Source organism: Vibrio sp. 970 (assembly GCF_033339075.1).
Window position 1 is genome coordinate 100,314 of record NZ_JAWOTW010000009.1, and the last position, 57,671, is coordinate 157,984.

A 57,671-nucleotide genomic window follows, 5' to 3' on the forward strand; every position below is an offset into this window, starting at 1 on the left:
GAGTACCGTGGTTAAAATTCGTCATTCTGGACAGCGACGAAGGAGCGTGATTCAGAATCTACTAGTCGAGCATGCAATTGTTTACGTTGTTAGCTTCATCCTTGCTATGAGTAGATTCCTGATGCCGCTATGGCTCCTCGGAATGACAGGAAATGATGGTCAAAGATTATAGAGTACCGTGGTTAAAATTCGTCATTCTGGACAGCGACGAAGGAGCGTGATTCAGAATCTACTAGTCGAGCATGCAAGTGTTTAAGTTGTTAGCTTCATCCTTACTGTGAGTAGATTCCTGATGTCGCTATGGCTCCTCGGAATGACGGAAAATGATGGTCAAAGATTATATAGCACCGAGGTTCAAATTCGTCATTCTGGACAGCGACGAAGGAGCGTGATTCAGATTCCCCAAGAAGGAACCTAGGGTATTCCTTTACCCTAGGTCTCAATTTAATACTGGTCTTCAGACCAACCATCACTATCGGACATATCGGGTGCGCCTGGGATGGTGTTTTCTTCATCTGCCCATTCACCAAAATCAATCATTTGGCATTGTTTACTGCAGAAAGGGCGATGAGGACTTTGTTCTCCCCATTCTACGTCGGCGCCACATTGTGGACATTGAACGATGGTAACTTTAGACATAGTTGAGCGTCCCATTACTAATTGGTGTTAAAGGGTAGTATACCTAAACGAATTAAAGATGGCTTATTCAACGCGCTATTGCTGCTACGAAATTTTATCAAATATAAGCGCAATAAAGCGTTGAATTTTAGATTATGGAGGCGAGGCGTAGTGTCGTCTTAGCTGCAAACAGCAAGTTCAAATTCAATATCTTGTGTGCATGCTTGACCGTTTTCAAACGACATGAACTTGATCGCAAAGCGGTTTTTATGGCCTGAAATCATAGGATACACGCCATATTCCATTGGGATGTGAAGTCTTAGAATGTTGGCTTCATCAGCGTCACTTTGGAAGAAACCTGCACGACCGATTTGAGCTTTGAAATGTCCGGTCTCTCTAGTGAGCTTTAACCATAACGAAAGCGCATCAGATAAGGGCTTTAAGCTTGCTTGCCACTGTTGTGCATCACGCTTTTTACGTTCAATAGATAGATGAAGCCAGTAGTGTAATGCTGGCAGATCAAAACAGCATGAACCACCCGGTAGATTAAAGCGTTGACGGATAGAGCTTAGGAAGCGATCTTCTTTTAATGCTTGGCCAAAACGTTCAGCACCCATTAGTTGGCTATGAACGACATCTATCTCTTGTAGCAAGGTATTTAATGCGTCTTGATCGACACCATCGACATTGAGCCAATGGCGGTACGACAGCCGTTGCTTCTCAAGATCTTTAGCCAGTTCACTTTTCAGTTGGATTTGTTCGAAGATCTCAACCATATCGAATAACGCACGGAAAAACAGTTGATACTGATGATTTTCGCTAAACCCAGAGGCCAAGTGAGCCTGACGCAGCAGAGACTCCACTCTTAGATAAATACGAGTTTTCTCATTTAACGGATGTTCAAATTTGTGCGTGGTCATCGACATAAGCCTTTGTGAGTTTCGTTCCTATTTTCGCAGATTTTTCTTACACATGGCTAGGTACTTTTCGTGCAAATCTGTGATTTGAAGCAAAAGATCAGGGTCACTTGGATTATTCTTAACCACATCGTCTGCAAGCGCGAGCCTTTGCTCTCTTGATGCTTGAGAGGAAAGGATGGCGCGAACTTGATCTTCACTCACATTGTCTCGTTTCATCGTGCGAGATATCTGTGTATTCGGTTCTACATCGACGACAAGAATGCGATCACACAAACTATCTAGCTTGTTTTCTACGAGCAACGGCACCACAAGTAACGCATACTCTGAAGTGACTTGCTGCAAATCTTCGATCATCTTTTCACGAATTATCGGGTGCAACAGTGCATTGAGCCATGCTTTTTCATCTGAATTCGAAAAGATTTTTTCTCTCAGCTTTGCGCGATCTAAAGTTTGGTCTTCACGAACGATATCGTGACCAAAGTGTTCAATAATCGCGTTTAGGCCGGGAGTACCTGGCTCGACAACTTCTCTTGCTACAATGTCGGCATCGACGATATCGATTTTAAATTGTTGTTTGAACAGATTCGCGACGGTTGTTTTTCCACTAGCGATACCGCCTGTTAAACCAATAACCAAAGCCATTTACACTCCTAGAACTGAAGTAAAGTACCAGTTTAAAATCTGGTCGCCCCAAATTAAGCTTATCCAACCAGCAATTGCTAAGTAAGGACCGAAAGGGAAAGCTTTTTCAATTCCCTGCTGTTGCAAGCGTAGTTGAATGATGCCAAATACGATGCCAACCACAGAAGAAAGTAGAATGATCATCGGCAGTGACTGCCAACCTAGCCAAGCTCCTAGTGCCGCCAGTAGTTTAAAATCACCATACCCCATTCCTTCTTTACCAGTAAGTAGCTTAAAGCCCCAGTAAACGGACCAGAGACATAGGTAACCAGCAATAGCACCAATGACAGAATCTTGTAGAGTAACAGGACTTATTTCGACTAATGCTAAGGCAATGCCAGCCCAAGTTAATGGTAATGTTAATTGGTCAGGTAACAACATAGTATCGAGATCGATAAATGTTGCGGCGATTAAGATAAAAGTAAAAAAGAGTAGGGCAACGGTAAAGTAACTAAAACCAAAGTAATAAGCGATAAAGCCTGAACAGAACGCGGTGAGCAGTTCAATCAGTGGATAGCGTGCACTAATGGTTGCCTGACAGTTGTGACATTTGCCTTTTAAAAGCAGCCAGCTAATCACAGGAATGTTGTCGCGAATACGTATCGGTGTTGCGCATTTCTGGCAGGAGGAGCGTGGAACGCTCAAGGTCAGCACTTCTTTAGGAGGTTCTATTTTGTATTCAGGAAATGACTCGGCACATTCGCGTCGCCATTCTAGTTCCATGATTTTAGGTAGTCGATAAATAACCACATTGAGGAAGCTACCCACGATCAGACCGAAGATGGTGGCAAACACAACGAATAGCCAAGGGTAGTACTGGAATACTTCCATATTTGTCTCTTGAGCGATGAGTGAAATCAGCAAGATGCTGTTTTAAAGGAGTTAACAGCTCATTCTAGCCCAATACACTCATTAAGTTAAAGATTGGCAAGTACATTGCTGTCACTAATCCGCCAACAACGATACCTAAAAAAACGATAATTAGTGGCTCTAGAATTTTACTAAGGTTGTCGACGGTGTTATCGACTTCAAACTCGTAGATCGTTGCAACTTTATTGAGCATGTCGTCAAGTCGACCAGACTCTTCACCGATCATGACCATTTGTAACACTAATTCAGGGAACACATTACAGTTACGCATGGCAACATACATTGGCATACCTGCGGCGGTATCACGGTAAACTTCTTCTATGGCGAGTTGATAGTGCAAGTTTCCTGAGGTTTTTGATGTGGTTTTTAAACTGGTTAGAATTGGAATACCCGCTGTAAAGCTTGTGGCGAGTGTTCGACTAAATTTGGCGATAGCGGCTTTTGATAATACGGGCCCGAGGACAGGAAATTTAAGCACAGAGCGATTGAGCATTAAGCGAAAAGAATCTGAACGCTTAGAGAGGATTCTCGCTGAGATGAATAGACTGATAGAGCCTAGTGCTATAAATGGGCTCCAGTTTTGTGTCCAGGCGGAAAGATCTAACACTTGCCTGGTAAACCACGGTAAGTCAGCACCAAAACCAACAAACATTTTTTCAAACTCGGGAATGACTTTGGTGAGCATGATAAACGACACTCCTAACGCTACTAGCACTACCATGGCTGGGTAAATCAGTGCTTTGATCACTTTCGCACGAAGCTGCTCATTTTTTTCTCGGTAGGTGGCTAAGCGCTCGAATACTTCTGCTAAGTTACCGGATTGCTCACCTGTGGCGATAAGATCGGTATAGAGTGGGTCAAAGTGTTCACTTGCAGTGCGCATGGCTTTTGACATGGGCGTCCCCGCTTCAACGGCGCGTGCCACGCTCATCAAAATGGATTTCATCTCTGCTTTTTTATGATTTTCTGAGACCAATTTTAAAGCCTGAACTAAGGGTACACCGGTTATCAACATCGTCGAAATCTGACGGGTAAACACCGTGATGTCTCTGCCTTTCACGCGATGGCTGAGTTTAGTGAGAAACGAGATACTGCTTTTCTTTAACTTCTTGATCTTGATGTGCTGTGCGTCTAGACGCTCGCGTACTTCAATTTCCGTCATCGCGAGGGTTTGTCCAGATGTCTTTTTGCCTGAACTGTTGATGCCTTTCCAGCGGAAGTTTTTAAGTTGTGGTGTAGTGCTTTTCATAGAGGTGACTGCTGATTAAAGGATTAAAAATAAAGTACGCGCTGTAGTTCACTAAAACTTGTGATCCCTTGTTTGAGTTTTTCTATGCCCGACATTTGTAACGTGCTCATACCATTTGCGATGGCGAGTTTTTCTAGTTCATGTACCGAGGCGCCTTTAATAAGCGCTTCGGAAAGAAATTCATCAAAGCGCATCACTTCATAAATCCCCGTTCGGCCGGAATAACCATGGGTACACTCATTACATCCATCGGGATTGGCTTTAAAAATGTTGTCGCTTGCTTGAATTCCAAGGTGTTGTAGCTGAACGGTAAGCTCTTGTGATTGTTTACAGTGCGAGCACAGTTTACGGGCCAAGCGCTGGGCAATAATCAAACTAAGAGATGAGGCCAAGTTAAAGCTTTCTACGCCCATGTTTGATAAACGAATAACCGTTTCAGCCGCAGAATTGGTATGCAAGGTTGAAAGTACTAAGTGACCGGTTTGCGATGCTTTTATAGCGATTTCGGCGGTGTCTAAGTCACGAATCTCACCGACCATTACCACATCCGGGTCTTGACGTAAGAAAGAGCGCAGGGCTTCGGCAAAACCAAAACCAATCTTAGGCTGAACTTGAACTTGGTTAATGCCCGATAAGTTAATTTCTACTGGGTCTTCTGCCGTGGAAATGTTGATTTCTGGCTTATTGAGGATACTTAGCCCAGTGTATAGAGAAACGGTTTTACCGCTCCCTGTTGGGCCTGTCATCAGAATCATGCCTTGTGGGCGACGCAGCGCATCCAAGTACAATTGTTTTTGTTGTTCGCTATAACCAAGCTTGTCGATATCCAGTGACGCAGAGCTGCTGTCGAGCAGTCGTAGTACAATTTTCTCTCCGAATAGAGTCGGTAGTGTGGATACACGCATATCAATCGCGGTGTCTTGATTCAACTTGAGCTTTATACGCCCATCTTGTGGTAAACGTCGCTCTGCAATATCAAGCTTAGAGAGGATTTTGATACGAGCGGATAAGCGGCGACTTAAGTGGCTTGGTGGCTGCTGTGTTTCAATTAAGATGCCATCACAGCGTAAGCGAACGCGGTACATCTTTTCATAAGGCTCAAAGTGGATATCGGATGCGCCTTTGCGCACAGCGTCCAGCAGAATTTGGTTTATGTAACGGCTGACGGGCGACTCGTCTTGGCTCAAGTCTTCAATGTTGTCGATTTCATCTGCGCCCACATCAACCAGGTTGGCTAATTCTTCTTGGTTGATCTCTTTTAGCCCAGACTTTTCCTGCCCAAGTGCGCGGCCATATAAGCGCCGAATCGCAGCGGTCAGCTCGCGAAAATCAGCGAGAACAAGTTCTACTTGCAACCCTGTCGCAAAGCGGAAGTCATCTTCTGCTTGTTGGTTCGTGGGGTCGGCAACCGCTAATAATAACGTTGAAGGCGTACGTTGGAGTGGGAGTGCGTTATGCCGAGTGATTAATTCACGTAGACCGAGTTGTTGACAAAGCGAAGCGTACTCGTACTGAGATAACTCGGGCTGATTTAAACCAAAGAGAGAACTTAAGTGCTCAGCGAGTTCGCTTGATGTAAATAATCCAGAACTGAGTAAAGCCTCTGGCATCGAAATGCCAGAAGCTTTGACTTGCTCTATTAACGATTCTTCTTGGGAAAACGTCAGTAACCCTTTTTGGCGAAGAGCCGTGGATAGGTTGGTCAACATTTAAGTTAGTTTGGGCAGTAGTCTGTTTGTGCTTTACCGCCAGCTTTACATGAAGCCCCCCACTCTAAGCCTTGAGTTTTATATGATGCAGCCATGATATATTGCTCGCCTTTAGCAATAGGTCCCTTAACTTCATCAGCTGCTGCAATAACTGCTATCGCACCAGAAACGCTAGCATCTGTGGCTTTAACAACGCTAATTTCAATATTATTCAAAACGAATTTAGCGGGAATTCCATTTTCTTCCTTTACACATTCACTAATAAATGTTGTTTCATTTGAGGCATTCTCATGGGCACATAATTCTACTGCTAATTTGGCTGCCGCAGCTGCTTTTGGAAATTCTGACAATGTCGCTTTCTTAGTATAATTTTGGTAAGCAGGAACTGCGAAAGCAGATAAGATGCCAATAATCGCCACCACAATCATTAACTCAATCAGAGTAAAACCCTGTTGTTTTTTCTGTTTACTGTTTTTCATTTTTAACCCTTTCCTAAAAATTAATAATGCTCTTGCATTGGCGAAAGATTATGGAGAGTTAAGGTGGGTTGAAAATGGGGAAGAGATGGGCTCTCGAGTGAGATAAAACTCTTTGGTGAAAAGTTGCATATCTCATGCAGAGTTTTGCGAGTAGTACTATTTTTTTAGTGGATAAAAAGAAAGGGCCAATTGGCCCTTTTAAATGATGAGTTACTCACAACTCACTGAGTTAGTTGAAGTAATTGAGATTGTGTTGCTTTTATTATTTGAAGCGCATCGAAAGATCCATCGCTTTTAGATGCTTAGTCAACGCGCCTACCGAAATGTAATCGACACCGGTTTCTGCGTATTCTGCGATGGTCTCTAGCGTAATGTTGCCGGAGTTCTCTAAAGCGGCACGACCTGCGTTAATCGCTACGGCTTCACGCATCATTTCTTTTGTGAAGTTATCGAGCATGATGATGTCGGCACCAGCCTCTATCGCTTGTTTCAACTCTTCTAAGCTTTCCGTTTCGACTTCTACCGGTTTGCCTGGGTTAAGCTCTTTCGCTTTTTGGATGGCTTGAGTGATGCCACCACAAGCAATAATGTGGTTTTCTTTAATGAGGTAAGCGTCGAACACGCCGATGCGATGGTTAAAGCCTCCACCACACGTCACGGCGTATTTTAGTGCGCTACGCAGACCAGGAATGGTTTTGCGTGTGTCGAGTAGACGACACTCAGTATGCGCGATTTTTTCAGCGTACTCTGCGGTAACTGTTGCGCAGCCAGACAGCGTTTGGATGAAGTTCATTGCGTTACGCTCACCAGTCAACAAGTCACGAGCAGGGCCTGTCAGCGTGCAAAGGGTTTGGTTAGGTTCGACTTTATCGCCGTCCTTTACGTGCCATTCAATGCTGACCTTGCCACCGAGCTGTTTAAAAACTTCATCAGCCCATGCTTGACCACAGAACACACCATGCTCACGAGTAATAATCGTTGCGGTATTAACCGCATCGGCAGGGATCAAAGATGCAGTAATGTCGTTATCTGCGTCGACACTGCCACCTAGATCTTCTTTTAAGGTATCAGCGACAGAGCGAGTGATCTCTAAAGGGAGTTGTTGTTTAAGGTATTCTAGGCGTTCTTGAATGTTGTGTGTGTTCTTCATCGCAAATCTTGTCTTGAAAGGGAGATGGCAACGAATGATACTCTCCGGTGTCAATAATTTCAGCAGTTAATTTGCAAAGTAGAGAGGTTGATATGCGCCCAATTATCGAGAATGGCTGGCTGACACAAGCAAAGCATGTTCCGTCACCATTTTTTGATGCCCGCTCTGATATAAACGACATCTCTCTGCTGGTGGTACACAATATCAGTTTGCCTCCTGGGCAGTTTGGTGGACCATATATAGAGGACTTCTTCACTGGCAAGCTAGATCCAAGTGAACATCCATTTTTTGAAGTTATTCACAAAATGGGCGTTTCTGCACATTGCTTGATTAAGAGAAACGGCGAGGTTGTTCAATTTGTTTCTTTTCTCGATAGAGCATGGCATGCCGGTCAATCCAGTTTCGCAGGCAGGGAGCGTTGTAATGACTATTCCATTGGTATCGAGCTTGAAGGGACAGAATTTACTGCCTACACAGAAGCGCAATATCAATCACTTGCAGAGATCACTGAGGTGATTATGCAGTCTTATCCTCAAATCACCCCGCCACGAATTACCGGTCATCAATATATTGCGCCCTTGAGAAAAAGCGATCCTGGTCTAAGCTTTGATTGGGTGAAATATAGACTGCTTATACAGCGTTGATTTGTAGCGAAAGTGTAAATTCAAAAAAGCGAAATAAATAAGGCATACGATCAGGTATGCCTTTTTTTGATACCAGAAATATTAATGATTGTTAAAAGTTAACTACATTTTTACGCTCGTATATGCCGTTTTGGTGAATAAATAGACTGATAATTTTGTCATTTTCTGTATTTCTTTTCCAAAACTGCTAGCACGTCGACTTCCCATTTGTATGCTTTATGTAATTGGTCATACCAATTCTATTGCTGTTTTAACAGTCGATTGTTATCAGAGTGTTGGAAGTAAGCTCGTTCTATGATTTAGGTCAATTTTCGGCTGGACAGTGGCGTTTTAATTATGTTAATTTCTGCACCAACTTAAAATTGGTATTACCAATTACCTGCAAGAGTAGAAGAACAATAAATTATGGCTTATCAAAGGATTCGTCAGCCAAAACTCTCTGATGTTATAGAACAAGAGTTAGAAAGGTTGATAGTGGAAGGAACATTGTCTCCGGGGCAACAACTGCCTCCAGAGCGTGAACTGGCAAAACAGTTCGATGTGTCTCGTCCTTCAGTCCGAGAGGCCATTCAACGCTTGGAAGCGAAGCGTTTGTTGACTCGTCGCCAAGGTGGCGGAACATTCGTAAGTGAGAATATCTGGAAGAGCTTTTCAGATCCCTTGTTGAATTTGTTGTCTAGTCATTCTGAAACCCAGCTTGATGTGCTTGAGTCTCGTCATGCGATGGAAGGAATTTCAGCCTACTTTGCAGCTTTACGTGGTACCGAAGAAGATTTTGCGCGTATTCAAGGTTGCCTTGAGCGCATTAGCCAAGAGCAAGCAAACAACGATATCGAAGCTGAATCTGCGGAAGTAATGCAATTTTTGATCGCTTTGACAGAAGCCGCGCACAACGTGGTTTTGTTGCACATTGTTCGAAGCTTAGCACCTTTGCTTGAGCAAAATATTCTACAAAATTTTAAATTACTACGTCGCCGCCCAGAAGCGGTCGAGAAAGTCAGTAAACACCGAGCCAATATCGTGGATGCGATTGTTTCTGGTCAGCCTGAAAAGGCGCGAGAAATGTCCCACTCGCACTTGGCTTACATCGAAGAAACATTGTTGGATTTGACTCGAGAAGAGTCTCGACGAGAGCGTTCTCTACGTCGAATTCAGCAGGGTAATGACTCGTAAGAGCGTTACTTAAATAAGTAGATCCAACCAACAGAAGGATAGATCGCCATGTCTGATATGAAGCATGACGTAGATGCACTGGAAACTCAAGAATGGCTACAAGCGCTTGAGTCAGTTGTACGTGAAGAAGGTCTAGAGCGTGCTCAATTCCTATTAGAGCAAGTTCTAGATAAAGCACGTCTAGACGGTGTTGATATGCCAACAGGTATCACAACTAACTACATCAACACGATTCCTGCAGACCAAGAACCAGCATACCCAGGTGACACAACACTTGAGCGTCGTATTCGCTCAATTATTCGTTGGAACGCTATCATGATCGTTCTACGTGCATCTAAGAAAGACCTAGAGCTAGGCGGCCACATGGCGTCTTTCCAGTCTTCTGCTGCGTTCTACGAGACATGTTTCAACCACTTCTTCCGTGCGCCAAACGAGAAGGATGGTGGCGACCTAGTTTACTACCAAGGTCACATTTCACCAGGTATCTACTCACGTGCATTCGTTGAAGGTCGTCTAACTGAAGAGCAGCTAGACAACTTCCGTCAAGAAGTAGACGGAAAAGGTATTCCTTCATACCCGCACCCTAAACTGATGCCTGAATTCTGGCAGTTCCCGACAGTATCGATGGGCCTAGGTCCAATCGCTTCTATCTACCAAGCTCGTTTCCTTAAGTACCTAGAAGGCCGTGGTCTTAAAGATACTTCAGAGCAGCGCGTTTACGCGTTCCTAGGTGACGGTGAGATGGATGAGCCAGAATCACGTGGTGCTATCTCTTTCGCTGCGCGTGAGAAACTAGACAACCTATGCTTCCTAATCAACTGTAACCTACAGCGTCTAGATGGCCCTGTAATGGGTAACGGTAAGATCATTCAAGAACTTGAAGGTCTGTTCAAAGGTGCTGGTTGGAACGTAGTGAAGGTAATCTGGGGTAACAACTGGGATTCACTACTAGCTAAAGATACGACTGGTAAGCTTCTACAGCTTATGAATGAAACGATCGACGGCGACTACCAAACATTCAAATCAAAAGATGGCGCGTACGTACGTGAGCACTTCTTTGGTAAGTACCCAGAGACAGCTGCACTTGTTGCTGACATGACTGATGACGAAATCTTCGCACTTAAGCGTGGTGGTCACGAGTCTTCTAAGCTATACGCGGCATACAAAAACGCGGCAGAAACTAAAGGTCGTCCAACAGTAATCCTAGCTAAGACTGTTAAAGGTTACGGCATGGGTGAAGCGGCTGAAGGTAAGAACATCGCGCACCAAGTTAAGAAGATGGACATGACTCACGTACTACACCTACGTGACCGTCTAGGTCTTCAAGACATCCTAACTGACGAAGCAGTGAAAGAACTTCCGTACCTGAAACTTGAAGAAGGTTCAAAAGAGTACGAATACCTACACGCTCGTCGTAAAGCGCTACACGGCTACACGCCACAGCGTCTACCAAAATTCACTCAAGAATTCATCGTTCCTGAGCTAGAAGAATTCAAGCTACTACTAGAAGAACAGAAGCGTGATATCTCTTCTACTATGGCATTCGTACGTGCACTAAACGTTCTACTTAAGAACAAGAACATTGGTAAGAACATCGTTCCTATCATTGCTGACGAAGCACGTACATTCGGTATGGAAGGTCTGTTCCGTCAAATCGGTATCTACAACCCGCACGGTCAAACTTACACACCAGAAGACCGTGGCGTTGTTTCTTACTACAAAGAAGCGACTTCAGGTCAGGTTCTACAAGAAGGTATCAACGAGCTAGGTGCTATGTCTTCATGGGTTGCTGCTGCGACTTCATACTCGACAAACGACCTACCAATGATCCCGTTCTACATCTACTACTCAATGTTCGGCTTCCAACGTGTTGGCGACATGGCGTGGATGGCTGGTGACCAACAAGCACGTGGTTTCCTACTAGGTGCAACTGCGGGTCGTACAACGTTGAACGGTGAAGGTCTACAGCACGAAGACGGCCACTCGCACATTTTGGCGGGTACGGTTCCTAACTGTATTTCTTACGACCCAACATTCGCGTACGAAGTAGCAGTAATCATGCAAGACGGTATCCGTCGCATGTACGGTCCAGAACAAGAAAACGTGTTCTACTACCTAACGCTAATGAACGAAAACTACGCAATGCCAGCAATGCCAGAAGGCGCTGAAGAAGGCATCCGTAAAGGTATCTACAAGCTAGAAACTTACACGGGCGACAAAGCGAAAGTTCAGCTAATGAGCTCTGGTACTATCATGAATGAAGTACGTAAAGCAGCTCAAATCCTAAGCGAAGATTACGGTGTCGCTTCTGATGTTTACTCTGTAACGTCATTCAACGAACTAACTCGCGATGGCCAAGATGCAGAGCGTTTCAACATGCTTCACCCAGAAGCGGAAGCGAAAGTACCTTACATCCAAACAGTAATGGGTACTGAACCTGCTATCGCAGCAACTGACTACATGAAGAACTACGCAGAGCAGGTTCGTGCATACATTCCTGCTGAGTCTTTCAAAGTTCTTGGTACTGATGGCTTCGGTCGTTCAGACAGCCGTGAAAACCTACGTCGTCACTTCGAAGTGAACGCAGGTTACGTAGTAGTAGCAGCGCTAACTGAACTAGCGAAACGTGGCGAAGTTGAGAAATCTGTAGTTGCAGAAGCAATTAAGAAATTCGACATCGACACAGAGAAAACAAACCCGCTATACGCTTAATTAAGAAGGTAGATAAGAAATGGCAATCGAAATTAATGTACCAGACATCGGTGCGGATGAGGTTGAAGTTACTGAGATTCTTGTAAGCGTTGGCGACAAGGTTGAAGAAGAGCAATCTCTGATCACAGTTGAAGGCGATAAAGCTTCTATGGAAGTTCCTGCTTCTCAAGCGGGTATCGTTAAAGAAATCAAAGTTGCAGAAGGCGACAAGGTTTCTACTGGTTCTCTAATCATGATTTTCGAAGCCGAGGGTGCAGCTGACGCTGCACCTGCTCCTGCGGCAGAAGCAGCTCCAGCAGCGGCTCCAGCTCCAGCAGCAGCGGCAGAACTAAAAGAAGTTCACGTACCAGACATCGGTGGTGATGAAGTAGAAGTTACTGAAATCATGGTTGCCGTTGGCGACAGCATCGAAGAAGAGCAATCTCTTCTAACTGTTGAAGGCGACAAAGCTTCTATGGAAGTTCCAGCGCCATTCGCAGGTACTCTAAAAGAGATCAAAGTTGCAGCAGGCGATAAAGTATCGACTGGCTCACTTATCATGGTATTCGAAACAGCAGGTTCAGGCGCTCCAGCAGCACCAGCGGCAGCTGAAGCTCCTGCGGCAGCAGCTCCAGCAGCGTCTGCGGCAAAAGAAGTGAACGTTCCAGATATCGGCGGCGACGAAGTTGAAGTTACTGAGATCATGGTTGCGGTTGGCGACACAGTGGAAGAAGAGCAATCTCTAATCACTGTTGAAGGTGACAAAGCTTCTATGGAAGTTCCTGCACCATTCGCTGGCACAGTTAAAGAAATCAAGATTGCAGCTGGCGACAAAGTGTCTACTGGCTCACTAATCATGGTATTCGAAGTGGCGGGCGCAGCACCTGCTCCTGCAGCAGCTCCAGCTCAAGCGGCAGCACCTGCAGCTCCAGCTCCTAAAGCAGAAGCTCCAGCGGCAGCAGCTCCAGCAGCGACTGGCGATTTCAAAGAAAACGATGAGTACGCTCACGCGTCTCCAGTTGTTCGTCGTCTAGCGCGTGAATTTGGCGTTAATCTTTCTAAGGTTAAAGGTTCTGGTCGTAAGAGCCGTATCCTAAAAGAAGACGTTCAAGCTTACGTGAAAGATGCACTTAAGCGTCTTGAGTCTGGCGCAGGTGCAGCAGCATCTGGCAAAGGCGACGGCGCGGCTCTTGGTCTACTACCATGGCCAAAAGTGGACTTCAGCAAGTTTGGTGAGACAGAAGTTCAACCGCTATCTCGCATTAAGAAGATCTCTGGCGCAAACCTACACCGTAACTGGGTAATGATCCCGCACGTTACACAGTGGGATAACGCAGACATCACGGCTCTTGAAGCATTCCGTAAAGAGCAAAACGCGATTGAAGCGAAGAAAGACACTGGCATGAAGATCACACCACTTGTGTTCATCATGAAAGCGGTAGCTAAAGCGCTTGAAGCGTTCCCAGCGTTCAACTCTTCTCTATCAGAAGACGGTGAGAGCCTAATTCTGAAGAAATACGTGAATGTTGGTATCGCGGTAGATACACCAAACGGTCTAGTTGTTCCTGTATTTAAAGACGTGAACAAGAAAGGCATCTACGAGCTATCTGAAGAGCTAATGGCGGTTTCTAAGAAAGCACGTGCTGGTAAGCTAACTGCGGCTGACATGCAAGGTGGCTGTTTCACTATCTCTAGCCTAGGCGGTATCGGCGGTACAGCGTTTACTCCAATCGTAAACGCACCAGAAGTTGGTATCCTAGGTGTGTCTAAGTCAGAAATGAAACCGGTATGGAACGGTAAAGAGTTCGAACCGCGTCTACAACTTCCACTGTCTCTATCATACGACCACCGTGTGATCGATGGTGCTGAAGGTGCGCGCTTCATCACTTACCTAAACTCATGTCTATCTGACATTCGTCGTCTAGTTCTGTAATAGAAATTAGATGAATGAGAGGCGGCAACTTAGCCGCCTCTGCTAATCATAATTACCGACAATTTGGTTATCAGCCTTGCTTCGTTCAGGGTTTTCACAATCGAATTGTTGTCTAGCTCACAGGCTAAATTGATTTACTTTTCACACCATTAACATCTCTGTAAACTGTTAGCGGTCTGAAAATAACTGTTTAAAACAAATCTCTCTTAAACATAAAAAATCGATACCCACTCAGCCTGTTAGGGATAATGACTACAAGAGGTCAAAATGAGCAAAGAAATTAAAGCCCAAGTTGTTGTACTTGGTTCTGGTCCTGCTGGTTACTCCGCTGCATTCCGTTGTGCGGACTTAGGTCTTGAAACTGTACTAGTTGAACGTTACAGCACGCTTGGCGGTGTATGTCTGAACGTGGGTTGTATCCCATCTAAAGCACTGCTTCACGTTTCTAAAGTAATTGAAGAAGCGAAAGCGATGGCGGACCACGGCGTTGTGTTCGGTGAGCCTCAAACAGACATCAGCAAAATCCGCATCTGGAAAGAAAAAGTTGTTAACCAACTAACTGGCGGCCTAAGCGGTATGGCTAAGATGCGTAACGTAACAGTAGTTAACGGTTACGGTAAGTTCACTGGCCCTAACTCTATCCTTGTAGAAGGCGAAGGTGAGCCAACAGTTGTTAACTTTGATAACGCAATCGTTGCGGCTGGTTCTCGTCCAATCAAACTGCCATTTATCCCGCATGAAGACCCACGTATTTGGGACTCTACTGACGCTCTTGAACTAAAAGAAGTGCCAGAAAAACTGCTTATCATGGGCGGTGGTATCATCGGTCTAGAAATGGGTACGGTTTACCACTCTCTAGGTTCTAAAGTTGAAGTTGTTGAAATGTTTGACCAGGTAATTCCTGCAGCAGACAAAGATATCGTGAAAGTATTTACTAAGCGTATCAAAGACAAGTTCAAGCTAATGCTAGAAACGAAAGTAACAGCAGTTGAAGCAAAAGAAGACGGTATCTACGTTTCAATGGAAGGCAAGAAAGCGCCAGCTGAAGCTGAGCGTTACGATGCGGTTCTAGTTGCTATCGGTCGTGTACCAAATGGTAAGCTAATCGACGGTGAAAAAGCGGGTCTAGAAATTGACGAGCGCGGCTTCATCAACGTTGATAAGCAAATGCGTACTAACGTTCCTCACATCTTCGCGATCGGTGATATCGTTGGCCAACCAATGCTTGCTCACAAAGGTGTGCATGAAGGTCACGTAGCTGCTGAAGTTATCTCTGGTAAGAAGCACTACTTCGACCCTAAAGTTATCCCTTCAATTGCGTACACTGAGCCAGAAGTGGCTTGGGTTGGTAAGACTGAAAAAGAAGCGAAAGAAGAAGGCATCAAGTACGAAGTAGCAACATTCCCATGGGCAGCATCAGGTCGTGCAATCGCATCTGACTGTGCAGACGGTATGACTAAGCTAATCTTCGACAAAGAAACTCACCGCGTAATCGGTGGTGCTATCGTTGGTACTAACGGTGGTGAACTACTTGGTGAAATCGGCCTTGCAATTGAGATGGGCTGTGATGCAGAAGATATCGCTCTGACTATCCACGCTCACCCAACTCTACACGAGTCTGTAGGTCTGGCTGCTGAAGTATTTGAAGGTTCAATCACTGACCTGCCAAACAAAAAAGCAGTTAAGAAGAAGTAAGCTTTTTCTGACTGAATGATAGAAGCCGCTGCATTGCAGCGGTTTTTTTATGCTTGTTATATAGAAATATAAATGTGTGCTTAGCTGACAGCAGACAATAAAAAGCCCACCAAACGGTGGGCTGACATATATTACGAGCTAAGCTTTAGTGTTCACGGTTGTAAATGCAAAGCATATCTAAGTATGAATTCACTAGATGTTTCAGCTCCGCTTCACCTTTAGCGCGGTTCGCTTGGACAAACAGTGAGTAACAAATACCGTGGAACAGGTTTGCCAAGTGTTCTGAATCGTGCTGGTCACACACTTCGCCACGTTCAATTGCTTTAATGAACATGTTTTGTACCAGCAACTGGTTAGTACGGTTAGTTGAAACAAACAATGGCCATACTTCGTCACGTGTTGAAGCACTCCACTCGAACCATACTTTTAGCCAGTGACAATCTTGGCTGACAAGCTCGATCATCGCATTAGTAATATTGGCGATGTTTTCACGTGCATGTAAGTCTAGGTCTATGTTATCCGATAGGAAGTTTGAGAACTGACGTACGACGTGATTGAGAACTTCATCCACCAAGTCTTCGCGTGTAGGGAAGTAGTTAAAAACAGTCGCTACAGAAACTTGAGCAATTTCTGCGATATCTGCGTGACCACCACGACCGATGCCGCGGCGCGCAAATACTTCCAATGCGATTTCCATTAACTGTTGCTTACGCTTAATTGGAGAAAGCCTAGTTCTAGGTCTCTTTGCAATTGAGTCCATATCCATTTTCCTTGCCATTTGAGTTGATATTGGGGGTAACCCCCTAATTGATTATTTTAATAGTTGCTTAAAGCAGTGATGAGTGTAATGGTGCATATGCACAAGGTCAACATCTGTAGAACAATTTATATACAGTAATGTCATTATTATTGATAAATTTAGCTATGAACTTTATAAAACTAAGACCTTCTTCCAAGATTTTTTGGCAACAGGATGCGACTTTCAACCCAATGAACGTGGTGATACACTACACGCCGTAAGATTAGGTGATCGTTTGCGTGCGACTTACCTCAACCCACAAATTTAGATTGAGCACAGTATGAAACATACAATAGAAGTCATGATTTCTGAGCAAGAAGTTCAGGAGCGAGTTCGTGAATTAGGCAAACAAATTACAGAGCGTTATCAAGGTAGTGAAGATCTTGTGTTGGTAGGCTTATTGCGTGGCTCATTTGTATTTATGGCAGACTTGGCACGTGCTATCGAACTGACTCACCAAGTTGATTTTATGACTGCGTCAAGCTACGGCAATACGATGGAAAGCTCACGTGACGTTCGTATCTTGAAAGATTTGGATGATGACATCAAAGGTAAAGACATTCTGCTTGTTGAAGACATCATTGACACTGGTAACACACTAAATAAAATCCGTGAGATTCTTTCGCTACGTGAGCCGAAGTCTATCGCTATTTGTACGCTCCTAGATAAGCCATCTCGTCGTGAAGTGAATGTTCCTGTGGATTGGATTGGTTTCGAAATTCCAGATGAATTTGTCGTTGGGGTGGGTATTGATTACGCGCAGAAATACCGCCACTTACCATACATCGGTAAAGTTGTACCTCAAGAATAATCATTGAGTTCAGCATTAAAAATAAAAAAACGCCCATTTAAGATGGGCGTTTTTTGTTCAACTTTTAGATATGACTTAGCGACAAAGCAGCTTGTTGTCTGTATTTAGAATCGTCGAAAGAGCTTTCTGGTAAGACGCTTCTACGGTTTCCTTAGAGTTAGAACGAATGCCTAAGTACTCTAAGCGACCATCTTCAATTCCGTATACCACACCATGAATTTCAACATCTTGCCCACGCTCCCAAGCGTTTTGCAGGATGGTTGAGTTACCCAAGTTGTACACTTGCTCTGCAACATTAAGCTCGCCTAGTTTATCCGCTCGATCTTGTTGCGGCATTTGATCTAGGTAAGTGCGGTGTTTGAAATAGATATCTCTGATATGTAACAGCCAATTATTAATAAGACCTAGCTTAGGGTTATCAATGGCTGCGTTTACACCACCACATCCATAGTGCCCACAGACAATGATGTGTTTAACCTTAAGAACGTCTACAGCGTACTGGACGACCGATAGACAGTTGAGATCAGTATGGATAACTTGGTTTGCAACATTCCGATGAACAAAGAGTTCACCTGAGTATAGTCCGGTTAGTCGCTCGGCAGGGACGCGGCTATCAGAGCAGCCAATCCAAAGAAAATCAGGCTTTTGACCCTCTGCGAGTTTTGCGAAGTATTCAGGTCGATCAGATTTGATCTCTTGAGACCATTTCGAATTGTTTTCAAATAACTGTTTTATTTCCGGCATTTTGCAAACTACTTCCCTTAAAAGACAAAATCGCTGCCGCTGTTTGTGTGCACATGCAAGCGATCAGTGTTGTAACTATACACAATGTTACAATTTCGATCTCGTTAAATATTCGTCAGATAGGACTCATCTGACTAGTTTTCATTAAGAAAAAAGTAAAATCTGGTGAAACTATTTGTGGTGTGAATTTAGCCTTAATCTATTTATGGTTTAAATTTTCGCCTAGCTCGTTAAAGTAGTGATATTTTACTTTTTAAAATTGAATGCAGGGAAAATCAGCAGTGTTCGGTAGTCGTTTTGAAGATATCAATTTCAAAGGGGATGTGTTTGGCGGGGTAACCACGGCGATTATCTCTCTCCCTCTGGCGTTAGCGTTTGGTGTTGCATCCGGAGCCGGGGCTGAGGCCGGCCTTTGGGGGGCAATAATGGTCGGTTTGTTTGCCTCGTTATTTGGTGGTTCTAATACGTTAATATCAGAACCGACAGGGCCAATGACGGTAATCATGACCGCAGTATTAACCAGTATGATGGCGAAATACCCAGAAACGGGCATGGCTATGACTTTCACAGTTGTCATGATGGCTGGCGCGTTCCAAATCCTATTGGGGACGTTAAAACTGGGTAAATACGTTACCTTGATGCCTTACAGCGTTATTTCTGGGTTTATGTCTGGCATAGGTGTGATTCTTATCATTCTGCAGTTATCGCCTTTGATGGGGCATGCTGCGCCTTCAGGGGGAGTACTCGGAACGTTATCTGCTTTGCCGGAGACCATTTCTAACCTTAAGTTCAGTGAGTTGTTTTTGGGACTACTGACTTTGGGGATTCTTTTTTTCTTCCCTAAGCAATATCGTAAATACGTTCCTGCACAGCTCGTGGCATTGGTCGCGGTGACTTTATTGTCTGTGATTCTCTTTGATACAGAAGATATTCGTCGTATCGGTGAAATTCCTGCTGGGTTACCTTCTCTCGTCGCACCATACATTGACACAGATATGTTTGTCGAGATGGTCATTGATGCATTAGTGCTAGGCACATTAGGTTGTATTGATACTTTGTTAACGGCAGTTATCGGTGACTCATTAACTCGTAAAGAACACGACTCAGATAAAGAGCTGCGAGGTCAAGGGTTAGCTAACATGATCTCAGGCTTGTTTGGTGCGCTGCCGGGGGCGGGGGCTACCATGGGGACGGTAACGAATATCCAAGTTGGGGCTCGTTCGCCATTATCTGGTGTGATTCGTGCACTAATGTTGGCGTTGGTTGTACTGGTTGCTGGCGGGTTAACAGAGCCAATCCCGATGGCTGTGTTAGCAGGCATTGCGGTGTATGTTGGCTTTAACATCCTAGACTGGAGCTTTATTCAGAGGGCACATAAGGTAAGTTTTTCCGGAATGGCGGTGATGTATGGCGTTATGTTGCTTACAGTATTCGTTGATCTTATCGTTGCGGTGGGTTTAGGCGTCTTTATCTCGAACATTATCATCATCGAGCGTTTGAGCCGAGAGCAGGCGCGACAAGTAAAAGCGATCAGCGACGCGGATGAAGATGATGTGCCGCTGACTGACAGCGAGCGTGGCTTGTTGGATCGTGCGAATGGTAAAGTGCTGTTCTTTTATCTTTCCGGTCCGATGATCTTTAGTGTTTCTAAAGCCATTTCACGTCAACACTCTAGTATTTCGGACTATGACGTGATGATTCTCGATCTTACGGATGTACCAATGATTGATGTGACCGTCGGTTTGGCATTAGAGAATGCGATTAAGGATGCTCTCGATGCCAATTGTGCCGTGTATTTATTATGCCCGAATGAGCGAACACGAGAACAGCTAGAGAAATTCCATGTGATTGACCTTGTCCCGGATGAAAATATGTACCAATTCCGTTACGAAGCATTGAATGCGGCGGTGGCACATGTTGAGGCAGACCAGTATCAGCGCATAACGGCGTAATCATTCTGACAGTTAAAAACGCAACAGTTTCCTGTTGCGTTTTTTTATGCTCTATTTTGTCTTACTTAGAGATAACCTTTACGAGGTAAGGGTTATATTTCCAATATTATCGAAAGGTTTATTTGTAATCATCGTTATTCAACGATAAACTGATGGACCTCCAGTACGATACCCAAGGCGATTTTGTAGTAAACCGCTGCTAAATATGAGTCGGTATTAGTAATCACAAACAAACGGCAATCAAGACCTTATGTACGCATTAGAAATTGAACAATTGCGCAAGACGTATGCAGGTGGCTTTGAGGCGTTAAAAGGTATAAGTCTCCAAGTGAAAAAGGGTGACTTCTACGCGCTTCTGGGTCCCAATGGTGCAGGAAAATCGACCACGATTGGCATCATTTCCTCCTTAGTGAATAAAACCTCCGGAACGACGAAAGTTTTCGGTTATGACATTGATACCGACCTCGAATTGGCCAAGCAGAATTTAGGCTTGGTGCCACAGGAGTTCAACTTCAACCAGTTTGAAACCGTTGAGCAAATTGTGATGCAGCAAGCTGGCTATTACGGTGTGTCTAAAGTATTAGCCAAAGAAAGAGCAGAAAAATACCTGAAAAAATTGGATTTATGGGAAAAACGCCAAGAGCGTGCTCGTAACCTATCCGGTGGGATGAAGCGTCGTTTAATGATCGCAAGAGCTTTGATGCACGAGCCGCAATTACTCATTTTAGATGAACCAACGGCTGGAGTGGATATTGAACTACGCCGCTCAATGTGGGGGTTTCTGAAAGAGATCAACCAAGAGCAAGGAATTACGATTATTTTAACGACACACTACCTAGAAGAAGCGGAGATGCTGTGTCGAAATATCGGCATTATTAATCGTGGTGAGCTGATTGAAAATACCACCATGAAGGCGTTACTAGGTAAGCTAAGCGTCGAGACATTTATCTTGGATATTGAGTCAGAAGTCGAGGTGCCTGAGCTTGAAGGTGTTAATCGACAAAGTATTGTTGATGGCTCTTTAGAGATAGAACTAGATAAGAGCCAAGGATTGAATTCGGTATTCAGTCAGTTAACAGAGCATGGCATTAAAGTTCTCTCAATGCGTAACAAAGCCAACCGACTTGAAGAGTTGTTTGTCAGCATTGTAAGAGAGGGGAGTAATTAAATGTACGGTTTATATTGGACGGCATTTCGCAGCTTGCTGAGCAAAGAAGTCACTCGTTTTACACGTATTTGGGTGCAAACCTTAGTGCCGCCAGCCATTACGATGACGTTGTACTTCATCATTTTCGGCAATCTTATTGGCTCTCGAATTGGTGAGATGAGCGGCTTTAGTTACATGGAGTACATTGTTCCAGGTTTGATCATGATGTCGGTGATCACTAACTCATACTCGAACGTGGCGTCGTCATTCTTTAGTGCAAAGCTACAGAAGAATATTGAAGAACTGCTGGTGGCACCGGTACCAAACTATGTGATTATTGCTGGCTATGTGATGGGCGGCGTGACTCGAGGTTTGTTGGTCGGTGCAATTGTTACTTGTGTGTCACTTTTGTTCGTTGATTTGCAAGTGGAGCACTGGGGCATTATTGTCGCGACTGTCTTCATGACGTCGGTGGTATTTGCTCTCGGTGGCTTGATCAATGCGGTTTACGCAAAAACGTTTGATGATATTTCGATCATCCCTACGTTTGTATTGACTCCTTTAACTTACTTGGGAGGAGTCTTTTATTCGATCAGTCTGCTGCCTGAATTTTGGCAAGGCGTTTCTAAGATCAACCCAATCGTCTACATGGTGAATGCGTTCCGCTACGGCTTTTTAGGTGTCTCGGATGTGGGCATTGTCACTTCATTTAGTGTACTTGCAGTGTTTGTTGTTGCACTGTATGCCATTGCGCATTATCTAGTAACCAAAGGGATTGGGCTAAGAAGCTAAGCCATTCTCATAAAGCAAAGAGCGGCGATTCACGCTGCTCTTTCGCGTGCATAACAATACATACCCATACAATTTTTCGGTTTTTATCATGGTAGGTTTCAATCATTTGTAATAAATGAGTGATCCTATGAATATTGTCCCGCCGCCGCCTTTCTCCTATCAGTTACTTAAGCCCAAATATTGGTCTGTATGGCTGGCATTTGGGTCTTTAGCGATTCTTGTTAATGTACTGCCATACGTAGTATTGCGAATCTTAGGTAGAAACATCGGCTGTATTGCGATGCATGTAATGAAGCGCCGACACAAGATCGCTCTGCGTAATCTCCAGCTGTGTTTCCCTGATTTTACGGATTGGCAATGTAAGGACGTAGTACGAAAAAACTTTCAATATACTGGTATGGCGATCATCGAAACCGGTATCGCTTGGTTTTGGCCAGATTGGCGGATACGTCGGATAACCTCTATTGTTGGAAAAGATCGTTTACTCGCTGAGGAAAAGAATGGACGTGGTGTGTTGGTGGTGTGCAGTCACCATTTAAACTTGGAGATAACCGCTCGTATTTTTAGCCAGTTTGCCCAAGGCTATGGCGTTTATCGCCCAAATTCGAATCCTGCTTATGAGTTTATTCAACATCGAGGTCGAACTCGTTTTGGACATCAAATGATTGATCGAAAAGACGTGAAATCAATGCTCAAAGTTCTGAAGAGTGGTCATCGACTTTGGTATTTGCCCGACCATGATTATGGCGTTAGCCATTCTGTTTTTGCGCCGTTTTTTGCTGTTGAACAAGCGGCGAGTACCGTCGGGTCTAGTGTTCTCATTGATGCAACAAAGTGCGCGGTTATATCTGGCGTTACAGTGAGTAAAAATCACCATTACACGCTGTACATTGGAAAAGACATTAGCGAGCGTTTCGAGAGACGTAATGCGGTTAAAGCGGCAAGCATCTTGAACCAAGAGCTTGAGAAAATGATAAAACGTGATATTCCAGCGTGGATGTGGCTGCACAAGCGGTTTAAAACTCGCCCTGAAGGGTTAGATTGCGTCTATACGTAGAGTATAAAAAAGGTCGACTAAGAGTCGACCTTTTTACTTTTATGACTCAGAGCTTACTCTGCGCTCTCTGAGTTTGTATTGTTAGATTCAGCTTCTTCCTTCGCTTCGACAACCATATCTACCGTTTGGTTATCGATAAGACGAGCCTTGCCTAGGAACGCAGACATCAGAATGACAGCTTGTGTCGTTTCTGGTGTGATCACTTGTAATGTACGAGCATCACGAATGAAGATCTCATCAGGGTGCAGACCTGCAGCTCGAAGTTGGTCGCTTGCATCTTCGATGATCGATGCGTAGTCATCGCGGCCACCGCGAATGGCACTACTGATCCAACGCATTGTACGAGCAAGTACAGGAGCACGTTGACGCTCGTCCAGCGTAAGCAAGCCATTGCGTGAACTCATTGCTAAACCGTCCATTTCACGTACGGTTGGTACACCGATGATTTCAATGTCCATTGCTAGGTCATCAACCATCTTGCGGATAACAGCAAGTTGTTGGAAGTCCTTCTCGCCGAAGCACGCGACATCCGGTTGTACGATGTTAAACAGCTTATTCACAATCGTCGTCACGCCACGGAAATGACCTGGTCGAGACGCGCCTTCGAGAATTGTTGATAGGCCAGGGACATCGACGAAGGTTTGCTTATCCAGACCTTCTGGGTAGATAACTTCTGGTGTTGGCGTAAATACCACATCGACCCCTTCAGAGGTTAACTTGCTTAAGTCTTCCTCTAGCGTGCGTGGGTAATTATTTAAATCGTCAGCACGATCAAACTGCATCGGATTAACAAAGATGCTTACGACAACGATATCAGCGTATTCGCGTGCTTTACGCACTAAAGTTAAGTGGCCTTCGTGAAGGTTGCCCATGGTAGGGACAAACGCCACTTTACGACCTTCACGTTTAAAGGTTTTAAGGTGTTCACGAACTGCTGAGATTTCCGCAAAAGTTTGCATGCATTTATCCTCTAGGCAATGGTATGAGCGTCGTCTGGGAATACACCGTTGGCTACATCTTCAATGTATTTAGTAACGGCTTTGCGCATATCACCTGTTTCAGCAAGAAAGTTTTTGGAGAATTTCGGCATGTAGTTGGCAGAAATACCGAACATATCATGCATTACGAGAATTTGACCATCTGTTACGTTACCTGCACCAATACCGATAACAGGAACGTCAAGCACTTGCGTAATACGTTCAGCAAGCTCAGCTGGTACGCATTCTAGTAAGACGATTTGAGCGCCTGCTTCTTGCAGCGCTAATGCGTCTTTTACCATGCGGTCTGCTTTTTCTTGATCGCGACCTTGGATTTTGTAACCACCAAAAATATTAACAGCTTGAGGAGTTAAACCAAGATGAGCACAAACTGGAACTGATCGTTCAGTGAGCATTTTCACCGTGTCGACAAGCCAGTCACCACCTTCAATTTTTACCATATTGGCACCAGCACGCATCAGTTTAGCCGCATTTTCGCAAGCTTGCTCTGGCGTGGTGTAGCTCATGAATGGCATGTCTGCCATCAACAAACAATTTGGGCTACCAGCACGTACGCAACGAGTATGGTAAGCGATATCATCGACCGTTACTGGCAGAGTATCGTTGTGACCTTGCAAAACCATACCTAGAGAATCACCAACAAGAAGTACTGGCATTTCTTGGCTTTCAAACAGTTGGGCAAAGCTCGCATCATAAGCGGTTGAAGTAGCAAATTTACGACCTTCTTGCTTCCACTTGATTAGGTCGTTGATGGTCATTTTTTTCATGGTTTTATCCTTACTAGGAGTTGGCTATGACTGCCAGATACTGAGGCCGTTTCTATCTACTTGTTCCAGTAGTTCAGAGACCTCGGTCCCATCAGGGAGTTGTAAACTTGGTGCAATTTCCGCAAGAGGGTAGAGTACGAATTCACGCTCTTTCATTCCATAATGAGGAACGATCAGCCTCTCGGAATTAATCACCTCATTGCCATAAAGCACAATGTCGAGGTCCAAGGTTCTTGGTCCCCAGCGTTCGTCTTTACGGACACGCCCTTGTTCTTGCTCTATAGCTTGTGTGCAATTGAGCAATTCAATAGGCGTCAAACTGGTGTTAATAGACACAACCGCATTGATGTAATCCGGTTGGTTTTGTGGCCCCATTGGCGTGCTGCTGTATAGCGAAGAAGCTTGAACAAACTCTGATTTAGGCAGCGTTTTTAATGCTTCAATCGCTTGCTTCGCTTGGCTGACAGGATCCGCCAAGTTACTGCCTACCGCAATGTACGCTGTAATCATGATTTGGGCTTACTCTTTTTCTTGCGATAAGTTTTACGGCGGCGCTGGCCTGTTTTCGGTGATTGACCGTCTAAGTCGGCAGCCATTGCTTGACGCATTTCTCGGCCTGCATTTTGAAAAGTTTCCCACCACTTGGCAAGCTTCTGAGTGTCACCACCTTCAATTTCACCGCGCATTTCAAGAAAATCAAAGCCAGCTCTAAATTTATTGAGCTCCATAAGACGGAATGCACGTTTACCGTTACGTCGTGGAAGACGAAGCTGTAACTGCCAAATCTCGCGAATGGTTGCGGTGTGGCGTCTTGGAATGGCAATTGTGCGAACTTGCTCGTCAAGAATGATGTTGCTCGCTTCCATAATGGCGTCGTAATGGCCTAAGTTGCGCTCTTCCATCAGTTCATCGGCTTTCGCACACAGTGGGTACCACAGCATTGCAGCAAACATAAATGCTGGATTGATGCGTTTCCCATCTTCGATGCGCATGTCGGTAGAATCTAGGACAAGATCCAACATCTGCTCAGTGTGAGAGGAGTAATCTTCTGTAAAGTGCGCTGCAATCGTCGGGAATAGTTGCTGGAATAGGTTGTACTCACGCAGTAGGTGGTAGGTTTCTAAGCCATGACCGGATTGCAATAATTTGAGTGACTCTTCAAAAAGACGCGCTGACGGAATGTCACCGAGCAACGGTGCCATGTGTTCGATTGGCGCTGCGGTGTCTTCTTCAATATCAAAGTCTAGTTTTACCGCGAAACGAACCGCACGCAGCATGCGCACAGGGTCTTCACGGTAGCGTGTTTCTGGATCACCAATCAGTCGAATTAGGCGATCTTCTAAATCTTCAATACCACGTGCGTAGTCGTGAATCGAGTAATCTGCGATGTTGTAGTACATCGAGTTAATCGTGAAATCACGGCGCTCAGCATCTTCATCGATGGTGCCGTAGACGTTGTCACGCAGCAGCATACCCTCTTTTGATTGCTGAGAAATGCTCTTATTCTTTTGCTCTTGGTGGTGACCACGGAATGTCGCAACCTCAATGATGTCTCGGCCAAACATAATATGAGCCAAGCGGAAGCGGCGACCAATCAAACGGCAGTTACGAAATAGCTGTTTGATCTGTTCCGGCGTTGCGTTGGTCGCAATGTCAAAATCTTTTGGTTTTTGTCCAAGCAGTAAGTCTCGAACCCCGCCACCCACAAGAAAAGCATCGAAACCAGCACCATTTAGGCGGTACAGTACCTTCAGCGCATTATCACTGATCTGCTTACGCGAAATGTTGTGCTCTTCACGAGTTATTACATTGAGAGCGAGCTCTGGAATTGTGGCAGGTTCGCTTGGTGTATAGTCGTTTGTATTCATGTGCATCTGGCAATAACTGGGTTTAATCCAATCTTGCTTTGGTTAGTTTTATACGCCTCTAGGGCCTAATTTGCGGCTAATGATAGCCTACACAATGCCATTTGAGAATCACGGTGTGATCTCGATCTCTGCTGGAAGCTGTTCCAACCGCCAGTTTTCGCAGCCCCAACGAAGAATATCTTCTATGTTGGCCGCCCTTACGGTTTCAGGTATCTCGAAACCTAAAAATGTCATGGCGCGCAATAGAGTAGGTTTTGGTGTATCTATATCAATAGCCGTCGCGTGATTTTGTTTCGACAATTTATTGCCGTTGTTGTCCATCGCCAATGGTAAATGTAAGTAGCTAACTTCAGGCTGACCAAGTATTTGGTACAGGCTAATTTGACGCCCTGTCGGCTCGATTAAGTCTGCACCTCGCACGACTTCTGTGACGCCTTGGTCGATGTCGTCCAATACTACCGCAAGATTATAAGCAAATAATCCATCTCGACGTTTAATAATGAAATCTTCATTAACGAGTTGCTCTGGAATCGTAATGGTTCCCCGCTTTTGGTCGAGGAAATGAGCGACAGGCTTGGTCATTTTTAGGCGAATCGCGCCGTCTTTCAAGTTTTTATCGCGGCAAGTGCCAGGATAAAAACCGCCATGCTCTTTAATTTGCTTACGAGTACATTGGCAATAATAGGCTTCCCCATTTTCGAGCCATTTGTTTATTTGAGCTTGGTAAAGGTCGTGACGTTCGCTCTGGTATACCACTTCTCCATCCCAATGCAGCTGATAGGCCTTGAGTGCCTCTAGGATAAGTTGCGCTGCACCTGGCATTTCTCTTGGTGGGTCTAAGTCCTCAATACGTACTAACCAAGCTCCGTTTTGTGCTTTCGCTTGAAAATAACTGCCAAGAGCGGCAATCAGTGAACCAAAATGCAGTGGACCAGAAGGAGATGGGGCGAATCGACCTACATAGCGTGTCATGCGTGTATCTCGAATTTAGTAAACAAATAGGGTGCGAAGATAGCCAAAACAAAAAGGGAGCCTGAGCTCCCTTCAACAATCATAATGCTGGGTGATTAACCTTGCATTTGCTTCTCTTTGATTTCTGCAAGTGTTTTACAGTCAATACAAAGGTCAGCGGTTGGACGTGCTTCAAGACGGCGAACGCCAATCTCTACGCCACAAGACTCACAGAAGCCAAAATCGTCTTCTTTGATTTTATCCAAAGTCTTTTCAATCTTCTTGATCAAACGGCGTTCGCGGTCACGGTTACGCAGTTCTAGGCTGAACTCTTCCTCTTGAGAGGCGCGGTCAACTGGATCTGGGAAGTTTGCTGCTTCGTCCTGCATGTGGTGAACAGTACGATCCACTTCAGCTCTTAGCTGGTCGCGCCAAGCTGTTAAGATTTTCGTAAAGTGTTCAACCTGCTCTGGTGACATGTACTCTTCACCAGGTTTTTCCTGATATGGCTCCACGCCGGCAATGGCTAGGATGCCTATCGTTTTCTTCTTTGATTCTGGCATACAGCATCTCCTACTTACACCTAGTCAACTGCTACGCAGTCAATTTAAGGCGGGTATCTATAGCAAAAAGAGGCGGTGCAAGCAAATACTGAATCGCAAAGTTATCGTCAATGTGAAGACGACATCATTTTTTCTCTTAATTGATAAAATCAATAGCGGAAATCAGCTTCATTCCAGTATCGCTCAGTTCAGCTTTGTAGCAGAGAACTTCCACTCCAGCGTCTTGTGCTTGTTTGAGTAATAGTGAATATTTCGCGTCTATATGGTGCGCCGCGGATACTTTTTCAATACCTGAATGTAAAACAGTGAATAAAAGTATGGCTCTACTTCCATTTTGTGCCATTTCTGTGAGCTCTCTCAGGTGTTTTTGTCCCCGAGTCGTGACCGCATCTGGGAAGTATCCTTGTCCAGTAGAGTCGGTCTCATCAAGAAGAGTGACGCTTTTCACTTCTATATAGCACTTTGGCTTGTCGTCTGCGCTGAGCAAGATATCAATTCGGCTATTTTCATTGCCGTATTTCACCTCAGTTTGAAGTGTGTCATAACCACAAAGCTCTGAAATGACATTATTTTCAATAGCCTCTACGGCTAATTGATTGGCACGCGCGGTGTTGATACAAATACGGTGGCCTTGTTCGGTCTCACTCAACTCCCAACTATTGGGGTATTTTCGTTTCGGGTTGTCGGAAGTAGAAAACCAAACCTTGTTTCCGGGCGTTGCACAACCCGTCATTGCACCTGTATTTGCGCAGTGGATTGTACGGATTTCACCAGTATCGAGCTCGATATCGGCAAGAAAGCGTTTATAACGTTTGAGTAGAGTGGCGGACTCTAAAGCGGGTGTGAAATGCATTTGCTTATTTAGACAAAAAATTTTTTATGTACAATGTTGCCACCATTACACCATAAGGTATTTCCTTTGTCACAATTGCCGATTGAAGCCGTGATGCCTGAGTTGCTGACGGCGGTCAAAAATCAACATCAAGTGATCTTAAAAGCGGCGCCTGGTGCCGGTAAGTCGACTTACTTCCCTTTGCAGTTACTCTTAAATCATTCGGTTGCTGGAAAAATCATCATGCTTGAGCCAAGACGACTCGCGGCGCGTAACATTGCCCGTTATCTTGCTGAGCAATTGGGAGAACAAGTTGGTCAACGCGTGGGTTATCGAGTTCGTGGCGAGGCAAAGGTAAGTTCTGCAACGCAGCTGGAGATCGTGACCGAAGGGATCATGACCAGGATGATCCAAACTGACCCTGAACTGGATGGGGTTGATCTACTGATCTTTGATGAGTTTCATGAACGCAGCATTCATGCCGATACCGCTTTGGCATTCAGTTTAGAAGTTCAAGAGGCATTGCGAGACGATCTCAAGCTGGTGGTAATGTCGGCAACGCTTGACCAACAAGCATTACAATCGTTGTTGCCAGAAGCCAGTTACATTGAATCTGAAGGGCGCAGCTTTGATGTGGCAATGCGCTACCAGCCGTTAGGTGTGAACGAGCATTTACCTACGAGTATGGCAAAAACAATAGAAAGTCTTATGAACAAAGAGTCTGGATCTTTGTTAGCTTTCCTACCGGGTGTTGGTGCCATAAAACAAGTTGAAGAGCGGTTGTCTCATTTAGCGGATGATATCGACGTATGCCCACTTTATGGTCAACTGAGCTTTGCAGATCAACAAAAAGCGATTACGCCAGCAGAACAAGGTAAGCGTAAAGTCGTTCTAGCGACCAACATTGCAGAAACTTCACTAACGATTGAAGGCATTCGCCTCGTCGTTGATTCTGGGTTAGAGCGTGTTGCCCGCTTTGATTTGAAAAACGGTTTAACACGCTTAGAGCAAACACGCATTGCACAGTCTTCAGCGATTCAGCGTGCAGGACGAGCGGGACGAATAGAAGAGGGCATTTGTGTTCGTCTTTATTCTGAAAGCCAGTTCAAGCAGCAACCGCTGGTTCCCCAACCCGAAATTTTGCATTCCGATTTGGCTAGTTTAGTTATGGAGCTTGCCTTTTGGGGAGCGAGTGATATCCACGATCTAAAGTGGCTTGATGTTCCAGCTAATGCGTCATTGGAACAAGCGAAGCAGCTATTGGTGTCATTGGGACTACTGACGGAAAAAGGGCAATTAACGTCCGAAGGAAAACAGGCGCATGAACTAGGCGTTGAGCCTCGTGCGGCTGCGATGCTAATTAAAGCGCAATCTTACAGTGATAAGATGTTAAATGCTGCTTTGGCGGCGGTCGCACTGATTGAAGAGCCAGAGAGGAGTGTTACCAATATCGCTCATAGCTTGCATCGTTGGCTTGTTGGTACTCATCCAAAAAAGTCGATGTTGTTCAAGCGTGCTCAATCTCTAGCGTACAAATTGGATACGGTATTTGACCTGAAAGGCGTGGATGAAGATGCATTACCGCTGGTGTTAAGTTTGGCATTTCCAGATCGCATTGCGCAGCAGCGCACAAATCAATTTGGGCGATTTACTTTGGCTAATGGTCATGGTGCAGAATGTCGTCAGGAAGACATGCTAGGTGGCTGTGAGTATTTGGTTGCCGTTGACTTAATGCGTTCTCATTCTAACTCAAGTCAAATTCATTCGGCATGTGAATTGGATGTCAATATATTGCGAACGACCTTTGATACGCTATTTTCGTCTGAAGAAGTAGTGGACTGGGATGAAAAAAGAGGCCGTCTAATAGCTGAGCGACAAACAAAACTCGGTCTGCTGGTCGTTGAACGCGAGCCGTTGCCAAGCCCGGGCAAAGAAAAAATGACACAAGCTTTACTCACGTATGTCCGCCGCCAGGGCTTACAGAGTCTAAACTGGACACCGGCAGCGGAGAGCTTGTTGGCTCGGATTCGTTGTGCGGTGGAATGGTTACCTGAGCAGTCATGGCCAGTGTTTGATGAAGCCAGTTTGCTGGATTCATTAGAGGAGTGGTTAGAACCATACATGACGTCTGTCAGCTCGGTTAAAGACCTGAGCAAGATAAACTTGGTCGAAGCGCTTAATGCTCTATTAGGTTGGCCACTCAATCAACAACTGGATGAATGGTTACCTGAGCATTACCAACTACCCACAGGTTCAAAGAAGCGTATCCGTTACCAATATGGCCACGAGCCGATATTATCGGTGCGTATGCAAGAAGTATTTGGGGAGAGTGGTTCCCCAACGGTGGCTCTTGGCCGCAAGCGTTTGGTGCTTGAACTGCTTTCACCGGCACAACGTCCATTGCAAGTAACGTCGGACTTGGCGGCTTTCTGGAACGGAAGCTACAAAGACGTTCAAAAAGAGATGAAAGGGCGCTACCCAAAACACGTTTGGCCTGATGATCCTGCCAATCATGTAGCAACAACGAAAACAAAAAGACAATTGAATAATGACTGACAGCAAGAAGCCTAGCGCGAAAAAAGCGCCAGCGAAGAAAAGTACAACCAATAAAGGAGCCGCAAAACAGACTCGACGTACGCCGAGTAAAAAGCCGACTAACGAGAAACGTTCGTGGTTGAAAGTTCTGTGGTCGTTTAGCTGGAAAGCTGGAGTTGCACTTGCCGCTGTTTTGCTGTTTGTTGGGATTTACTTAGATAGTGTGGTGAAAGAACGCTTTGAAGGCCAGCTGTTTGAGCTGCCAACGGTGGTTTATGCCCGTATCTTGAATCTAAGCCCTGGTGAGAATATCACCATCCAAGAACTGCGCAACGAGCTAGATGTGTTGAATTACCGTAAAGTGAGTCAACCTCGTTACCCAGGCGAATATTCCTCTTCTTCCACTCGGATTGAATTGATTCGTCGTCCATTCGAGTTTGCCGATGGTCCCGAGCCGGATCGTCACATTATGCTGCATTTCTCTGATTCCGGTTTGCAACGTATTCAGTCTTTAGAATCTCGAGGAGACCTTGGTTACTTGCGCCTAGAACCGAAGATGTTGGGCATGCTGGAGAAAGACCGTGATGAACAGCGCCTTTTCTTACGTCGTGATCAGTTCCCTGAAATTTTGGTGGATGCACTGCTTGCGACCGAAGACCGGGATTTTTATCAACATGACGGGGTGTCACCGCTCGCGATTGCACGTGCATTGGTTGCGAACATTAAGGCGGGTCGTACTGTTCAAGGCGGTAGTACGTTGACTCAGCAACTGGCAAAAAACCTATTTTTGACTCGTGATAAAACACTGTGGCGTAAAGTTCGAGAAGCGTATATCGCGCTAATTTTGGATTACCGTTACAGCAAAGATCGTATCTTAGAAGCCTACCTAAACGAAGTGTACCTAGGTCAAAGTGGAGGTGAAGCGATCCACGGGTTTGGCTTGGCGTCGCGTTACTATTTTGGGCAGCCAATCCAGGAGTTGCGAATCGATCAGCTGGCGATGTTAGTTGGGATGGTAAAAGGACCGTCTTACTACAACCCAATTCGTTACCCTGAGAGAACGAAAGAGCGTCGTGATCTCGTTCTGCGCCTGTTAATGCAGCAAAACATGTTGACTTCAGAGCAGTATGAACAAGCTGTAAGTCGTCCACTCGATACGCAAAGCAAGCCACGTATTGCGAGCCGTCAGCCAGCTTATTTCCAACAATTGAGTATTGAATTAAAAGAAAAAGTTGGGGAGCGATTTAAAGCAGAGACCGGACTGCGCGTATTTACGTCTCTGGACCCAGTATCGCAAAGCAAAATGGAACAAGCTATCGCGAAAAAGATCCCAGAACTAGCTAAACGGGGTGGTAAAGAGTTAGAAGCCGCAGCTGTGGCCGTTGATCGCCATAGTGGTGAAATCCGTGCGATGGTAGGTGGTAAACGTGTCGGTTATGAAGGCTTTAACCGCGCGCTCAATGCCAGTCGTCCGATTGGTTCTTTAGTGAAACCAGCGATTTACTTAACGGCTCTAGAACAACCGGATAAATACAACCTAGGCACGACGCTACACGACACGCCGTTAAGTCTGAAGAGCAGTAAAGGTAACGTGTGGACGCCGCGCAACTACGATAGAAAATATCGTGGTGATGTGCCACTTTACATTGCTTTAGCGAAATCACTTAACGTACCGACCGTGCGCTTAGGCATGGCACTTGGCATTCCTGAAGTCTCCAATACTTTAGAGCGTTTGGGCGTGAACAAAGACGAAATTCGCCCAGTGCCTTCGATGTTTTTGGGTTCGTTTTCTTTGACGCCATTCGAAGTCGCACAGATGTATCAGACTCTGACGAATTCAGGTAAGCGTGCAAAACTGACCGCTCTGCGCTCAGTCATGGATATGGAAGGTAATGTGCTGTATCAATCCTTGCCTCGTTCATCAAGAGCCGTGGATGAACAAGCTGCATGGCTAACGACCTACGCGATGAAACAAGGGGTTGCTCAAGGCACTGGCCGCTTCTTACAAAGCCAGTTTGGTTGGGCTGCATTGGCAGGAAAAACGGGTACCAGTAATGACAACCGCGATAGTTGGTTTGTCGGTGTTGATGGTCGTGAGGTGACGACAATTTGGCTAGGCCGCGACGATAATAAACCCGTGAATCTAACGGGGTCGAGTGGTGCATTACGAGTGTACGCAGAGTACTTGAAGCAGCGTATTCCTGAGCGCTTAGAGCTCCCATGGCCAAGAGAAATCACCACATTAGGGTTCAAGCCTACATCTGATGGAGGTTTAGAAATGAACTGCCGTAGTGATTACAAACTGCCGGTTTGGGATAAAACCGGTCAGATAAAGCAACAGTGTGAGAAGAAATCAAACTGGTTAAATAGCATATTTGATTGGTAGCATCGCCAAATCAACAACATTAGCTTGTTTATCTGATTAATTCTTAGTACATATTAGGGCGTGTTAGTACAGTACTGCTAGCACGCCCTACTTGATCAGATATTCAATAAAGGAAGAAGTGAATGTTCAAAAAGCTGTTATCAAGCCCATCGGTTCGCAACTTTGCGCTTTGGGTTAGTACCTTTTTGATGATCACTCCTTCTGTTTCCCTCGCAAACTCTCTAACAAAAACGGATGACTTGGAACCTCGACCAAAGGTGGCGGTTGTGCTCGCTGGTGGCGGAGCGAAAGGGGCGGCACACATTGGGGTTTTAAAAGCATTGGAAGAAATGCAGATCCCTGTCGATATTGTGACCGGTACCAGTATGGGCGCCTATGTGGGTGGGCTCTATGCCACGGGGATGAGTGCTGATGAAATTGAGAGTTTTATCTACACCGTCGATTGGGGCAGCGGTTATCGAGATCGTGTTGACCGTAGCCAACGTCGAGTTCGTGACAAAGAGTATGAAGACCGCTATCAAATTAATACCGATCTCGGCTTAAGGTTCGGTGAGGTACGAGCACCAACGGGTGTGGTGCAAGGCCAGAACATGTTGCGAGTATTGCGTGAGACTACAGGGAACTTAGGGCGATTCGATTCTTTTGATGATCTTGCCATTCCTTATCGTTCTGTTGCGACTGATATTCTTGCCTTAGAAGAAGTCGTATTGGGCAATGGTTACCTTGTGGACGCCATGATGGCTAGCATGTCTGTACCAGGAGCGCTTCCTCCCTATAAGCTCAATGGCCATATGCTTGTTGATGGCGGCGTCGTCAATAACATGCCTGTCGATGTGGCTCGCGCCATGGGGGCTGATGTCGTTATTGCCGTCGATATTAGCACCGATTACAAAACCGAAGATGAATTTACGGGGCTGTTTACTGTCGCGGACCAACTCTCTAACTATCTCGTTCGTCGTAGTACACAACAGCAAGTGGACGAGCTTGAACCTCAAGATATCTATATTCGTCCCAACGTGGGCACCATGGAAACTGTCGAGTTCGACAAAATGCCTTGGGCTTTTCAAGCTGGGTACGATATTACCAAGCAGTTAAAAGACAAGCTGAAAGGGTTGCGCTTGTCCAATGCGGACTATCAAAAATACATCGATCGCAAACAAGAAGTTCGTAAAACTTTGATTTATGGCGATCAGCGTGTGGTTGATGACATAGTGATTGTTAATAACACGCACTACAGCGATGTGTTGTTGACGAATCGTATTGAATTAGAAACCGGACGTCGTATTTCAACGGCCGAAATTGAGAAAGCCGTTGAAAACCTCTACGCGTTAGATCGGTTCGAGCTCATCACTTATCACTTTGAAGAGGTGGATGGTGAGACATTGTTGGTTTTTGATGTTAACGAGAAGTCGTGGGGGCCTAATTATCTCAACTTCCGATTTTTTCTTGAAGATGACTTCGATACAGATAGCCAGTACGGCATAGGAATATCGACCAACTTTACCAACTTGAACTCTCATGGCGCGGAGTTGGCGTTCAACGTAGAAATGGGCACGGATAAGCTGATTGAAGCTGAGTTGTATTCCCCTGTTTTATCTAGCCAAGAACTTTTTGTATCGGGGCGAATTTCCTATGGTAGTGAGAGCCGAAACTTACCTTTAACAGAGCCTCAAGCTCCAGATTTAGAGTCAGTAAATGACTTTTTTCCGGTCACTTACGATGATTTTACAACAGAGTTAGCGATAGGTATCCAACCCACATTGTGGCAAGAACTTCGATTTGGCGCTCGCTACTCTACCGGAGATATTGAGCTTTCTACTTTGGCTTCTGCTGGTAAATTGGATTTTGAACGTCGTGGCCTGTTTGCGAACTATCGCCTAGATACACTTGATGATTTCGCATTTCCGACTCGCGGGCTTTTAGTCGATCTCGAATATTTAGTGTCTCATGATCAAAGTCCTCAGGGCGTTAGCCTTTTAGAAACTGACAAAATTATTGAAGATACCGTGTATGAAATCTCTGCACGATTTAAAGGTGCAGTGAGTCATCAGCGTCATACTTTAGTCGGACATGCTGAATATAGTTTTGTAGAGAGTAAAAACTCATCTTTACCGCTTGATCCCAGAGAGTTGGGCGGCTTCTTAAGCCTATCGGGAATCCCAAGAAATAGCCTGATCGGACAGAACTTATTTTTCAGCAGTTTGGTGTACCGATATAAGTGGTTTGATAATGATTTCGGATTGTTTGAAGCTCCAGTCTACTTGGGCGCATCGGTCGAATATGGCGGTGTTTGGTCTGATAATGATCTGAAACTAAACGAAGCGCCGCTTTACAATGCTGGCTCAATCTTCTTTGGTGTTGACTCACCAATAGGACCAATAATGTTGGCATACGGTCGTACCGAGCAAGATTTGGATGCTGTGTATTTGATCGTAGGAACATCGTTTAATTAATCGGGTATGAGAAAGCAAAAACTTGGCATATTTGGTCAAAATTAGCAGAACTTTAGTCGTAAGTTGCTATGTTGGTCAAAATGATAAGATTTTAATTTAAGGTTAAATTTGCTATTATTTTGCCCACAGTTTGGCCTCTACGGCGCTGTTTCTCAATCATAATTGAATGAAAACAAGGGCAATGGAGAGCCAAGTTTCCAAGGATGTTCACTCCTTTACTTTAACAATAGTAATAATAGAGGAGGAACCGCAATGAGAGGAAAAAGTCGTGCTTGAAGCCTACCGTAAACACGTCGAAGAGCGTGCTGCTGAAGGAGTTGTTCCTAAACCGCTAGACGCAGAACAAGTTGCTGGACTTGTAGAACTTCTGAAAAATCCCCCACAAGGTGAAGAAGAAGTCATTCTTGACCTACTTGAAAACCGTATCCCTCCAGGTGTTGATGAAGCTGCTTATGTAAAAGCGGGTTTCCTAACAGCAGTAGCAAAAGGTGAAGTTAAATCACCATTAGTGAGTCGTGAAAAAGCGGCTGAACTGCTAGGCACTATGCAAGGTGGTTACAACATCGAACCGCTAGTTGAGCTATTGGATGATGAAGCACTGGCAGAGATCGCAGTAAAAGCGCTGTCTCATACGCTGCTGATGTTTGATGCTTTCTATGACGTAGAAGAGAAAGCGAAAGCAGGCAATGCGCATGCACAGAAAGTACTTCAATCATGGGCTGATGCTGAGTGGTTCCTTTCTAAGCCTAAGCTTGAAGAAAAAGTCACTCTAACCGTATTTAAAGTAACAGGTGAAACGAACACGGATGACCTTTCACCTGCACCTGACGCTTGGTCTCGCCCTGATATCCCAGTACACGCACTGGCGATGCTTAAAAACGAGCGTGAAGGAATAAACCCTGATCAACCGGGTACTATTGGCCCGATCAAGCAAATTGAAGAGTTAAAAGACAAAGGCCATCAATTGGTTTACGTTGGTGATGTTGTTGGTACTGGCTCTTCACGTAAATCTGCAACCAACTCAGTGCTTTGGTTTATGGGTGATGATATCCCTTACGTTCCAAACAAACGAGCTGGTGGGTATGTGCTTGGTGGCAAAATTGCCCCTATCTTCTTTAACACAATGGAAGATGCTGGCGCACTACCAATCGAAGTTGACGTAACTAAGCTCAACATGGGCGATGTTATCGATGTTTACCCATATGAAGGTAAAGTTTGCAACCACGAAACTGGTGAGGTTCTAGCTGAGTTTTCGCTAAAAACAGAAGTACTGATTGATGAAGTTCGTGCTGGTGGTCGTATCCCATTGATCATCGGTCGTGGTTTGACAGACAAAGCGCGTCAATCGCTAGGTCTTGAGCCTTCGGACGTATTCCGCAAACCAGGTGAAATCGCAGATTCTGGCAAGGGTTACACGCTTGCACAGAAAATGGTTGGTAAAGCATGTGGCGTAGAAGGCATCCGTCCTGGAACCTACTGTGAGCCGAAAATGACGACAGTAGGTTCGCAAGATACTACTGGCCCTATGACTCGTGATGAACTTAAAGACTTGGCGTGTCTCGGCTTCTCTGCTGATCTTGTCATGCAGTCTTTCTGTCACACATCGGCTTATCCAAAACCAGTAGACGTTAACACTCACCATACACTTCCGGACTTTATTATGAACCGCGGTGGTGTATCTCTTCGTCCTGGTGACGGTATTATCCACTCATGGCTAAACCGTATGCTACTACCGGATACTGTCGGTACGGGTGGTGACTCACATACTCGTTTCCCTCTGGGTATTTCATTCCCAGCCGGCTCGGGCTTGGTTGCCTTTGCAGCTGCGACAGGCGTTATGCCGCTAGACATGCCAGAGTCAATCTTGGTTCGTTTTAAAGGTGAGATGCAACCGGGTATTACACTGCGTGATCTTGTTCATGCCATCCCTTACTACGCGATTCAGCAAGGTCTACTAACGGTAGAAAAAGCGGGTAAGATCAACGAATTTTCTGGCCGTATCCTTGAGATTGAAGGCTTAGAAACGCTAACGGTTGAGCAAGCATTTGAGCTTTCTGATGCATCTGCAGAGCGTTCGGCGGCAGGTTGTACTGTGAAATTGTCTCAAGAGTCGATCGAAGAGTACTTAAACTCTAACATCGTGATGCTGAAGTGGATGATCTCTGAAGGCTACGGTGATCGCCGTACTATCGAGCGCCGTATTACTGCAATGCAAGAGTGGCTAGCAAACCCTGAGCTGATGCAAGCAGATAAAGACGCTGAATACGCACATGTGATTGAAATCGATATGGCTGAAATCAATGAGCCAGTACTATGTGCACCGAATGACCCAGATGACGCTCGTTTGTTGTCTGAAGTACAAGGCACAGCGATTGATGAAGTGTTCATCGGTTCTTGTATGACGAACATCGGTCACTTCCGCGCAGCAGGTAAATTGCTTGATAAGTTCAATGGCCAGTTAGCGACGCGCCTTTGGGTAGCGCCACCAACAAAGATGGATAAAGACCAACTGATTGAAGAAGGCTACTACGGTATCTTCGGACGTGCAGGGGTTCGTATTGAAACGCCAGGGTGTTCACTTTGTATGGGTAACCAAGCGCGTGTTGCAGATAAATCAACAGTAATGTCGACTTCAACGCGTAACTTCCCGAACCGTCTGGGTACTGGTGCGAATGTTTACCTATCGTCAGCTGAGCTAGCTGCAGTAGGTGCAATCCTAGGTAAGATTCCAACCAAAGAAGAATACCTAGAATACGCGAAGCAAATCGACGCTACGGCAACGGATACGTACCGCTACTTGAACTTCCATAAAATGGATCAATACACCAAGAAAGCGGACGAAGTGATCTTCCAAGAACCGGCATAATCAGAAATGCACAATTCAAAAGCACCTCACATGAGGTGCTTTTTTTATGGGAGCAATTCGCTATACTCGCACCAAATTGATACGAAATAGGCAATCTCGGTGGAATTTGAATTCATTCGTAACACGTTGATGGGCGAGTACTACGTAAAATGTAGCATGGGACATGAGATTGTAGGGCGCTGGTTGCAAGAAGAAATTGGTAAAGATCCGATGAAGATTGCACAGGTTGAAAAGCTAATTGAGCGGTCATTTTCAGCGCCTTCTCAGGAGCATAACCTTACAGGCACGGAAATTAGCTTGATGATTCAGGGCGACGAAGTTCTTGTACAAGAAAACGCATTAGCCCATGAATATGATGTCGAGATGGAAAGTGAGTTCGACTTCTACAATGCAGAAAGTACAGCAAGTTGTGGGATAGAGGATTTCATGGCACTTATCGAACAGTGGAAAGACTTTTTGAACATTTAATGCACAGTTTTGGGTAACTTCTCTGCCGTTGCTTTAAATTTGTGAAAAGGGCGCACCGATATGGTGCGCCCTTTTTGTTTATAGATATGTAAATTGAGGTTAGTTTTTATTATTCAATAACTTAAAAACTTGGCACGTAGATTGGATTATAAGAAGTGTTTCAGGATGAAAGCTTCGGAGATAACTCAATGAAAATAATCAATGCCATTATTAAGCCGTTTAAATTAGACGATGTACGAGAAGCATTGGCTGATGTCGGTATCGAAGGGATGACAGTATCAGAAGTTAAAGGGTTCGGTCGTCAAAAAGGTCACACGGAATTGTATCGCGGTGCAGAGTATCAAGTCGATTTTCTACCAAAGGTGAAAATTGAAATCGCGACTCACGCAGACAATGTAGATCGCGTTGTTGAAGCAATTACAAAAGCTGCGCAAACCGGAAAAATCGGCGACGGTAAAATTTTTGTTTACGATCTGAACCAAGCGGTGCGTATCCGAACTGGCGAAATGGACGCAGAAGCACTTTAAGAATTCAAAGGATTGGAGATACTTATTATGGAATTAACAACAACAGTAACCGAGTTACGTTACGCACTTGACACCTTTTTCTTCCTCATTTCCGGTGCGTTGGTAATGTGGATGGCAGCAGGCTTTGCGATGCTAGAGGCTGGCCTTGTGCGCTCTAAAAACACAACAGAAATTCTTACGAAGAACATCTGTTTGTACGCCATCGCATGCACGATGTTTCTGATTGTCGGTTATAACATCATGTATGTCGATAATGGAGAAGGAGGCTGGTTACCTTCATTTGGTACGCTAATTGGTACTCAAGGTGAAGGGGCCGACCACTCTTTAGAGTCTGACTTCTTCTTCCAAGTTGTCTTCGTTGCAACTGCTATGTCCGTCGTTTCTGGTGCGGTAGCTGAGCGCATGAAGCTTTGGTCTTTCTTGATTTTCTCTGCGATTTTAACTGCGTTTATCTATCCAATGGAAGGCTACTGGACATGGGGTGGAGGCTTCCTAGCAGAAGCTGGATTTAGTGACTTTGCGGGGTCTGGTATCGTACATATGGCAGGTGCTTCTGCTGCTCTTGCTGGTGTGTTACTGCTTGGCGCGCGTAAGGGTAAGTACGGTAAAAATGGTGAAATCTATCCGATTCCAGGTTCTAACATGCCTTTGGCAACGTTGGGTACTTTTATCCTTTGGTTTGGCTGGTTTGGATTTAACGGTGGTTCTCAGTTGATGGTTTCAGATTTTGAGAATGCTACAGCGGTAGGTCAGATCTTTCTAAACACTAACGCAGCAGCGGCTGCTGGTGCAATTGCGGCGCTATTCGTTTGTAAAACTACTTGGGGTAAAGCCGATTTAACGATGATCCTCAATGGCGCGCTAGCTGGCTTGGTTGCCATCACTGCAGACCCTCTATCGCCATCACCACTGTACGCGGTTGCGATTGGTGCGGTGTCGGGTGCACTAGTAGTATTCAGTATCATTGCTCTAGATAAACTTAAAATTGACGATCCAGTAGGTGCTATCTCAGTTCACGGTGTGTGTGGTTTCTTCGGCCTAATGGTAGTGCCACTGAGCAACGGTGATGCAACGTTTGGTGCACAGCTTTTAGGTGCCGTAGTTATCTTTGCTTGGGTATTTGGTGCTAGCCTAGTTGTGTGGGCAATCTTGAAAGCGACCGTTGGGATTCGCGTTACAGAAGATGAAGAAATGGAAGGTATGGACATGCATGATTGTGGTGTTGGTGCTTACCCAGAGTTTGTTACGGTGAAATAATCATTAGCTTGTAATAAATGGTTACACACTTAACACAATAAAACCTGCTCCGATGAGCAGGTTTTTTAATATTCGTCATTGTCTTCTTATTGAACATACATATAATAACGCAACTGATAAACGTTATCATTAGCATGGTAAAGGATTAAACAATGAAAAAACTGCTAACTCTTTCAGCACTAACTTGCGCTACTCTAGCTCCAACAGCAATGGCTGCTGAAGAAGTGAACGTCTACTCTTACCGTCAACCTTTCCTAGTTGAACCTATGTTCAATGAGTTCACTAAAGAAACTGGTATCAAAGTAAACGTAAAATTTGCTAAAAAAGGCTTAGCAGAAAAGCTAGCTCAAGAAGGTGAGTACAGCCCTGCTGACGTTATTCTTACGACAGACATCAGCCGTCTAGCTGAACTGACAAACAAAGGTTTAGTTCAGAAAGTCGATAGCAAAATCATTGAAGAAAACGTACCTGCTCAATACCAAGATAAAGAGAATGAGTGGTTTGCTCTAACTCTACGTTCTCGTAGCGTTTATTCATCACGTGATCGCGTAGGTAAACTAGGCGCAGATTTCAACTACGCAGACTTAGCTAAGCCAGAGTTCAAAGGTAAAATTTGTACTCGTAGCGGTAAGCACCCGTACAACGTTTCTCTAGTTTCAGCAATGATTGCTCACAATGGCGAAGCAGAAACCAAAGAGTGGTTAGAAGGCGTGAAAGCAAACCTTGCTCGCAAACCACAAGGCAACGATCGTGCACAAGTTAAAGCGATCAAAGAAGGCCTATGTGATGTTTCTCTGGGTAACAGCTACTACCTAGGTAAAATGGTTAACGACAAAGAGCAAAAAGCTTGGGCTGATGCAGTTTACATCAACTTCCCTAACCAAGAGACTACAGGCACTCACGTGAATATCTCTGGTATGGCGATGGCTAAGTACTCTCCAAACAAAGACAATGCTGTGAAGCTAATGGAATTCCTAACGGGTGACAAAGCGCAGCAAATGTACGCAGAAGTTAACTACGAGTACCCAGTTAAAGAAGGCGTGAAGCGTTCTGAGCTTGTGGAATCTTGGGGTGACTTTAAAGCAGACAAGCTTTCTCTAGACGATATTGCAGCCAACCACGAAGCGGCAATTAAGCTATTAGATGAAGTGAAATTTGACCTTTAATTCCTTGTGGGGGTATAACAGTACCCCCATTTGATTAAAGGATATGAGATGTATTTGCAACAGCATTTGTATTTCATACAGCCTTGCAGTAATTAGGCGATGAAAGATAAACACTCTTTATGGAAAACCAGTAGTGGGGTAATAACTCTGCTACTGGTTTTGCCGATCTTAGCGATCTTCTACACCGCAATTGGTGAAACGGATGATTTGTTTGCTCATTTAATGGCAACGGTCATGCCGACTTATATTTTTAACACGGTTGCGCTAACTGTTGGCGTAATGGTGCTGTCCTTAATTCTTGGTATTCCAAGCGCTTGGATAATGGCCATGTGTAAACTGCCGACCGAAAAATGGTTGCAGTGGGCATTGGTGCTACCTCTTGCAATGCCAGGTTATATCATTGGTTATATTTTTACTGATTGGTTTGATTTTGCTGGTCCAATTCAAATCTTTTTGCGTGATGTAACCGGATGGGGACCTGGCGAGTATTGGTTCCCTGACATTCGTACGTTGCCTGGCGCGACCTTTGTGTTAGCTTTGGTGTTGTATCCTTACGTGTATTTATTGTGCCGGGCTGCGTTTATGGAGCAAAATGTCTCTTTATTGCAAAGCGCGCGTTTGCTCAAGTGCTCTCCATGGGAAAGCTTTTGGCGCATCTCGATGCCGTTAGTAAGACCCTCTATCGCAGTGGGTTTATCATTGGTCGCAATGGAGACCATTGGTGACTTTGGTACGGTAAGTTACTTCGCGGTGAATACGTTAACCACAGCGGTCTACGATACTTGGTTGGGGTACTCTAATCTTAATGCGGCAGCCAAGATTTCTGCCATGATGCTCGTCATTGTAGTACTGCTTCTTAGTGCCGAACGATACAGCCGCCGTAAACAAAAGCTTTTTCAAAGCCAATTTAACAGTCACGAAGATTTTCGTTACGAGTTGACGGGCTGGAAAAAGTGGACCGCACTAGTTTGGTGCTGGGGCTTGGTTTCGGTCGCGTTTATTTTGCCGCTACTACAGCTGATTGATTATGCGATCACTTATTTTGCGCAGAGTTGGACCTCAGAGTTTCGTGAATACGCATGGAACAGCTTAGTTGTGTCTGTTATTGCTGCGATTATTGGTGTTGCTGTCGCACTGATCGTTAACTTTACCCATCGAGTCAATGGTAAACGAGAAAGCTTGGCATTTATGCGTCTTTCTTCTATGGGCTATGCAGTACCAGGAACGGTACTAGCCATCGGTGTGATGGTCGCTGTGCTGTTTATGGATCATCGTGTCAACGACGTTGCTAAAGCCATGGAGTGGGGAAGGCCGGGACTTATCTTTTCTGGTTCCATGTTCGCACTAGTATTTGCCATGGTTGTGCGCTTTTCCGCGGTAGCGATTGGTAGTATCGAAAGTAATTTAAATAAAATTTCTCCGTCGTTAGATATGGCATCGCGCACTATGGGTTGTAAGCCCAATGCCATGCTGTGGCGCGTGCACTTTCCGCTGGTTAAGCGCGGTGCACTGATTGCGGCTTTATTAGTGTTTATCGAGTCGATGAAAGAGCTTAATGCGGCTTTGTTACTTCGTCCGTTTAACTTTGAAACACTAGCCACATACGTTTATAACTTCGCCTCGGATGAGCATTTAGAATTGGCCGCTTTGCCAGCGGTTCTGTTGGTTCTTGTTGGGTTGATCCCGCTTGTTGTTGTTAACCGTTCACTGGAGCAAAATCACTGATGAGCTGTGCATTATCAATTAAAAACCTAACGTGCCAATATGACGATCAAACTGTACTCGAATCATTGTCTCTTGAGGTAGAACAAGGGCAGATTGTCTGTTTGCTAGGAGCCAGTGGCTGTGGGAAAACAACACTATTAAAGGCCGTTGCGGGATTATTGCCGTTAACGTCAGGCGAAATGAGTCTAAATTGCGTCACAATTGATGATGGGGAAAACTGGTTGCCGCCAGAACAGCGTAATATCGGGATGATTTTCCAAGATTACGCACTTTTTCCTCACTTGACGGTGGAGCAAAACATTGCCTTTGGCTTAAAGCAGTGCTCGACAAAAGAGAAAAATGCCAAAGTTCAAGAGATGTTAGAACTCGTGCATCTTCAAGGTTATGGCGATCGTTATCCTCATCAATTGTCTGGTGGACAGCAGCAGCGTGTTGCGATTGCTCGCTCATTAGCTTACAGCCCAGACTTATTGTTACTTGATGAACCGTTTTCTAATATTGATACGCAAGTTCGCCATGAGTTGATAAGTGAGATCCGTAAGATTTTTAAGGCCCAAGGTGTGACTGCCATTTTTGTTACGCATAGCCGTGAAGAGGCTTTTGCTTTCGCCGATAAAATGGCAGTGATGAACAATGGAGTCATCGAGCAATATGGCACAGCATCTGAGCTTTACTACCAGCCTTCAAGTAAATTTGTCGCTGATTTCTTAGGTGGTGGCAGTTACCTTGCTGCTAAACGGGTTTCGAATTCAGAATATGAAACCCACTTGGGCGTGGTTGAAGCCACGGCTCAACAAGATATTCCAGTACAGGCGGAGTGCTCTTTACTGCTAAGACCGCAGCATGTGCAAATTCAATCCGATGAAGATAGTTCGGTAACCGTATTGGAACAGCATTTTATGGGTGATCACTGCCGTTATGTGATTAACGCGAATGGTGACCGTTTGTTAGCTACAGCTTCGCAAGCATTAAATATAGGTGAGTCCGTCGCGGTGAAAATTGAAACGCAAGGCGTCCTGGCATTTGCTTAACGCTCCTGAGTATCTTTTCTATCTCGTTTACGACTTCCCAACATACAATAAAAAGCCCGGCTGTGGAGCCGGGCAAGTGCTCTTCTCCTGTTGATGAGCGCCTTTTCAGACAGCGTTGACTCTCATCATAGTGCTCGAAGCGGGCACAAGGTTCAGTTATAAAGACAAGAAGTCTTTAAACTGTTGAAGAACACGTTCCGCAGTGTCCTTATCTTGCATCTCTGCAAAAATTCGTAGCAGTGGCTCAGTGCCAGAGAAGCGAGCAATGATCCAACCGCCGTTCTTGAAGTAGACTTTCGCACCATCTTCATAGCTGACTTTTTCGATTTCAAACTCGAACTCAGGCAACTGCTTTTCAACATAAATCTTGTTGAACAGTACGTCTTTTTGCGCTGGTTTGAACTTGCAATCGCCTTCTGCCATGTAGGCATAGCCGTACTTGCCGTAGATTTCATCCAGCAACTCAGACAGCTTCTTGCCGGTTACTGAAATCATTTCTACCAATAGGCTTGATGCGAATACGCCGTCTTTACCTTTGATGTGGCCGCGAATGGTTAGGCCACCAGAGCTTTCCCCGCCAATCAGTGAGTCATCCGCTTCCATTTGGGAGCTGATGTGCTTAAAGCCTACAGGAACCTCAAAGCATTTCTCGCCATGATCTTCGGCGACTTTATCGAGAAGGTGGGTGGTTGCGATGTTACGTACCACGGAGCCTTTCCAGCCTTTGTATTCAAGTAGGTAGTAGTAAAGCAGCAGTAGCACTTCATTTGGATGAATGAAGTTACCTTTTTCGTCGATAATACCAAGACGGTCCGCATCGCCATCAGTACCGATGCCAATATCGTAACCTTGCTCTTTCACTAGGTGCATCAAACGGTAGAGTGTTGCAGCGCTTGGCGAAGGCATTAACCCACCGAAGTCTGGGTTTTTGCCATCGTTAATCACATCAACGTCACAGCGGCCGTTGATTAATACGGTTTGCAGTGCGTTTTTCGCGACACCAAACATTGGGTCGATCAAAACACGTAAATTCGCCTTCTTGATCGCTCCGATGTCGATAAAGTCGATGATTGAGTCAACGAATTCGTTCATCGGATTGATGATTTCAATCAGCTTATCTTCAACCGCTTGTTCAAAGTCGACGCTTTTTACATCTTGCGCAGTGAGCGCGTCTATTTGTGATTCGATTTTTTGGGTGATGATTTCATCTGCGTCACGACCACCTTCAATGAAGACTTTAATGCCGTTGTAATCGGCAGGGTTGTGTGATGCGGTAATACATGCCGAGTATGCGCAGCCCATTTCTTTCGCTTTAAACATTACGATAGGTGTTGGGACAAATTTGTCGATAAAGCTAACCATAATGCCGTTTGCTGCTAGAACTTCAGCGAACCAACGACCTGCTTTATCGGAAAGAAAACGACGGTCATAGCCAATCACAAAACCGCGATCAGCAACCGATTCGTTATTCGTGATGTTTGCAACTGCTTGGGCAACCAAGCGTACGTTATCTTTGGTGAACTCCTCACCAATAAATGCACGCCAACCGCCTGTACCAAATTTGATCATGATTCGATCCTCGATAAGAGCGGCATCCCACCGCGTCTTAAATCTTTGCTAGCGAACCGATGCACTTGTAAAACATAAATGCACCGGATAAATCAAAAGGGGAGAAGGACTCCCCCAAAAGATGATTAACCTAGAGTAACGATAACTTCGTTTACTGAACCTTCCGCTTGAACTGGTACAGATGCACCATTTACAGCTTCACCGTTCACGGTAATCGACTTAACGCCTTTGCTTACTGAGTCTGGGTTAACGACTTTGATGTTGTACGTTGCTCCTAGCCATTGGCGAGTCACTTCGAAACCAGGCCAGTTCGTTGGGATACATGGATCGATAGTTAGGCCATCGAAGCCTGTACGCACACCAAGAATAAAGTTGGTAACAGCGAAGTAAGCCCAGCCTGACGTACCTGTTAACCATGGGTGGTTTGCACGACCGTGGTCTTGGTGGTCACGACCCATGATGAACTGAACGTATGAGTATGGTTCTGCAATACGTTTTTCGATGATGTCGTTCTGGTTGTATGGGTTTAGCGCATCGTAGAACTTCATTGCACGATCACCACGACCCAGTTTCGCTTCAGCTACCCAAGCCCATGGGTTTGGATGCGAGAATATCGCACCGTTCTCTTTTACGCCTTGGTAAACACGAGTTACGAAGCCGATATCATCATTCGGTGTTGCAAAAGATGGTGAGTTTAGGTGGAGGCCGTATTCAGAGAATAGGTTCTCATCGACAGCGTCCATCGCTTTTTCGCCGCGCTCTTGAGATACCGCACCAGAAAGTACCGCAAGTGTGTTTGACTCTAGGTGTACACGACCTTCTTTTTGTTGCGCTGTACCGATCTTTTCGCCGTTTTTCGTTAGACCACGGATATACCAGCCGCCTTCTTCGTCCCAAAGGTGTGTTTCACACGCTTCACGCACGTTTGCTGCCATCTCGGTGTATTTTTCAACGTCGGCTTCCTTACCTAGGTATTTCGCTAGGTCGATGAACTCCTGCAGTGCCCAGAAATGTAGGAACGACACCATTGAAGATTCGCCGCCACCTAGGTTCAGACAGTCGTTCCAGTCTGCACGCAGACCTTTACAGATACCGGTTTGACCTACGTATTCAGCCGAGAAGTCTAGCGCGGCTTTCATGTGGTCATAAACCGTTGCATCGCCACCGTCGGCGTAAGGGATCACTTCGTCGAAGAAGCTGTGCTCACCGGTTTCCATCACGTACTTACAGATGGTTGGAACTAGCCATAGGTGATCATCAGAACAGGTGTCTTCGATGCCGTGAATTTTGTCTTCATCAGAAGGTGTTGGAACTACGGTTGGAGATTTAGATGGTTTAACATCCGCTTTTTCTGGATCAAACCAATCTGGATCGAATAGGTGTAGACCGTAGCCCGCTTTTACTTGGCCGCGCAGTAGGTCAACGATACGTTTGCGCGTCATTGCTGGGTTAGCGTGAGGAACTGAGATTGCATCTTGCGCTGTATCGCGGTAACCAAGACCAGTACGGCCTCCCACCTCGATGAATGAAGCAAAGCGAGACCACACCACACACGTTTCCGCTTGGTATAACGTCCAAGCGTTGATCATGGTATCTAGACCTTCGTTTGGTGATTTCACTTGGAACTTGCCACAACGCTCATCCCAGTGTGCTTTGATACCCGCAAATGCGTTATCGACTTCTGCAAGGTCTTGGTACTTAGCACGCAGACGCTCTCCGTTGCCTTTACCGATACCGAGAATGTAAGCAAAGCGAACTTCTTCACCCGGCTGAATAGTAAATTGCTTATGCAAAGAGCCACAGTGGTTGTAACAAGTTTGCGCTGTATTGAAACACTTACCTTGTTCTACCGCTAACGGGTTTGCTTCGTCACGGTATAGGCCTAGGAAGCTGTCACGTTGGCCGTCGTATGAATCTGGGGCAAATGTTGAAGCTAGGTAGTAGAAGCCTTCGAAATCGTTGGTGTTGTAGTACAGGTCGTACTCTATCACGCCTTCGTTGTAAGCCGTACCTGCCGAGTACAGAGACATCTGATGGTTTTGGTTATCAGATTGAATGTGGCTGAATGAGAACTCAACAAATGAGAATGCACTGATCGTACGTGGTTTGTCAGAGGTGTTTTTAATCACTACATCCCAGATTTCAGCGTCTTCGCCTTTTGGCACGAACAGAGTTTTTGTTGCGGTAATACCGCTGTATTCACATTTGAACTTAGAGTAAGACAAGCCGTGACGAACTTCGTAGTTTGCTTCGTCTAGGCTCTTCGCAACTGGTTGCCAAGAGATTGACCAGTAATCACCTGTCTCATCATCACGCAAGTAAACGTAGTGTCCTGGGCGATCGAATGTCGCATTTGGACGGAATTTAGTAACACGGTTGTATTCTGGAGAGTTGTAGAACGAGTAGCCACCCGCGTTGTGCGAGATAACCGTACAGAACTTCTCAGTACCTAGGTAGTTGGTCCATGGTGCTGGTACGTCAGGGCGAGTGATGACGTATTCGCGATTCTCGTTATCGAAATAGCCGTATTTCATTTGTGTCTTTCCTTTTTACGAAGCTGCATCAGCAGCCAAAATTTAAAAACTCTTCAAGCGTGATGTTTCGACATCAGTTTTGTATTACTTCCACGGTTTACGGTAATTCACTCCCTGCAAATCAAGCAGAGGTAGATGGCCTTTCAAGCGTGATAAATAGTCGGTCCAATCTCGGTGTTGTTTGTCTGTCCAACATGCTTCTGCCATTGCAGTTAAACGAGGGAAGATCATGTAGTCCATGCGAGGTTGGTTATTGATAATTTCGCACCATAATGCTGTTTGAATGCCCCAAATGCGCTTACGTATTGGGTCGTCAGCAGGCACTTCAGCGAGCGGCTCGTAGTTGTAAGCTTTTTCTAGTGGCAGTGGGTTTGCCCAGTCCACGCCCGGTTCTTCAGGTGCGTAGTCTTGGGTCATATCTAGGTAAGTGGTTTGTGCTGGTTGCAGCACCACATCAAAGCCTTGGCGAGCACAGTTCAATGCCGCTTCTTCGCTTAGCCATGAGTAGATCACCGTATCTTTACTGACTTTGTCGCCGTGTTGAGCCTCTTCCCAGCCCAGCATGCGTTTGCCCAATTTACGAAGTTTGTCTTCGGCATAACGCAAGAAGTGTCCTTGCAAATCTTTGTAGTCGCTGTAACCCAGTTGTTCCATTAGTGCTTGGCATGCTGGGCTTTTTGACCATACGCCGTTAGGTACTTCGTCGGCACCAATATGAACGTAAGGCGCAGGAAAAAGTGCAGAGACTTCTTCTAGCACTTTGTCGATAAATTCATAACTCCCCGGCAGAGCAGGGTTAATGACGTTGTCGTTGTAATGCTGAATACTGCGGTATTCGGTGGTATCTTCCGCTTCTACCAATAGGTGTGGTAACGACTTGATGGCGGCTCGGCAATGACCAGGTACATCAATTTCAGGAATGATGGTGATGCCTCGTTGCGATGCAAATTCGATAACGTCTTTGATGTCTTCTTGTGTGTAGAAGCCGCCGTAACGTTCATCAAAGTGCGTGTACTGTGGTTCATTGATCTCATCCAATCCGCGCCAAGCACCAATATCGGTCAGTTGAGGCAGTGATTTGATTTCAATTCGCCAACCCTCATCGTCGGTGAGATGCCAATGGAACGTATTGAACTTGTAATGAGCCAGTTGGTTGATCAAGCGTTTGACTTGCTCAACGGAGTGAAAGTGACGAGCACAATCCAGCATCATACCGCGGTAACGAAAACGTGGCCTGTCCTTGATTGAACAGCAAACTACTTCCATTGAGTTAGGTTGATCGCCAACTTTGATTAGTTGTAACAACGTTGCACAAGCATGGGTAAAACCAGACGAAGATCCTGCTTCAATTTTGATTGACTCTTCGGCTACTTTCAGTTTGTAAGCGCCTTCATCCAAGGTTGGGTTGCCTTTGAAGATGATCTGACTGCCATTGTCTGATGCGAACTCAAATTGGTGAATGCGCTTAAGCTCTTCAAGTAGCCATTCTTTAGCTGAATTGGCCAGGCTTGAATAAACCGCGACGCCAGCATGATGATCAAAGCTAAAATAGTGATCGCTGACCTCAATATGGTTTGGTTTTGGCAGCAAGGGCTGTGCATGGGTTAAACTTGCCGGAATCTCACTGCGTTCACGGTATGGTGAAGCTAATACGATAGGCGTGACATCCACTTGTGCGCGCTGTGGGTTTCCATCAACGACAAAGTTGATCATCGCTTCGTTAAAGCCATCCGAGTAATAACGGAATGGGTTCGAACCAATACTGAATTCACAGTAATAGTGATGGTTGGCAGCCAGTACCACCCCTTCTGGTTTAAGTGTGCAAAAACTACCAATTTGAGTCAGTTGACCATTTGAAACGCTGTTTGGAAGAATGTAACGATCGAAAGCGAAAGTTAAGCTCCAGCTGTTTAGGTCTTGGTCGCTCAAGTTATGAAAGGTGAGGCCAAAGCGGCAGTTTTGTTTCTGCTCAGAAAGGACTACGAGATCAACACGATATTCCATATCTACTCCTACGCCGCACTGAGCGAGTAAAGGTTATGTTCTGGTTTGCCAGCAAACATAATTGCGCCTTCAATCGCGTCAAACTGTGGCTCAACAATCCATTGCTGAACTGGTGGTGAAAGCCAACGTACAATGCGTTCAGCTATGCTGCCCATTAAACAAATACGTGTTGCGCCGCGCTTGTTTAATGCCACGAGAAACATTTCTATATCCGCTGCGGTTTGCTTCAGCATTTCAATGGCCAGTGCATCGCCTTGTTCCGCATGTTGGAAAATAGCCGGAGAAAACTGCCCATAATCACGAGGAAGCGCCTGTTTTGACCACGCCACCACGTTGTCGACCTCATTTTCGAAATGCGTCATAACGTGTTGTGCTAGGGGCGTTTTTTCTCTGATGCCATCTTCAGCTAACAAAACTTGCTGAACTAGGCGTAGCCCCATCACTGCGCCGCCACCTTGATCCGAAATAGGGAACTCACGACCACCGACAACATGTTGCTCCAATCCGTTAAGGTAGATGCCACAAGAACCGGTTCCCGCAATCATGATTGCGCCATCTTCGCCATTGTGCGCACCAACGCACGCACCGTAAGCATCGGTATTCAGAGTCATACTGGCAAATGGATGAGGAAGAGACATGAAGGCTTGCCAAGATGCTTTGTGCTCTGCGCCAGCAAGGGCTAAGCCGACGTGCATCGACGCGAAATCTTGTTGTGTCAGACCGCCTTGCTCGGTAGCCGAAGTGATGGATTCAAGAATCGAAGCCATTGCTATTTCAGCACCTAGCATGATGTTGGCACTGCCGCTTTTGGCCTCGCCAAGAAAATTACCTTGTGAATCTTTAATCCTGGCTCGACATGACGTGCCGCCACCATCGATACCGACAAAATACATTCCCATGATTATTCTTCCTTCATATTTTTAGAGGTCGCCAACTGAGAAGCATGCTGAGCTTGACTCATTATCGCGAGTAAGTACCAAGCGCCATGCGGGATCCATTGTTCGCCCCAGCGCCAGTTTTGTAACACGTCTTCTTTTTGTGCTGGTGGGTTAAATGCAATGTCTTCCTCGTCTTCATAGCCGCCAGTGATTCCGTTACACACGCCACCTTTTGCGTTGAAGAAACCATATTGAGGGAGGTAATCAGGGTTGTTACGACCATGGCCATCTAGCATGCACATGTCGTATGGGTTTAAGCCTACAACCCAGTTCAATGCATCTTGAGCAAACACAGAAAGTTGTTGCTGTACTTCTTGCGACGCTATATGCGGTTGAGCAAGGTACGCCATGGTCGCGAGTGAGCCCAGTCGAGCATTCTCGCCTTGCCACCAATAGCCGGATTCATTGTTGTGCGCGACAAAAAATGCCTCGCGTTTTGACTCATTTACGCCTTTAACATATTGGCGAGGGTAACCGAATGGGTTGATCACTCTATTCGATATTGTGATCTCAAACTCACACGCTAGGTTTACGATACGTTTTACCGATTCCGCTCGTGCTGAGTCGTCTTCAATTGATAGATATTCGCATAGGGCAATAACTGGTAGACCAGCTTCGGCTGCGTGAAAATATGGACGGCTGCCGTCTTGGTTTGCTGACCAAAAGTGTTGAATCTGTTCGTCGCTCATTTGGCGTGCAACTAAACGTTGCGCCCACAAACGGCTCTCTTCCAAGTAGCGAGTTTCTTTGGTTGCTTTAAACAGTTCTACACAAGCCAGTAGCGCACAGTATTCGTCGATAATGTTTTCTTCCCCATCATTGAGGTACTGCGTATTGTGCTCTTTTAAGTGCCAGTAACCATTTTCGGCAGCGTTGCGGTATTTTTGTTGATCGTATTCACCGTGAACACTTAAACGCGATGCTGCCGCTAGCGCTGCAATGGCGACACCGCCACCTTGTCGAAAGCCTGCTTGATAGTCGTCAAATTTGTGACCAAGTTGAGTTTCGTACGCGCAAATCTCGCGTTGCGCAGTATCTTTGCTCCACTTGTCAAAGACCGTCATGTAGAAAAAGCCTTTTTCGTTTTGCATACGCACAAGAAAGTCTGCACCGAACAGGGCTTCTTCAATCAGACGTGTACGTGTGAAAGCTGCAATGTCTTCGCTTCCTTCAAGCAACGAAACCCCTTTTAGGATGTTCCAAACCACCATTGGGGTTTGTTGAGGATTCAAATAATTCGCGTATGAAAGGTGACTTAAATACTTGCTAACGTCTCCTGATGCGTCGTACCAGCCGCCGTGTACATCAACCTTTTTATTGGAGTTTAGTACTGGAAGTAGTCGATCTTGTTGATCGAAGATCCCGCCGCAACGTTGCGATTTGAAGTAGTGGATCACATCTGACAAAGTTTGATCCAACAGAATGTGTTCGCCAACGATGAAAGAGGAAGAGCGCGTATCTTCTACTTGCAAGAAATAGTCACCTGACGTTGTGAAAGAGGAAAAGTCGATGAGGTAGAAATAGCCCTGATGCCAGTTCGCCACTTTACCTTGTTCTTCAACCGCAAAAGTTGCCACGGTTTTCTCGCTAGTGGCACAAATCAATTGAGCAGTGTAAGAAGACAAGTGTGGTTGTTCGGTCTGGATAATGGCTTTCTTTGGGCCCAGACGTTCATAACCAATGTGGTTAGTCAGTAGCAGCATTCAATGTCTCCGGGAAACGATAAAAACAGGAAGGGGCCAGGCTGAACCTGACCCTCGTTATGATTAATCTTCAAATAAGTAACAGCGGACAAAGTGGTTGTCGGACAGTTGAGTGACGCCCGGTAGTCGTTCGCGACATTTGTCGGTAGCGTGTACACAACGTCCAGCAAATGGACAGCCGACAGATTCGGGTGTCCAAAGTGGGATTTCCCCTTTGTTGCCTTTCAGTTTCTCGTGAATAGACTTCGATGGATCTGGAACCGCAGATACCAACAGTTGCGTATATGGGTGTTGAGGATCGTGAATGATTTCTTCAGTATCGCCCCATTCAACCATGTGACCTACGTACATGACCGCGAGATCTTCAGCAATGTAACGCGCTGTTGCGATGTCGTGAGTGATGTAAAGCAGAGACATTTGTTTCTCGAACTTCATCTCTTCCATCAAGTTCAGAACACCGGCACGGATTGATACATCGAGCATCGATGTTGGCTCATCCGCCAATACCACTTCTGCACCAACTGCGATGTTACGAGCTAGGTTTACACGTTGACGCTGACCGCCAGATAGCTGGTGCGGGAACTTTTGCGCCGTTTCTTTTGGTGGAATAAGACCAACTTGTTCAAGTAGGTCGTACACACGCTCTTCCAGTTCTTTCTTGTTGCCCGGTGCTACTTTCTTATGAATCAGCAGCGGGCGCGCAATATGGTGGAAGATATTGTGCGTTGGGTTTAGCGAGCCAAACGGGTCTTGCCACACCATTTGTACACCTTCACGGTAGGTCATTAAATCGTGACGAGAGGTGATGTCTTGGATATCACGACCTTTGTATTCAATGATGCCATCGGTTGGTGCGTACATTTTTGCAATCATTTTTGCAGTAGTAGACTTACCTGAACCAGATTCACCTACCACTGACAAGCCGCGGCTCTTGTACATTTTGAAAGAGACGTCGTTGATTGCGCGCATCTTAGATTGTTTGATTGAGTTACTGTTTAAAGGGAAGTCCTTAACGACATTTTTACCCTCAATCAGCAGTTCGCCGAATTGTTTGCTCATAATTCTCTCCAGTGTAATTTTTGTTCTTAGCTAGCGTTTTTTTGTTGTTAAACCTTAGCTTGAGCAATGGTGTCGCCGTACAAATGGCAATTTGAGAGGCGACCTGGTTCAATTTGACGTAATTGGGTTGGTACACGTGTACATGCTTCATGTACGCGGTCGCAACGAGCTTGGAAGCGGCAGCCCTGTGGAACTTCTAGCAAGTTCAACGGGTTACCTGGAATGCCAGTCAATTTGGTCTTTGGTCCAGTTAGTGGAGGGAAAGAGCTACCCAAACCTTTGGTGTAAGGGTGGTAAGGACTTTCCAGAATTTGCTTAGAAGGCGCGACTTCAATCAACTCACCTGAGTACATGATGCCGATACGATCCGAGAACTCGACCATCAATGACAAGTCATGTGTGATGAACAGAATTGAGAAACCAAACTCTTCTTTAAGCGCGTAAATTTTTTGTAGAATTTCACGTTGAACCACTACATCCAATGCGGTAGTCGGTTCGTCCATGATGATCATTTTTGGGTTCAGAGCCAAAGCGATTGCGATTACTAGACGTTGACGCATACCACCAGAGAACTGGTGCGGGTAATCACTCAATCGGCTAGGGTGGATATCAACGATTTCCAGCAGACCTTCAGCGCGTGTTTTTGCTTGAGCGCGAGTCATATTGGTATGACGCATGATGACGTCACAGAACTGCTCTTCCATGGTTAGAACAGGGTTCAAAGCGTTCATCGCACTCTGGAATACCATCGACATTTCACTCCAGCGGAACGCTTGCATGCGATCATCGCTGTACTGAAGGATATCTTCACCGTTGAAGATAACCTCACCACCTGTGATAAACGCTGGTGGCTTATGAAGGCGCATTAGTGAGAAGGCAACAGTGGATTTGCCACAGCCAGATTCACCAGCCAGACCGAATACTTCACCTGGTGCAATGTCGAAGCTCACGTTGTTACAGGCGCGGACATCGCCCGCGTCTGTGATGTAGTCTACGCATAGGTTACGGATGGAAATTAGTGGTGCAGTCATGATTATTTATCTCCGCTCCATAGTGCATTTTGTGGTGCCAGTTCAGGCTCACGCTCTTTCTTGTCTTTTGCTGCTAGTTTTTTCCAGCGTTTCATGCCTTTGTGAGAACGAAGTTGAGGGTTCGCAATTTCGTCAACGGCAAAGTTCAACAGAGCAAGACCAGTAACCAGTAGTGTTAGGGCAATACAAGGTGCTAGTACTTCCCACCATGCGCCAATCAGCATGGCTGATGAGGTTTGCACGTTGTAAAGCATGATGCCCCAACTGATCGTGTTGGCATCACCCAAACCTAGGAACGAAATGACCGCTTCAGTGTTGATCGCCAGCATTACTGAGCCAATGAAGCTCGCACCGACAATTGGGATAAGGTTTGGTAAAATCTCAACGAAGATGATGCGGAATGAAGACTCTCCCAATACTTCGGCAGCTTTAACGAACTCTTTCTCGCGTAGTGCCATAGTTTGAGAGCGGACAACACGTGCACCCCATGCCCAAGAAGTACCAGCGATAATCAAGGCAATGGTGAGTGGGCCTGCTTCACCGATAAAGGCCGCCAACACGAATAGCAATGGATACTGCGGGATTACTAACATGATGTTCATCGCGGCACTCAATACGTCATCCACTTTGCCGCCGAAGTAACCTGCCGATATACCAATGACTGTTGCTAAGAAGCACACGATGATGCCAGCGCCAAAGCCTACACCCAGTGATACTCGTGCACCGTAAGCCACTTGCGACCAGATATCGCGACCCATTCGGCTAGTACCTAATACGTGGTCGGCCTTTTTAGACATAATCAGCGTACGACGATCGTCTGCTAGGTTTTTAGCGACCCAACCATCAGGATTGTTTTGTGCCTGTTTTACAACAAAGCTTGGGTATTCGTGCGGGTTACCGGTTCGCTTGTCTGGCGCATGCTTTGTAAGTAAAGGAGCGGCAATCGCAACGAACACGAACAGCGTAACAATGCCAAGACCAATGCGAGCGAATGCGTTACCTAAAATAAGTTTGAATAGTTCTTTCATGATTATTTGCCTCCCGTACGTAGGCGAGGGTCTAGAATCATGTACAGCATGTCAGCCATTAAGTTGAAGCACAGCATGAACATCGTCATGATAATTAACTGACCTTGAAGTACTTGGTAGTCACGAGCGTGAATTGCGTTCAATAGAACAGTACCTAGGCCTGGGTAGTTGAAAATCATCTCGATGATTAATTGACCACCGATGGCCATACCTAGAGACATAGACAGTGCGGTAACACTTGGAAGTAGTGCGTTACGTGCAGCGTAATTAAAGACGACGCGGTTTTCACTCAGCCCTT

General features: G+C 45.5%; 46 protein-coding genes (1 of these 46 only partly in view). 20 read left to right on the forward strand and 26 right to left on the reverse strand.

What is annotated here, in order from left to right:
• Positions 1 to 444: 444 nt before the first annotated feature.
• From yacG to nadC, 8 genes are all read right to left on the reverse strand, one after another.
• Positions 445 to 639: a DNA gyrase inhibitor YacG gene (yacG, locus tag R7Q11_RS14790; RefSeq protein ID WP_017635922.1), complete on the reverse strand. Its 195-nt coding sequence runs from the start codon at positions 637 to 639 to the stop codon at positions 445 to 447.
• A 158-nt stretch (positions 640 to 797) separates the two neighbouring features.
• Entirely contained in the window at positions 798 to 1,538 is a 741-nt protein-coding gene (gene zapD / locus R7Q11_RS14795) for a cell division protein ZapD (protein ID WP_042521326.1), read from the reverse strand.
• A 27-nt stretch (positions 1,539 to 1,565) separates the two neighbouring features.
• Positions 1,566 to 2,180 carry a dephospho-CoA kinase gene (coaE, locus tag R7Q11_RS14800; protein WP_042521328.1) on the reverse strand — a complete coding sequence of 205 codons (615 nt, stop codon included), beginning with the start codon at positions 2,178 to 2,180 and terminating at the stop codon, positions 1,566 to 1,568.
• The gene (locus R7Q11_RS14805; protein ID WP_225466545.1) at positions 2,181 to 3,050 is read right to left on the reverse strand and encodes a prepilin peptidase; all 870 of its coding nucleotides are present in this window, start codon (positions 3,048 to 3,050) and stop codon (positions 2,181 to 2,183) included.
• Between the two features lie 64 nt (positions 3,051 to 3,114).
• Positions 3,115 to 4,338, reverse strand: a complete 1,224-nt coding sequence (locus R7Q11_RS14810; protein ID WP_225466546.1) for a type II secretion system F family protein — start codon at positions 4,336 to 4,338, stop codon at positions 3,115 to 3,117.
• A 23-nt stretch (positions 4,339 to 4,361) separates the two neighbouring features.
• Entirely contained in the window at positions 4,362 to 6,047 is a 1,686-nt protein-coding gene (gene pilB, locus R7Q11_RS14815) for a type IV-A pilus assembly ATPase PilB (protein ID WP_225466547.1), read from the reverse strand.
• A gap of 5 nt (positions 6,048 to 6,052) precedes the next feature.
• Positions 6,053 to 6,526: a prepilin-type N-terminal cleavage/methylation domain-containing protein gene (locus tag R7Q11_RS14820; RefSeq protein ID WP_065274839.1), complete on the reverse strand. Its 474-nt coding sequence runs from the start codon at positions 6,524 to 6,526 to the stop codon at positions 6,053 to 6,055.
• A gap of 262 nt (positions 6,527 to 6,788) precedes the next feature.
• Entirely contained in the window at positions 6,789 to 7,676 is an 888-nt protein-coding gene (gene nadC, locus R7Q11_RS14825) for a carboxylating nicotinate-nucleotide diphosphorylase (RefSeq protein ID WP_005379983.1), read from the reverse strand.
• Between the two features lie 92 nt (positions 7,677 to 7,768).
• Between nadC and ampD the strand changes: the two genes are divergently transcribed.
• From ampD to lpdA, 5 genes are all read left to right on the forward strand, one after another.
• The gene (gene ampD, locus R7Q11_RS14830) at positions 7,769 to 8,320 is read left to right on the forward strand and encodes a 1,6-anhydro-N-acetylmuramyl-L-alanine amidase AmpD (RefSeq protein WP_025768186.1); all 552 of its coding nucleotides are present in this window, start codon (positions 7,769 to 7,771) and stop codon (positions 8,318 to 8,320) included.
• 405 nt (positions 8,321 to 8,725) lie between these two features.
• On the forward strand, positions 8,726 to 9,493 hold the full coding sequence (pdhR, locus tag R7Q11_RS14835; protein WP_005379989.1) for a pyruvate dehydrogenase complex transcriptional repressor PdhR: 768 nt from the start codon (positions 8,726 to 8,728) through the stop codon (positions 9,491 to 9,493).
• A 48-nt stretch (positions 9,494 to 9,541) separates the two neighbouring features.
• On the forward strand, positions 9,542 to 12,205 hold the full coding sequence (gene aceE / locus R7Q11_RS14840) for a pyruvate dehydrogenase (acetyl-transferring), homodimeric type (RefSeq protein WP_225466548.1): 2,664 nt from the start codon (positions 9,542 to 9,544) through the stop codon (positions 12,203 to 12,205).
• Positions 12,206 to 12,224: 19 nt separating this feature from the next.
• Positions 12,225 to 14,117: a pyruvate dehydrogenase complex dihydrolipoyllysine-residue acetyltransferase gene (aceF, locus tag R7Q11_RS14845; RefSeq protein ID WP_005396678.1), complete on the forward strand. Its 1,893-nt coding sequence runs from the start codon at positions 12,225 to 12,227 to the stop codon at positions 14,115 to 14,117.
• Positions 14,118 to 14,384: 267 nt separating this feature from the next.
• Positions 14,385 to 15,812 (forward strand): dihydrolipoyl dehydrogenase, encoded by a 1,428-nt coding sequence (gene lpdA / locus R7Q11_RS14850; RefSeq protein WP_005379993.1) that lies wholly within the window; start codon positions 14,385 to 14,387, stop codon positions 15,810 to 15,812.
• A 145-nt stretch (positions 15,813 to 15,957) separates the two neighbouring features.
• On the opposite strand, the gene opaR is transcribed toward lpdA, so the two are convergent.
• The gene (gene opaR / locus R7Q11_RS14855) at positions 15,958 to 16,572 is read right to left on the reverse strand and encodes a transcriptional regulator OpaR (protein WP_005379994.1); all 615 of its coding nucleotides are present in this window, start codon (positions 16,570 to 16,572) and stop codon (positions 15,958 to 15,960) included.
• Between the two features lie 319 nt (positions 16,573 to 16,891).
• Here opaR and hpt point away from each other — a divergent pair, with 319 nt between their 5' ends.
• Positions 16,892 to 17,422 (forward strand): hypoxanthine phosphoribosyltransferase, encoded by a 531-nt coding sequence (gene hpt / locus R7Q11_RS14860; RefSeq protein ID WP_005379995.1) that lies wholly within the window; start codon positions 16,892 to 16,894, stop codon positions 17,420 to 17,422.
• 75 nt (positions 17,423 to 17,497) lie between these two features.
• Here hpt and can read toward each other — a convergent pair whose 3' ends face one another.
• A complete protein-coding gene (gene can, locus R7Q11_RS14865; protein ID WP_005379996.1) occupies positions 17,498 to 18,166 on the reverse strand; it encodes a carbonate dehydratase in 669 nt (222 codons plus the stop codon).
• Between the two features lie 281 nt (positions 18,167 to 18,447).
• On the opposite strand from can, the gene R7Q11_RS14870 reads away from it, so the two are divergent.
• The 4 genes from R7Q11_RS14870 (at position 18,448) to R7Q11_RS14885 (ending at position 23,114) form a co-directional block, all read left to right on the forward strand.
• A complete protein-coding gene (locus R7Q11_RS14870) occupies positions 18,448 to 20,118 on the forward strand; it encodes a SulP family inorganic anion transporter (protein WP_005379997.1) in 1,671 nt (556 codons plus the stop codon).
• A gap of 250 nt (positions 20,119 to 20,368) precedes the next feature.
• Complete coding sequence (locus R7Q11_RS14875; protein WP_005380000.1) at positions 20,369 to 21,286, forward strand: ABC transporter ATP-binding protein; 918 nt, start codon at positions 20,369 to 20,371, stop codon at positions 21,284 to 21,286.
• Entirely contained in the window at positions 21,287 to 22,057 is a 771-nt protein-coding gene (locus R7Q11_RS14880) for an ABC transporter permease (protein ID WP_005386598.1), read from the forward strand.
• 127 nt (positions 22,058 to 22,184) lie between these two features.
• Positions 22,185 to 23,114 carry a Kdo(2)-lipid IV(A) acyltransferase gene (locus R7Q11_RS14885; RefSeq protein ID WP_017635911.1) on the forward strand — a complete coding sequence of 310 codons (930 nt, stop codon included), beginning with the start codon at positions 22,185 to 22,187 and terminating at the stop codon, positions 23,112 to 23,114.
• A gap of 53 nt (positions 23,115 to 23,167) precedes the next feature.
• Here R7Q11_RS14885 and panC read toward each other — a convergent pair whose 3' ends face one another.
• From panC to sfsA, 7 genes are all read right to left on the reverse strand, one after another.
• Positions 23,168 to 24,073, reverse strand: a complete 906-nt coding sequence (gene panC, locus R7Q11_RS14890; protein ID WP_005380005.1) for a pantoate--beta-alanine ligase — start codon at positions 24,071 to 24,073, stop codon at positions 23,168 to 23,170.
• Between the two features lie 11 nt (positions 24,074 to 24,084).
• Entirely contained in the window at positions 24,085 to 24,879 is a 795-nt protein-coding gene (gene panB, locus R7Q11_RS14895) for a 3-methyl-2-oxobutanoate hydroxymethyltransferase (protein ID WP_005386592.1), read from the reverse strand.
• A 24-nt stretch (positions 24,880 to 24,903) separates the two neighbouring features.
• Positions 24,904 to 25,389: a 2-amino-4-hydroxy-6-hydroxymethyldihydropteridine diphosphokinase gene (gene folK / locus R7Q11_RS14900; RefSeq protein WP_017635910.1), complete on the reverse strand. Its 486-nt coding sequence runs from the start codon at positions 25,387 to 25,389 to the stop codon at positions 24,904 to 24,906.
• Complete coding sequence (pcnB, locus tag R7Q11_RS14905) at positions 25,386 to 26,753, reverse strand: polynucleotide adenylyltransferase PcnB (protein WP_005386589.1); 1,368 nt, start codon at positions 26,751 to 26,753, stop codon at positions 25,386 to 25,388. Before pcnB ends, folK begins: the two co-directional genes overlap by 4 nt.
• Positions 26,754 to 26,855: 102 nt before the next feature.
• The gene (gene gluQRS / locus R7Q11_RS14910; protein WP_005386586.1) at positions 26,856 to 27,719 is read right to left on the reverse strand and encodes a tRNA glutamyl-Q(34) synthetase GluQRS; all 864 of its coding nucleotides are present in this window, start codon (positions 27,717 to 27,719) and stop codon (positions 26,856 to 26,858) included.
• Between the two features lie 95 nt (positions 27,720 to 27,814).
• Positions 27,815 to 28,261, reverse strand: a complete 447-nt coding sequence (gene dksA / locus R7Q11_RS14915) for an RNA polymerase-binding protein DksA (RefSeq protein ID WP_005386584.1) — start codon at positions 28,259 to 28,261, stop codon at positions 27,815 to 27,817.
• Between the two features lie 136 nt (positions 28,262 to 28,397).
• Entirely contained in the window at positions 28,398 to 29,114 is a 717-nt protein-coding gene (sfsA, locus tag R7Q11_RS14920; RefSeq protein ID WP_017635909.1) for a DNA/RNA nuclease SfsA, read from the reverse strand.
• A gap of 66 nt (positions 29,115 to 29,180) precedes the next feature.
• Here sfsA and hrpB point away from each other — a divergent pair, with 66 nt between their 5' ends.
• From hrpB to R7Q11_RS14970, 10 genes are all read left to right on the forward strand, one after another.
• Positions 29,181 to 31,649, forward strand: coding sequence for an ATP-dependent helicase HrpB (gene hrpB / locus R7Q11_RS14925; RefSeq protein WP_005380021.1), 2,469 nt, complete (start codon positions 29,181 to 29,183; stop codon positions 31,647 to 31,649).
• Positions 31,642 to 34,014, forward strand: coding sequence for a penicillin-binding protein 1B (gene mrcB, locus R7Q11_RS14930; RefSeq protein WP_017820402.1), 2,373 nt, complete (start codon positions 31,642 to 31,644; stop codon positions 34,012 to 34,014). Before hrpB ends, mrcB begins: the two co-directional genes overlap by 8 nt.
• A 122-nt stretch (positions 34,015 to 34,136) precedes the next feature.
• Positions 34,137 to 36,467, forward strand: a complete 2,331-nt coding sequence (locus R7Q11_RS14935) for a patatin-like phospholipase family protein (protein ID WP_005380018.1) — start codon at positions 34,137 to 34,139, stop codon at positions 36,465 to 36,467.
• Positions 36,468 to 36,735: 268 nt separating this feature from the next.
• Entirely contained in the window at positions 36,736 to 39,333 is a 2,598-nt protein-coding gene (gene acnB / locus R7Q11_RS14940) for a bifunctional aconitate hydratase 2/2-methylisocitrate dehydratase (protein ID WP_005380009.1), read from the forward strand.
• Between the two features lie 99 nt (positions 39,334 to 39,432).
• Positions 39,433 to 39,801, forward strand: a complete 369-nt coding sequence (locus R7Q11_RS14945) for a YacL family protein (protein ID WP_017635908.1) — start codon at positions 39,433 to 39,435, stop codon at positions 39,799 to 39,801.
• A gap of 188 nt (positions 39,802 to 39,989) precedes the next feature.
• A complete protein-coding gene (locus tag R7Q11_RS14950; RefSeq protein WP_005386570.1) occupies positions 39,990 to 40,328 on the forward strand; it encodes a P-II family nitrogen regulator in 339 nt (112 codons plus the stop codon).
• A 27-nt stretch (positions 40,329 to 40,355) separates the two neighbouring features.
• The gene (locus R7Q11_RS14955; protein ID WP_005386568.1) at positions 40,356 to 41,585 is read left to right on the forward strand and encodes an ammonium transporter; all 1,230 of its coding nucleotides are present in this window, start codon (positions 40,356 to 40,358) and stop codon (positions 41,583 to 41,585) included.
• 152 nt (positions 41,586 to 41,737) lie between these two features.
• The gene (locus R7Q11_RS14960; protein WP_005386566.1) at positions 41,738 to 42,751 is read left to right on the forward strand and encodes a Fe(3+) ABC transporter substrate-binding protein; all 1,014 of its coding nucleotides are present in this window, start codon (positions 41,738 to 41,740) and stop codon (positions 42,749 to 42,751) included.
• Between the two features lie 99 nt (positions 42,752 to 42,850).
• Positions 42,851 to 44,476 (forward strand): ABC transporter permease, encoded by a 1,626-nt coding sequence (locus R7Q11_RS14965; RefSeq protein ID WP_005386564.1) that lies wholly within the window; start codon positions 42,851 to 42,853, stop codon positions 44,474 to 44,476.
• The gene (locus R7Q11_RS14970) at positions 44,476 to 45,507 is read left to right on the forward strand and encodes an ABC transporter ATP-binding protein (RefSeq protein ID WP_005380055.1); all 1,032 of its coding nucleotides are present in this window, start codon (positions 44,476 to 44,478) and stop codon (positions 45,505 to 45,507) included. Before R7Q11_RS14965 ends, R7Q11_RS14970 begins: the two co-directional genes overlap by 1 nt.
• A 156-nt stretch (positions 45,508 to 45,663) precedes the next feature.
• Here R7Q11_RS14970 and R7Q11_RS14975 read toward each other — a convergent pair whose 3' ends face one another.
• From R7Q11_RS14975 to R7Q11_RS15015, 9 genes are all read right to left on the reverse strand, one after another.
• On the reverse strand, positions 45,664 to 47,076 hold the full coding sequence (locus tag R7Q11_RS14975) for a phosphoglucomutase/phosphomannomutase family protein (protein WP_005380053.1): 1,413 nt from the start codon (positions 47,074 to 47,076) through the stop codon (positions 45,664 to 45,666).
• Positions 47,077 to 47,201: 125 nt separating this feature from the next.
• Positions 47,202 to 49,610, reverse strand: coding sequence for a GH36-type glycosyl hydrolase domain-containing protein (locus R7Q11_RS14980; protein WP_005380050.1), 2,409 nt, complete (start codon positions 49,608 to 49,610; stop codon positions 47,202 to 47,204).
• 84 nt (positions 49,611 to 49,694) lie between these two features.
• On the reverse strand, positions 49,695 to 51,614 hold the full coding sequence (locus R7Q11_RS14985) for a beta-N-acetylhexosaminidase (RefSeq protein ID WP_213871667.1): 1,920 nt from the start codon (positions 51,612 to 51,614) through the stop codon (positions 49,695 to 49,697).
• Between the two features lie 8 nt (positions 51,615 to 51,622).
• The gene (locus R7Q11_RS14990) at positions 51,623 to 52,513 is read right to left on the reverse strand and encodes an N-acetylglucosamine kinase (protein WP_005380046.1); all 891 of its coding nucleotides are present in this window, start codon (positions 52,511 to 52,513) and stop codon (positions 51,623 to 51,625) included.
• A 2-nt stretch (positions 52,514 to 52,515) separates the two neighbouring features.
• Positions 52,516 to 54,255 carry a glycoside hydrolase family 9 protein gene (locus R7Q11_RS14995; protein WP_167415427.1) on the reverse strand — a complete coding sequence of 580 codons (1,740 nt, stop codon included), beginning with the start codon at positions 54,253 to 54,255 and terminating at the stop codon, positions 52,516 to 52,518.
• A gap of 63 nt (positions 54,256 to 54,318) precedes the next feature.
• Positions 54,319 to 55,314, reverse strand: coding sequence for an ABC transporter ATP-binding protein (locus R7Q11_RS15000; RefSeq protein ID WP_005380041.1), 996 nt, complete (start codon positions 55,312 to 55,314; stop codon positions 54,319 to 54,321).
• A 47-nt stretch (positions 55,315 to 55,361) separates the two neighbouring features.
• Positions 55,362 to 56,345: an ABC transporter ATP-binding protein gene (locus tag R7Q11_RS15005; protein ID WP_005386550.1), complete on the reverse strand. Its 984-nt coding sequence runs from the start codon at positions 56,343 to 56,345 to the stop codon at positions 55,362 to 55,364.
• A gap of 2 nt (positions 56,346 to 56,347) precedes the next feature.
• A complete protein-coding gene (locus R7Q11_RS15010; RefSeq protein ID WP_025768199.1) occupies positions 56,348 to 57,373 on the reverse strand; it encodes an ABC transporter permease in 1,026 nt (341 codons plus the stop codon).
• A 2-nt stretch (positions 57,374 to 57,375) separates the two neighbouring features.
• On the reverse strand, positions 57,376 to 57,671 hold the final stretch of the coding sequence (locus R7Q11_RS15015) for an ABC transporter permease (protein WP_005380038.1). Its footprint extends 691 nt past the window's final position; the window shows 296 of its 987 coding nt (coding positions 692–987); the start codon falls outside the window, past its right edge; its stop codon occupies positions 57,376 to 57,378.

Bases quoted from the DNA above. Each gene is read 5' to 3' on its own strand.
- panB (WP_005386592.1), bottom strand. From the start codon at position 24,879: ATGAAAAAAATGACCATCAACGACCTAATCAAGTGGAAGCAAGAAGGT.
- R7Q11_RS15010 (WP_025768199.1), bottom strand. From the start codon at position 57,373: ATGAAAGAACTATTCAAACTTATTTTAGGTAACGCATTCGCTCGCATT.
- pcnB (WP_005386589.1), bottom strand. From the start codon at position 26,753: ATGCACATGAATACAAACGACTATACACCAAGCGAACCTGCCACAATT.
- dksA (WP_005386584.1), bottom strand. From the start codon at position 28,261: ATGCCAGAATCAAAGAAGAAAACGATAGGCATCCTAGCCATTGCCGGC.
- R7Q11_RS14955 (WP_005386568.1), top strand. From the start codon at position 40,356: ATGGAATTAACAACAACAGTAACCGAGTTACGTTACGCACTTGACACC.
- R7Q11_RS14960 (WP_005386566.1), top strand. From the start codon at position 41,738: ATGAAAAAACTGCTAACTCTTTCAGCACTAACTTGCGCTACTCTAGCT.
- panC (WP_005380005.1), bottom strand. From the start codon at position 24,073: ATGCAAACTTTTGCGGAAATCTCAGCAGTTCGTGAACACCTTAAAACC.
- R7Q11_RS14965 (WP_005386564.1), top strand. From the start codon at position 42,851: ATGAAAGATAAACACTCTTTATGGAAAACCAGTAGTGGGGTAATAACT.
- R7Q11_RS14875 (WP_005380000.1), top strand. From the start codon at position 20,369: ATGTACGCATTAGAAATTGAACAATTGCGCAAGACGTATGCAGGTGGC.
- R7Q11_RS14820 (WP_065274839.1), bottom strand. From the start codon at position 6,526: ATGAAAAACAGTAAACAGAAAAAACAACAGGGTTTTACTCTGATTGAG.
- R7Q11_RS14810 (WP_225466546.1), bottom strand. From the start codon at position 4,338: ATGAAAAGCACTACACCACAACTTAAAAACTTCCGCTGGAAAGGCATC.
- pdhR (WP_005379989.1), top strand. From the start codon at position 8,726: ATGGCTTATCAAAGGATTCGTCAGCCAAAACTCTCTGATGTTATAGAA.
- R7Q11_RS14975 (WP_005380053.1), bottom strand. From the start codon at position 47,076: ATGATCAAATTTGGTACAGGCGGTTGGCGTGCATTTATTGGTGAGGAG.
- R7Q11_RS14885 (WP_017635911.1), top strand. From the start codon at position 22,185: ATGAATATTGTCCCGCCGCCGCCTTTCTCCTATCAGTTACTTAAGCCC.
- R7Q11_RS14935 (WP_005380018.1), top strand. From the start codon at position 34,137: ATGTTCAAAAAGCTGTTATCAAGCCCATCGGTTCGCAACTTTGCGCTT.
- R7Q11_RS15005 (WP_005386550.1), bottom strand. From the start codon at position 56,345: ATGACTGCACCACTAATTTCCATCCGTAACCTATGCGTAGACTACATC.
- aceF (WP_005396678.1), top strand. From the start codon at position 12,225: ATGGCAATCGAAATTAATGTACCAGACATCGGTGCGGATGAGGTTGAA.
- R7Q11_RS14980 (WP_005380050.1), bottom strand. From the start codon at position 49,610: ATGAAATACGGCTATTTCGATAACGAGAATCGCGAATACGTCATCACT.
- lpdA (WP_005379993.1), top strand. From the start codon at position 14,385: ATGAGCAAAGAAATTAAAGCCCAAGTTGTTGTACTTGGTTCTGGTCCT.
- coaE (WP_042521328.1), bottom strand. From the start codon at position 2,180: ATGGCTTTGGTTATTGGTTTAACAGGCGGTATCGCTAGTGGAAAAACA.
- nadC (WP_005379983.1), bottom strand. From the start codon at position 7,676: ATGAAGAACACACACAACATTCAAGAACGCCTAGAATACCTTAAACAA.
- opaR (WP_005379994.1), bottom strand. From the start codon at position 16,572: ATGGACTCAATTGCAAAGAGACCTAGAACTAGGCTTTCTCCAATTAAG.
- aceE (WP_225466548.1), top strand. From the start codon at position 9,542: ATGTCTGATATGAAGCATGACGTAGATGCACTGGAAACTCAAGAATGG.
- R7Q11_RS14880 (WP_005386598.1), top strand. From the start codon at position 21,287: ATGTACGGTTTATATTGGACGGCATTTCGCAGCTTGCTGAGCAAAGAA.
- R7Q11_RS14950 (WP_005386570.1), top strand. From the start codon at position 39,990: ATGAAAATAATCAATGCCATTATTAAGCCGTTTAAATTAGACGATGTA.
- R7Q11_RS14805 (WP_225466545.1), bottom strand. From the start codon at position 3,050: ATGGAAGTATTCCAGTACTACCCTTGGCTATTCGTTGTGTTTGCCACC.
- mrcB (WP_017820402.1), top strand. From the start codon at position 31,642: ATGACTGACAGCAAGAAGCCTAGCGCGAAAAAAGCGCCAGCGAAGAAA.
- R7Q11_RS14970 (WP_005380055.1), top strand. From the start codon at position 44,476: ATGAGCTGTGCATTATCAATTAAAAACCTAACGTGCCAATATGACGAT.
- pilB (WP_225466547.1), bottom strand. From the start codon at position 6,047: ATGTTGACCAACCTATCCACGGCTCTTCGCCAAAAAGGGTTACTGACG.
- R7Q11_RS14985 (WP_213871667.1), bottom strand. From the start codon at position 51,614: ATGGAATATCGTGTTGATCTCGTAGTCCTTTCTGAGCAGAAACAAAAC.
- hpt (WP_005379995.1), top strand. From the start codon at position 16,892: ATGAAACATACAATAGAAGTCATGATTTCTGAGCAAGAAGTTCAGGAG.
- gluQRS (WP_005386586.1), bottom strand. From the start codon at position 27,719: ATGACACGCTATGTAGGTCGATTCGCCCCATCTCCTTCTGGTCCACTG.
- R7Q11_RS14995 (WP_167415427.1), bottom strand. From the start codon at position 54,255: ATGCTGCTACTGACTAACCACATTGGTTATGAACGTCTGGGCCCAAAG.
- can (WP_005379996.1), bottom strand. From the start codon at position 18,166: ATGCCGGAAATAAAACAGTTATTTGAAAACAATTCGAAATGGTCTCAA.
- R7Q11_RS14990 (WP_005380046.1), bottom strand. From the start codon at position 52,513: ATGGGAATGTATTTTGTCGGTATCGATGGTGGCGGCACGTCATGTCGA.
- zapD (WP_042521326.1), bottom strand. From the start codon at position 1,538: ATGACCACGCACAAATTTGAACATCCGTTAAATGAGAAAACTCGTATT.
- ampD (WP_025768186.1), top strand. From the start codon at position 7,769: ATGCGCCCAATTATCGAGAATGGCTGGCTGACACAAGCAAAGCATGTT.
- sfsA (WP_017635909.1), bottom strand. From the start codon at position 29,114: ATGCATTTCACACCCGCTTTAGAGTCCGCCACTCTACTCAAACGTTAT.
- folK (WP_017635910.1), bottom strand. From the start codon at position 25,389: ATGATTACAGCGTACATTGCGGTAGGCAGTAACTTGGCGGATCCTGTC.
- yacG (WP_017635922.1), bottom strand. From the start codon at position 639: ATGTCTAAAGTTACCATCGTTCAATGTCCACAATGTGGCGCCGACGTA.
- R7Q11_RS15000 (WP_005380041.1), bottom strand. From the start codon at position 55,314: ATGAGCAAACAATTCGGCGAACTGCTGATTGAGGGTAAAAATGTCGTT.